Origin of the sequence: Paraburkholderia sp. CI2, from assembly GCF_014201055.1 — a bacterium.
Classification (GTDB): domain Bacteria; phylum Pseudomonadota; class Gammaproteobacteria; order Burkholderiales; family Burkholderiaceae; genus Paraburkholderia; species Paraburkholderia tuberum.
The window spans coordinates 230,686-275,308 of sequence record NZ_JACHDL010000008.1; the positions used below are offsets into that span (position 1 = coordinate 230,686).

Here is a 44,623-nt window from a genome sequence, read left to right on the forward strand (position 1 = left end):
TTGTCGTGAAATTTATGAATGTGGATACGCAGCCTGTTTAGGCGGTGGCGGGGGCACTTGACTAAACACATGTGCAGCGTAACTGTCGTCGCTCTGGGCGGGTACTACGTTTGAATGATGCACGGCGCGGATCATCAAGATTGTTGGTGGTGAGGATTCGTGGCGAAGTGCGGAGAGGCGTTGATGTTGAAGTGTGTTCACTTTCACTGCACGCAGGTGTTGCGTGAAAATGGTCAGGAAACTTCGTCTCGCGCATGCCTGGGTCATCGCGACGAGTGCCAAAGCCAGGGAAGCAGCGACTCCCCGACATCGGACACTTCACGGAAATTCACGAAATTGCACCGCGCCACGCCTTTGGTTCTGGCTCAATACAGGAAAGTACTCCCGCTGACAGCCTTGCCATTTATGACGGACGCCATACCCTCTCCCACGCCAGTTACCGGTAATTCGCCTTCTATGCTGTCCCGACAGATTCACGACGACTTCCTGGTTCCGATAAGGTTGCTGTTCAACAACCGGCAGTATGTCGCGAGCCTCAGGTTGCTATTCCAGATGGTCGACGCGGTGATTTACCTGGACGGGGACGATGACGATGTGTATCCAGACGCCGACGCAGTCAGCGGTTGGTTGACGGTGTACGTCGATCTTGCGTCGCTATACGTGAGTGCCAACGATCTGGTTGTACTGCGTGACTCGCTGCGACCTGGATTCGCGGCGCTTCCTGCCAACGGCGGCCGAATCCGCTTGATCCTTCCATCTGCGTTGCAAGGTTATCGCCAGTACCAGAACCGCGACGAAGACCGGGTATGGCTCGAACCGGAGGCGCTCATCCGTGCGTTCTCGACGGCGCTCGGGGAATGGCTTGCCCACACGCGCCGCTCGTCGACGAAGCTCAACTCCGTCGAACTCCGCTATCGCTCGATTATTGCGGACTCGACGGTGAGTGCGTCTTCCTGAACGCATTCGGTCTCCCCACACAAATTCACAGCAATTCATTCGCGGCTCGAATCGTGTGTCACCACAATGGGCCGTGCTGCCCGGCTTCCCGTCGATCGTGTCGTGAGACCATTCCTTCGAGATGAACCGGTCGTGCAGCATTTTTTATAACTATGTGGGGCACATCCATGAATTCTCTTTTCTTGCGCAAATCGGCCACGTGTGTCGCAGCCGCGTTGCTGCCGTTTTTTCTTCAGATTTCGCCTGCGCGCGCCGCAGGATCCGGCGACTCCGTTGCCGAGGCAATGTCTGCAAAGCCGTCGATCGTACTCGTGCATGGAGCGTTCGCGGATGGCTCCAGTTGGGACAAGATCGTCCCGATCCTGCAGCAAAAAGGCTACACAGTGGTCGCGGTGCAGAATCCGTTGTCGTCGCTCGCCGAGGACGTTGCTGCGACGAAACGCGTCATTGATGCGCAGCCCGGTCAAGTCGTCCTTGTCGGCCATTCGTGGGCCGGTGTCGTCATCACGGAGGCGGGCAACAACGACAAGGTAAAGTCACTGGTCTATGTAGCAGCCTTCGCTCCCGCTGAAGGTGAGTCCATCGCCGACATGACCAAAGACGCTCCGCCGCCGCCATATGCGAAGAGTCTCGTGCCCGACGAGGGCGGTTTCCTTACCTTGACGCCTGCCGCCGTGGCAACGTACTTTGCTCAGGATCTTTCGCCGGCTATCGCGCGAACGCTCGCCGCGACGCAGGGCTCATGGCAGAGTCACTGCTTGCAGGACAAGGTCACGACAGCAGCATGGAAGACCCGGCCGTCGTGGGCGGTGGTAGCGCGCAACGACCGCATGATTCCGGCAACGTTCGAACGGGCAATGGCGCAAACCATCGGTGCTCACGTCACCGAGGTCGACAGCAGCCACGTCGCGATGCTCGCGAAGCCAGATGCAGTCGCAGCGGTCATTGAAGAGGCCAGCCGCTAAATAGTCGATATCTGTAGGATCATCGTTTCGCTTCACGGCGCGGAAGGCGGCCGCTCAGCGTCCGCCGAACTGCCGCTTTATCTGATGTTGGCATCTAATGTTTGATGCTCACCTTGCCGCCCATCACCCGAAGCGCGCTAGCCACGCAGCCTACCGCAGCGAAGCCGGCTCCCCACGCAAGCGCCAGGACCGGTCCGTGATGTCCAGCAATGCCGAAACTCAAGGCAACCAGAGCGGCGCCGGTCGCCTGACCCAGTAAGCGTGCGGTGCCGATCACACCGCTCGCACCGCCACTACGCTCAGGCGGCGCGCTTGCCATAAACGCTTTCAGATTAGGCGACTGGAAAAATCCAAAGCCAAGGCCGCAGAGCGCCATCCGAAGGGAGATGTCGAGCACGCCCGGATGGGTCGGCATCAACGCCAACAATGTCATGCCGATACACAGCAGGCCGAGCCCGATGCCGCCAAGCGCACCCGGCGAATAGCGGTCCGACAGGCGCCCGGCAATCGGTGCGATTGCTGCCACCATCACTGGCCATGGCGTCATCAGGAATCCTGTTTCGACCTGGCTGCGTGAAAGCACATTCTCGAAGAAGAACGGCAATGACACGAATGCCAGACCCTGCGCGGCAAAAGCGCTGATCGCGGTGAGTGTCGAAAGCGCGAACATCGGCCGGCGAAACAGGTCGATCGGCAGCATCGGCGCCCGATGCCCAGCCTCGCGGCGAATCAGCAGGACACCACCGGCGAGCGTTACGCCGAGCGATATGACGACGGTTTGCCAGCTCGCCCGCTGCGCCGCGTGGCCCAGCGCGAAGATCAATGCCGCAAAGGCCACTGCGTTGAGCAATGCGGCGAGCGGGTCGAAGAGCGCGTCACGCTTTGGCGTAGCGGGGAGGTTCGGCAAGCCGAAGGCGAGCGCGAGCAGCCCGAGTGGAATATTGATCGCGAACAGCCAGGGCCACGATGCGATTGCTAGTAGCAGCGACGCCACGGTTGGACCCACTGCGAAGGACACACCCACTACCAGCGCGTTGAGCCCGACACCGCGGCCCAACCGATGGGCGGGATAAAGAAAACGGATCAGCGCGACGTTCACACTCATCACGGCGGCGGCACCGACGCCTTGCAGCACGCGCGCCGCTGTTAACGCATTCAGTGACGGCGCGAGCGCGCATAGCAGCGACGCGATCAAAAAGATTGACACCCCACCGATGAACACGCGCTTGTGGCCGACGCGCTCGCCTAACGATGCAAACGGCAGCAGAGTCGCCACCATCGAAAGTTGATAGGCATTGATGATCCACACCGAGGCTGAGGGCGTGGTGTGCAGGTCCGCGGCGATCTGCGGCAGTGCCGTGTTCGCGATAGCCGTGTCGAGACTCGCGAGCGCGACAGCGAGCAGAACGGCACCCATTGCCTTGCGGCTGTCAGAAGACATCGGTTCGCCGAGGTCTTCTGCGACCTCCTGGCGTTGCGGGTCAGAGACGGTGTTCATGACGTGTCACTCCTTTGCGAGGGTTTGACGGATCGCCTGCTCGAACACGTCAACGGGTTGCCCACCCGATACAAGGTGTTGCTCGTTGAAAATGATTGACGGCACAGACCGGATACCCATATTCACATACCGCTCTTCCAGTCCTCGCACGTCGGCCGCATATTCGCCGCTGCTCAGCATCTCGCGGGCGCGGGCAATGTCGAGGCCGGCGCGTCCGGCCGCTTCGACCAGTACATCGTGATCGCTAGAATTTTTACCTTCCACGAAATACGCTTGAAACAGGGCTTTTTTCACGGCGCGCTGATGACCTTCAAGTTTCGCCCAATGCAGCAGGCGGTGTGCGTCGAAGGTGTTGTACACGTGTGTGCGCAGGTCCATGCGAATGGCGAAGCCCGCTGCGTTCGCTCGGGCCGTGATCATCGCGTGATTCTGGCGGATCTGTTCATCTGTGCTGCCGTACTTGCCGACCATGTAGTCCTTCACCGGTTGGCCTTCAGGCCACATGTAGGGATTCAGTTGGAATGGGCGGAATACCAGGTCGACTTCGACTTCGTCGCCCACACGCTCAATTGCCTGTTCGAGTGCGGTCAGACCGATGGCGCACCACGGGCACGCAACGTCTGAAACAAAATCGATCTTGAGAAGCTTTGCCATGACGGTCATCCATTTCGTAGCGAGTGAACTGATTATCGACGTCGCCCCCGGCGCTTCCCAATTAGAACGGCGAGATCGCGCCATAACCAGCGCTTATCACATTGCGTTTCCCTTCGAATTGGCCGCCAGGCCGAGCTCGGACCACAATCAAGTCTCCTTCTTTCGGAGAACGTCATGCCTAATATTCAGGACAAGGTTGTTGCGATCACCGGTGCGAGCAGCGGGATCGGCGAAGCGATTGCACGGCATCTGGCGGCGCTGGGCGCCAAGGTGGTGCTCGGCGCGCGCCGCACCGAGCGGCTTGACGCCCTCGCGGGGCAGATCCGCGCCGAGGGCGGCGAAGCTGTCTATCAAGCGCTCGATGTGACCGATCGCGACAGCGTCGCCTCGTTCATTTCTTTCGCCCAACGTCAATTCGGCCGGCTGGACGTGCTGCTTAACAACGCAGGATTGATGCCGTTATCTCGTCTCGACCAGTTGAAGGTCGACGAGTGGGAGCGGATGATCGATGTGAATATCAAGGGCGTGCTGTACGGAATCGCTGACGCGCTGCCCGTCTTCCAGAAACAGGGCAGTGGCCACTTCATCAATCTGGCATCAGTGGCGGGACATAACGTTCGCCCCAACGTATCGGTCTATTCGGGCACCAAGTTCGCGGTACGGGCGATATCTGAGGGGCTGCGCCAGGAAGTCGGTGAAAAGATTCGTGTCACGATCGTGTCGCCAGGCGCCGTCGAGTCTGAACTTGCCGAGACCATCTCGGACGATCAGTTACGTAAGCAGATGAACGATTATCGCAAGATGGCGATTCCAGCTGCATCGATAGCGCGCGCTGTGGCTTTCGCGATCAGCGAGCCGGCCGAAGTCGATGTCAACGAAATCATTGTTCGGCCTACCGCCCAGTTGCCTTGAGTGGCGCGGGAAGTCCAGGCTTGGTCGGTGCTAGCGCGTCGAATTGTATATCGAAGGTTCGGCGCGCTGATCACCACTTCGCTGACGTGTGGAACGGCGTCGCGATCCGTCCTTCTCATTGAACATGTGGTGACATATCGCGAGGCGCGGGAAGCGGCTCATGCGAATTCCGCGTTGGATGAGTTGGCTGAAGACCGATGGTGCGGGCATTGTGTAAGGCGCGTAGTGTCGATCCCGCCGTTGAGCGCATTCGCGCGCTCTAGATATTGAAGCAGCGCGCGTTACCGGGTCAGGACGTGAAGCAGATTCCTGCCGCCGCGGAAGGCGAGGACCAGTGCGATCTTGCCGAGATTGAAGTCCGAAGAAATCATCAGCCAGCTCAGCGATGCGAGCGGAACAAAGAACTCCGGTCGCTGCAATTGACGTTCGATTATCGCTTTCATGGTGAGACCTTTTCGGACGGAGGTGGCACGCGTTCGATGAGAAGATTATCGGCTCGCGTGCCTGTGTCGATGATCGCAATCAGCTGTGCAGATAGAGATCGCTGTTGTTGCCGATGCTTCGGCCAGTGGCGGGGCGGGCAAGTTTGGCCTTCAGCGCATGAACGCGTTCGGCGAATGTGCGATGCTCGCTGGGTGCTTTTTCCCTAGCACGCGGCGTAGCGGCAGGTGCGTTTACGAAACCTGCGGGGTACTGCGCGTCCGCCGTGTTGAAAGAACCTGCGGCGCGAGCTTGCGCCAGTTCAGCGCGTACTTCTGCGCGCGAAACCGTGAGCGATTCGTCGGCAAACGCGGAAGATGCTGCGACCGCACCGATGGCGAAAGCGAGAGTGGCAATAGCGTTCTTCATGTTCAGCTCCTTGGTTGATGAGGACAACGTTGTGCTGTCCGTGAGATGAACTATAAGGAATGCGGTCCTGGCGGGCCAATTCGTTCGGGTCGGGTTGACGATAAACGTTGCTAATGAAGTTGAAGCGGCTAAGCGCAGCAGACATGTGTAGTAGTGTTGTGCAGCCGACACGACAGGGGGAATGCTCGAGCGCTTTAACGGCCCAAACGAACGTGAGCGTGCGTAGCTCGATGCGGGCTTTGTCGAGGCACGCATCCAGTCACTAGTCCAACTGTATGCATCTGTGTGCCGGAGGCGCCGTTCGACGCTCTCATGCGCGATGGTGTGCGCGTCGCTGAGATCTTGAAGGCGTAGTCGCCCGAGGCGTATGTATTGATCCAGAAGGAGGAATCCGGAGAACCGGTGCTGCATGTGAAGCACGGTGAGCTGCACATGCTGATGCCGCGCATGCTTACCACTGTGCGGAAACCCTGAGCGGGCGTCGAAGGCCAGCAGTAGCCCTTTCGCACTATTCGAGCAAGCTGAAAGGGCGCAGTTGTACGGAGGGCACGGAGCCAGCATCCAGGAAACGATCTTGTATAAACCAGCCGAAGGTAGCGTTTCGCAGTCAGGCTTCAATTCGCAAGCCTTCCGGCTTGCAGAGCCGGTCCCTGCTGAAATAGCTCCGCAACCCACTCGATAAATACCCGGACTTTCAGCGGCAGGTGTCGGTTCGGCGAGTAAAGCACTGAAACCGGCATTGACGCACTCGGGTAGTCAGTGAGTATTTCGCGGAGCTCACCGCGAGTGAGGTACGGATCGAGTGCATACCGCGAGGCGTTCACGATTCCAAGGCCGGCGAGGCAACAATTGACATAGGACGTCGCGTCGTTGACAGTGATCTGGCTTTTCATCGTAACCGTGTGAAGATTGCCGTCTACCTCGAGGTCCCAACCGCGCACCCGCTGCGTGCTGCTTGAGAAGTAGTTGATTCCAACGTGCTGAGACAGATCGTCAAGCGTTTTTGGTTCTCCGCAGCGCTTCAGATACGCTGGCGACGCGCAGGTCAGCCGCGCCACGTTGCCGATGCGGCGCGCGATCAGGCCGGAGTCGCCGAGCTCGCCAACCCGGATCACGCAATGCACACCCTCCTCAACCAGATCGACAGGGCGGTCCGTGAGTCCCATTTCGACTTCGATGTCGGGATACTTCTCGAAGAACTGCGGCAGCGCTGGGATGAGCAGGCTATTGGCCATCATGGATGGCATGTTTACCTTCATCTTGCCTTTCGGGCGTTGTGTTGCCTGCGAGATCAGGGTGGCCATTTCGTCGATTTCTGCCAGTACGCCGAGCGACCTGTTGTAGTACGCGGAGCCATCGTCGGTCAGACTATTTGAGCGGGTGGTACGGTTGATCAGACGCCCGCCAAGGGCGGTTTCGAGTTGCTGAAGCGTGCGTGAAACGGAACCTGTGGGCATGCCGAGAGACTCCGCCGCACGGGTCAAGCTGCCGGCCTCGACCACACGGACGAAGACCCTCATTGCTGTTAGCTGGTCCATTCTGAAGATAGGATGAAGTTTGAGTGGCGGCCAGTGCCGTAAAACCAGGCAATATAGGATGCTGCGGGCGCATCTAGCCAATTCGTTTTCAATGCGCTCCTAATAAGTGGCGCTAGTCGGGCGCGTCGAAAATGGTCCCTATGGCGGCCGGGCCGACTTGCGGTCGCGGTGCTTCTAGCGCAGCGCCCACGACCAGTATCGACCAGTCGATCCACGCGCGCAGTCGTCGCGACATGTGACGATCGGGTTGGTACAACAACTGCACACTGATCGATGGCCACCAGTTGTCAAGCAAGGGCAGGAGTGCGCCGGTGGCTAGCTGTTGGCGTAGCAATACATAGGGCGCCTGTATCACGCCTACGCCCGCGACCGCCGCCGCGATTCGCGTTGCGTCATCGTCCATGGCCACATTGGTCGCGCCGCAAAGATTCAGACACTCGCCGTTGCGCTGGAACGTCAGCGACTGTGGGCGGCGCGGCGTGCCGGTCATTCGAAGCGCCACGCTATGTCGAACCGCAATCTCCGCAGGATGGCCCGGCAGACCCGCGTGGCCGATGTACTTCGGGCTGGCACAGCACGCCAGCGGCACTTTCCCCAGCGAACGGCTGACCAGGGAGTTTTCGGAGGGTGCGTCGTAGGTCAAGACACAGTCAGCGGAACCGTCCAGCAGTGCGCGTTCCGGCGCGTCGGTCAGCGTGAGTTCGATTGCAGGGAATCTCGTCCGGAAATCGGCCAGCACCGGCAGCAGCACTGTAGATGCCAGTGCCGCTGAGACGCCGATGCGAAGCCTGCCGCCCTCTGCAAGCCTGGCGTGCGCGAGCCTGACTGCCGATTCATCCAGCGAAGCGAGCATCGGCGTCACACCATGCGCGTACGCCCGACCGAACTCGGAGATCCGGGTTCGGCGACCGGCGCGCTCCAGCAAAGGCGCGTCGATACGGCGTTCGAGCATTTGGACCGCACGGGAGACGTGCGCTGTTGACATGTGCAATGATCGGGCGGCTGCGCTAAGCGACCCGCGCTCGACCACCGTGGAGAAGACGCGCATCGCTTCGATTGGGCTCACGGCAACTCCTTACTGAGCATCGGTAACGTCGAGCGCAAAGGCGACGACGAAACCCGTCTTAAACGCACACTCGACCAGTGACAGCAGGAAAAACGGTCGCGATACGTGGTAAACATGGGGCAGGCTCCAGACGAGACAAGCCACGCTGATGACGCACAGGAATAGAAATGCCATGCGCATTGCCGGGCGTCCGGCCAGCACGCCTAGTCCGAGACCAATTACGATGGCTTTCGACACCACAAGCGCGGCAATCCGCACTCCGTGATCGCTCTGCCCGAATTCCCATCGCGCCTCCCAACGAAATTCGATCAGACACCACAGGGAGATTGCTGCTGCCAGATAGGCCAATGCGGGATTGGCTGTGCGTCGCGAACTCGGCGTGGCGCTGCTGAGGTCGTGCAGGTACGCATCGTCAGGATTCGACGGTGCCGTGCGGTTCATCGCTGAGTCATAGTCCATTGCGACCTCTACTTGATGTGCTCGTATTTGCTTAATCGCGCAGTCAGGGCAAGTCTGGTCGACCGCTAGACGCGTTTCTAGTAAATCCTTGTAAAAAGACGTCACATCGAACGACGCGCTTCGACTTTCAGGCCGCCTGTGAACCTATCCGCCGCGCTGGGACTCACCGCATTTCACGAGGATTCACTGTGTGGAAGAGGGTGTGTCGTCCAGAATGTGCTTCAGCGATCTGACGATACACGCTCGCAAAGTGAAACCCGGCATTAATGAAGATACGAAATGGACTATGTGAAATTCGGCAGGACGGGGCTGGAAGTGTCACGCCTATGCCTTGGATGCATGACCTATGGTGTTGCCGAGCGCGGCAACCACGTGTGGACCCTCGACGAGGCAACCAGTCGCCCGCTTATCCGTCAGGCGCTCGATATGGGCATCAATTTCTTCGATACGGCAAATGTCTATTCGGATGGCACGTCGGAAGAAATTGTCGGCCGTGCGCTCAAGGAGTTTGCGACGCGCGACGAAGTGGTTATTGCCACCAAAGTGAACAACCGGATGCGTCCGGGACCGAATGGCGCGGGACTGTCACGCAAGGCTATCTTCTCCGAGATCGACAACAGCTTACGCAGGCTCGGCACAGACTACGTCGACGTCTATCAGATCCATCGTTGGGATGCCACAACGCCGATCGAAGAGACGCTCGAAGCGCTCCACGATGTGGTGAAAACCGGGAAGGCGCGCTACATCGGTGCGTCGTCGATGTTTGCCTGGCAATTGTCGAAAGCACTGTACACGTCAAGGCTGCATGGCTGGACCGAATTCGTCAGCATGCAGGACCATCTCAATCTGCTAAACCGCGAGGAGGAGCGCGAGGTGCTCCCTTTGTGCGCTGACCAGGGGCTGGCCGTGATGCCGTGGAGCCCGCTTGCTCGTGGCCGTCTGACGCGGGACTGGACCGAACTGACCGACCGGGAGAGACCCGATGACATCGGTGCGTCCCTTTACGGTCAGACAGTCGACGCCGATAGACGTGTCATTGAAGCGGTCGCCATGGTGGCGCGCGAACGCGGTGTTCCGCGTGCACAGGTCGCACTGGCGTGGGTCGCTCAAAAGCGTGAGGTGACCGTACCAATCGTCGGGGCGTCGAAGCCTCTCCATCTCGAGGATGCTGTTGCCGCCCTTTCGCTCGATCTGAGCGACGAGGAGATTGCGCTACTCGAACGTTCCTACATTCCGCACGCTCACGTCGGCTTCTAAGCCAAGTACCTACCTGGAGAAACTCATGACCACGACCATTGCCGGCATTGCGATTCCGGACAGCCAGATGGCGCGCGCGGCGACCGAAATGGTACGCGACACGGAGACTGACCTGTTGTACAACCATTCACGGCGTGTATTCCTGTGGGGCTCACTGGCCGGAAATCGCAAAGGGCTCGCTTACGATGCCGAACTGCTATACATCGGCGCGATGTTCCATGACATGGGATTGATGCCGGCTTACAGCAGCAAGAACGATCGTTTCGAAGTGGACGGTGCGAATGCCGCGGGGGGTTTCCTGCGGCAGTACGGAGCCAGCGAATACGACATCGAGCAGGTCTGGCTTTCGATCGCTTTACACACGACGCCGGGCGTGCCGGGGCATTTGAAACCTGTGGTGGCGCTGGTTACCGCGGGCGTCGAAATGGATGTGTTGGGCCTTGGGTACTCAGAATTCGCGGAACAGGATCGTGTGACTGTAGTCGCTGCGCACCCGCGCGAGCACGACTTCAAGAACGGCATTATCGACGCGTTCGCGCAGGGCACCATCGCGAAACCTGACACCACGTTCGGCAACGTCAAGGCCGATGTGCTGGAGTTGCGCGATCCGAGCTACAAGCGGCTCAATTTCTGCAAGATTATCCTCGGCTCGCAGTGGGACGACAGCGCGACGCACGTTCATCACCCCGGTTGCGGACATCACGCATCACCGGGTGATGCGCCGGCTGTTTGAACGAGAACGCCGATGGACAGTATGGACAGAGAGGTGCTGTCAAATGCCTTGCGCTGGCTTGAAAGCGGGAATCGTGTACTGCTCGTCACGGTGGTCTCGACATGGGGTTCGTCGCCGCGCCCGGAAGGATCGATGCTCGCGATCCGGGACGACGGCAGGGCAGCCGGGTCTGTCTCGGGTGGCTGCATCGAAGATGATCTGATCGAGCGCGTAAGGCGGGAAGGCATACGTGAAGTACGCCCGCAACTGCTCTCGTACGGTATAAGCGCCGACGAAGCACACCGTTTCGGGCTACCTTGCGGCGGTACCGTTCGGCTTGTGCTTGAGCCACTTCTCACCGCGGATGTCGTAGCTGGTTTCGTTGACGCCATGCAGGAGGGGCGGCTTTTTTCACGTCGGCTCGACATGGCAACGGGCGAAGTTGAGATCCTTGCAGTGGACAGCGATGAGGGATTGCGGTTCGACGGACAAACGCTCTGCACCGTGCACGGCCCTCGCTATAGGATGTTGTTGATTGGTGCGGGCGACCTTTCGCGCTACATCGCAACGATTGCGGTCGGTCTGGGCTATGACGTCACGATCTGCGACCCGCGGACCGAATACACCGACGAGTGGAACGTGCCCGACACGCGCGTAGTGCGCACCATGCCCGACGACACGGTGACGGGGATGCGTCCGGACTCGCGGACGGCGATCATCGCACTGACTCACGACCCAAAACTCGATGATCTCGCACTGATGGAGGCCCTTAAGACCCCTGCCTTTTATATTGGCGCGATAGGCTCTCGGCGTAATAACACGGCGCGTCGCGAGCGGCTCGCACTGTTCGGCGTTTCGACCGAGGAAATGCGTGCATTGCATGGCCCCGTCGGACTCTATATCGGCAGCCGCACGCCGGCGGAGATCGCGATTTCAATTCTCGCCGAAGTGACTGCCTGTAAAAACAAGGTTCACGTCGTGCGAGCGGTCGATGTCGAAGTAGGCAAGGCTTCAGCTGCTTTGGCAATCTCCGATCGGTTAGAGTAGCTGATCATCCGGCCGGTGGACTTTGAAGCGCAGAAACGCCCGCTCCCGTGCACCGGCGCATTGCGCAACGGGTATCCTCCTGCGCCGGAACGGCGGCTCCCTGCTCCTGTCCATGCCTGCTCAGCCAGACTTCGAGTCTGGCTTTGGTGGAGTCCAGCTCGCTGGTTTCTACGAGCCGTGCCCGCGCGTAAGCGCGCGTCACATCAAGCAAACGGTAAGTGAGTTTTGGGCCCATGATCTCGGCAGTCACAAGTGACTTTTCAACCAGCGCCGCAACGATGAGATAGGCGTCGTCAGCCGCGATCGATGCATCGGCTATGACGAAGGACGCGGCGTTGAGCAGAAAAGGGGCGTCAAAGATGCCAAGCCGGCGCAACGCAAGCTGTTCCTGATGTGTGAGGGCGTCGTAGCTCCAGCCGAGCAAAGCGTCGAGCGTTCGATGACGCTCAAGGCCGTGAGGTCTGCCCAGCGACATCAACGTGCAACGGTCGTCGAGGAGCGCTAATGTGCCCGGAATGCCGAAGACATCGACGCGACCCGCGGCAAATTCCAGCGCGAGCGGAATACCGTCAAGGCGTCGACAGATGGTAGAAACCATCGGCGCGTCGTCGTCGGTCAGTGCGTAGTCGTGCATGTTCGAGGTCAGCCTTTCGACAAACAGCTCTACTGCGGGGTAACGGCTCGCATTCCTGGCCGAGATTGGTTCCACGTGAATGGGTGGGGCAGTCAGCGGAAGGAGTCGACAGACGTGTTCTCCTTGGGCACGTAGGGTTTCTCGGCTTGTGGCGAGTACCCGCGCTTTAGGATAGGTTTGCAGAATCGCTTCGGCGAGGAGCGCCACACTGTGAGCGACGTGGTCGCAACCGTCCAAAACAACAAGCACTTCCTGGCTGCAAATGGCGGCGATCGTTCCAGAAAGTTGGTCACCCGTGGTGGAAGCGAGACCAGCCGCCTGGGTGAGCGAAGTGGAGACGTCTTCCGGTGTGCTTGCCGACGAAAGGTCGAGGTAGAGCGTTCCCTCACAATAGGTGTGCTCTGCATATTCCGCGACCTCCAGAGCGACCGTCGATTTGCCGACCCCGCCATGCCCGGTGACTGTGACGAAGCGGCAAGTGTGAAGCCGTTCGCTTATATCGCGAATGGCGTCGTCGCGACCGATCACCCGATTAAGGCGTCGTGGAATGCCGGCCCGCTGGTTAAAGCGAATGGGTCGCGATTCTGGGACGATTGCCACTGAACCGCAAAACCGATATCCGCGTCCTGGCACAGTGGCGATCAACTCGCCAGTAACGCCGATGTCCTGACTTACGGAATCGATGACGCGCCGCAGCGCGGCAATCTGCGTACGCAGATTGCTCTCCTCAACAACGGTGCTGGGCCAGCCGCGCTTCATCAACGTACGTTTGTCGACTAGTTCACCCGCGCGCTCGAGCAGGACAATCAGGATTTCCAGCGCACGACTACCGATAATCACTGGCCTGCCGTCGCAGGACAATACCCGACGCGACGGCGCAACGGTAAGAGACCCAAAGCGGAACAGGGCTTGTGGCTCGGTGATCATGGGCTCGGACACGTGGGATTTGGACGAAATCATCGTACCTGCAGGTTTTTTCGGTCGCTTGAACATTCCTGCGGTAACTGGAACGTTCTTATCCCTCTTGTAGGTTTCGTAAATGTTCTACTGTGGTTGCCGAAAGTGGTGACTTTTTGGTAAAAACAACCTTTTCGTCAGTGCATTATCTTCAACTCGCGACCGTGGTGAGACCGGCGCCAGACGCTCGGCGTCACTCCATAATAGCGGGTGAACACACGAGCGAAATGGCTCTGGTCGGCAAAGCCGCACGCAAAGGCAATCTCGAGAAGCGTCATTGCGGAGCTCACCATCAGAGATCGGGCTTTCTCAAGACGTTGCGTAAGCAGCCAACGGTGCGGCGGTAATCCCGTGCTTTGCTTGAATGCCCGAGCAAAGTAGGTGGGCGTCAAACCGCACGCCTGCGCCATTTCCGATAACGAGACATTTCCGTCGAGCCTGTCCGCGATCATTTCTTTGGTCAGACGCAACTGCCAGGGTGCGAGGCCGCCGCGCACGAGTCGGTCGCTCGTATGCATGCCGCCATACTTGCCGGCGAAATGTGCCGCCAAAGCCAGGGAGAGGTGATCGAGGAAGAGTGGATTTGCCTGTTCGGGTGCCTCCAGCGCCGGCATCATCAATTGTGCAATCTGCATCCAGATTGGGTCCTCCAGCGTCACGCCGAGCGCGCAGTTCAGGTCGCGATTAAAGCTTGCGCCGTTCTGCTCCGCAAGGCTGGTCAGTCCATGTCCCGGCAGGTAGAACTGAAGGCAGTGAAAGGGCGTCCGTAGATAGGCTTGTGTGTCGACCTTGAGATCGTAGACTGCAATCTGTCCGCGATGGATGGGTTTAACCTTCGCGGACTTTCCGTCAAGCCAGAGGTCGCCGGAATAGTCGCGCAACTGCAATCCGACGACGAACGCGTCTTCCGGTGCAATCGGCGTTGTCATGCCGTGATCGGGCGCATCGCAGCGCAACTCCGTGACTGCGATAGTCGCATGGCTTAGACCACGGCTTATTAGCGTTCGCGGTTTTTGCACACGAAAATGACTGCCAATCTGGTCGCCGTACACACCCATCTCTAACCTCCAATTCACACAGTCAATTGTCGCGCTCGAGGCATTTGAGCACGGAAAGATAGCATTCGGTCTTCCCGCATCCTGCTTCGCACACAGCGGTCTGAGACAGATTTTACCAGTAGCGGATTATTTAGAAACCTCACCGGTCTCCCGGGTGTTCTTAGGCTGGGCTCCGAGCAAACACTGGATGGGATTCCCACATGGACGTCACGATAATTCACATCGTTTGACTGGCGAGCTTAGGAGGCTCCGTCTACCTTTCAGTGTGACCGGCGCTTTAGCCGGCCGGAACACTGTTTAAGATTTCTTTGAGGAATTGGCGAATGCGCACATTAGTGGTTCTGGCTCATCCGAACATTGAAAGCTCGCAGGTTAACGCGGTGTGGGCCGCAGAGCTTCACAAGCGGCCGGAAACAATCACCTTGCAGAACATCTATCACGCTTATCCAGACTGGAATATCGATGTGACGCGCGAACAGGTGTTATTGGCACGACACGACAGAATCATCTTGCAGTTTCCTGTCTACTGGTACAGTGTTCCGCCGTTACTGAAAAAATGGATTGACGATGTGTTTCTGTATGGCTGGGCTTACGGTCCAGGCGGTAACAGATTAGCAGGGAAAGAGATCGGACTTGCTGTGTCGACCGGCAGTCCCGCTGACGCCTATCAGAAGAATGGCCGCCTTGGCTATACGTTGGATGAATTACTCCGGCCGCTCGAGCAAACGATTCGGTTCATAAAGGCGCGACCGTTACCAACGTTTGTGATGCACGGTGCCAATCACCCCATTCCCGAAGATGTGCTTTACAGGAATGCATTGGACTATGTGGACCATCTGCATAAGCAGTACGACTACGCCAACGTCGGAAGCAGGAGCATTGGGTCGGGAGATTGACGCGTCAACTTATCCCGATTGGCCAGAACCGCGAGGTGTGCGTCGCCTCGCAGGCTGTGCAGGGACACTACCACATCGATCCTGTGCGGCCTATGGTCAAAAGGCGCATCGGTAAGGGCAGCGCTCCGTACGTTGGCGCCATTCATTAATGCATGAATGATATGCCATTTTGTAAATGGTCAATCTCAACTGCATAGCTCATCATTCGCTTTGTCTGCTTTTTCCCTTTACCGGTATTTGCAAGGAGCGTTCACCATGACTATGCAAGCCCTCGTTCTCTCTCAGTACAACGGACCGCTCGAACTCACCGCCCTGGCGCGCCCCGAGCCATTGCCCGGCCAGGTGCTGGTGCGCATCGCGGCAGCCGGTCTGAATCCGCTCGACACAAAAATCCGCGCAGGCGGCGCCGCCCATGCAAAACATCCGCTGCCGCTGGTGCTCGGCATCGACATGGCCGGTGTGGTTGAGACGGTGGGCGCGGGCGTGACCCGCTTTAAAGCGGGCGACGGGGTCTACGGCATGACGGGCGGCGTCGGCGGCATCCAGGGTTCGCTCGCACAATATGCCGTGGTCGACGCAGATCTGCTTGCACTGAAGCCCTCCAATCTGTCGATGCGCGAAGCCGCCGCGTTGCCGTTGGCGTTCATCACCGCCTACATGGGGATCGTGGATCGGGCGAAGCTTCAGGCCGGTCAGACCGTGCTTGTGCAGGGCGGTGCGGGTGGCGTGGGTCACGTGTCGGTGCAACTGGCGCGGGCGCTCGGGGCGCGGGTGTTCGCCACGGCGAGTTCGCGCGATCACGACGAGCTCACGCGCCTAGACGCCACGCCGATCGATTACGCCGCGCAGAACGTCGAGCAATACGTCGCGCAGCATACGGGCGGCGCGGGTTTCGATCTGGTCGCCGACACGGTCGGCGGAGCGACGCTCGATGCATCGTTCGCGGCGGTCAAGCATTTCGGCCATGTCGTCAGCGCGCTCGGCTGGGGTACCCATGCACTCGCGCCGCTGTCGTTTCGCGAGGCGACCTACTCCGGAGTGTTCACCCTGCATGCGCTGTTGACCGGCGAGAATCGGGCGCATCACGGCGAGATGCTTGGCGAGGCGACGCGCCTCGCCGAGGCGGGTCAATTGACGCCACGGCTCGATCCACGCCGCTTCGATCTTCGCTCGGCTGAGCAAGGGTACAACGCAATCACCGATCGCAGCACGCGCGGCAAAATCGTCGTCGATATCGAGTGACGCTGGTCGCGCGGGTCGGCAACCGTGAATGATTTCAGCGGCGGCCAGATGTCAATTACGCGTTGGCGAGTTTGTCGACGACAACGTCGATCAGCGCCCGCAACCGCCCAAGCCGCCGAAGGTCGCGATGGTAGCCGAGCCAGACCTGGCGGCCCGGCGGCGTTTCGCCGAGGTCGATGCGCCGAAGGCCGGGCGTGTTGTCGCCAAGCGCGCACGGCAGGACCGCGAAGCCGCCGCTCTCGGCGCACATGCGCGCCTGGACGCCACGATTGTTGCTGGCGTACGCGACCCGCGCATTCGGCAGCATGCGGCGGATCCACGTCACATCGGGCAAGGCCTCAAAGGCGCTGTCCATCGTGATGAGCGACTGCCCTGCGCCATCGCCGGCCTGCGGCGCAACCAGGTCGACGTGCCCGTACAACGCGTAGTTCAAATCCATGATCTTTCGCTGGATGACGTCGGGTTCGTCGAACGGCGTGATGCGAAACACGAGATCCGCTTCACGGCGTGAAAGACTGTAGCGCCGCGAATCGGTGATTAACTCGATCGAGAGCTGCGGATGCCGCGAGAGAAACGCGGCGAACACAGGGGTGAGCACATGAATGCCGAACCAGTCCGAAGACGACACGCGCAGCGACCCCGTCAACTGCTGCGTGGTCCCTGCGAGCGAACGTGTGAACGCGAGCGCTTCTTCCTCCATTCGCTCCGCAAAACTCAACACAGCAGTGCCTTCGTCGGTCAGTACGAAGCCGTCGGCGGTGCGCTGGAACAGCGCCTGACCGACCGCGTTTTCGAGCGCACGCAGCCGGCGCCCCATGGTGGGCTGGGTCTGTCCCAGTTGGCGCGCGGCGGCGCCGAGTGTGCCGCAACGGGCGATCGCGAGAAACACGCGGACATCGCCCCAATCCATTGTCATTTCGTTCATAGGAATGTGTGTTCGTGCGACAGGCGGCTTATCGTACCGAAGTTCCAAGTTTGGCGTCAGGCGATGATCTGATGGTCTCGGCACGCGATGCCGATATTGCTGCTGCGCTTGCGGACATTGCCTGATTGGGTTGTATCGGATCGCGTACAGCGACGACTTGTCTTATTTAAAAGGGTTGAGTTTTTTTGATGCAGGGTTCTGCCCCGACGAAGAACCGCAGGCGCAAGCGGACCGGACGCACCTTTGCCCGCTGCCGGCTGACTGAAAAGGCCGATCAACCGCCTGAAGGCGATGTTGCTTATGCGGACGTTGACCGGCGCAGAAGTGATATGACTTCCATGTCAATCGGGATATGTTTTGCTTTCGCTCCGTAGACACATAGACTTCCTGACGGCGTGTGCGCTGAAAGCTGTTTGCCTTTGTGCAAAACTCTTTAACGATCGAGAAACATGGGGCCATGCGAACCGGATAAGGCGCATGCTACGCTCCCCGACAGAAAGAGCGCCGCGGCAAGAAAGAGCTTCCCATAAAGATCGGAATGCAACATAAAAAAACAGGGCGCTAGGCAAGACGGTTAGCCCTCATAGTCGACCGCGATTACGGCGACCGCGTCGTCGCGATGGACCAATGCCTGTCCATTGACGCACAACAGCAGGCCACTCCGCGGGGCGTACAGTGGAACAGGCGCACGGTCCACCCGGTCGATGTAGTGATAAAACCCGACGACAGCACCCTCCTGAACGGCTTCTCCGAGCTCCAGTACGGGCTCGAACAGTGCGGTGTCATCTGCATGCAGATAGTATTCCGGCCCTGGCACGCAGACCACCCTTGAGGGCGCTACGGTTGTAGGCTGCGATTGCGCGCCACTTATATGCCCTAGATGCTGTAGAAGCTGCCGCAGGCCTTCAGATGTGAGGCGGACAGTATCCCGTGTCACCAGGGCACTTCCACCAAGCTCACTTGCTAACATTAACTTTCCCGCGCGCTCCACGACGTCGTCCAGCATGACGTCCGCATGGTCTTCCCGAAGGATGACGGTCAGTGGCGCCCCAAAGCTCCTGGCCGCGGCGAGGAAGGCCGCCGTGCGCGCCGGGTCTGCCTGTGCGTGAACGAAGGTGCAGGGATGAAACCGGAGGGTGCGTCCACCCGAATGCAGGTCGACCACGCTGTCGACACGCGGCACCAGTTCATGGCTAACGAAGTGAGCCATACGCTGCGTGACAGACCCTCGCGCGTCACCAGGAAACTCACGATTGAGATTGCCTCCGTCGATTGGGGACAGGCGCGCTCCCGCAAGCGCCGCAGGCAGGTTCAGCGACGGGATGACGAGAATCGAACCGATCAGTGTGTGCGGGTCGAGGGTGTGCGCAAGCTTTGACAATGCCACCTGACTTTCGTACTCGTCGCCGTGGCTACCGCCAATCAGGAGCGTTCTGGGTCCATCGCCACGTCTGAAATAGAAAACCGGTATTCGCAAGTTTTGCCAAGCGCTCGTGTTGGTCGAGCTTGGCAGCTCGAGGTAGGCGACTTGACGACCGTCGCGCTCCCAGTTGATGTTAAGCCGCCCCATAGAACCTCCATCCCAGTGTGGGTGATTGGCCTGCGCGCGGCGCGCTGCCTATGCCTCAAAAAATAGACAAAAAGTCCAGATTGACGGTACGACTGACAACGAGCGGCACGGACGTATTCGCTGACGATCCCTGTAAATCCCGCCCGGCGAGTCGAACACCTCTGATCAAAGGTGTTTGACTTTTTATACACTAAAGTCTAGTCTATACCAACGGGTACAGATTCTACAACACTTGCCGGCCGCGCGATGAGCCGTCGCTTACTTCGCGCCGACTGTCCTGAGATGCGGCCGAAGCCGATACCAAAATATTTTGGGGTCCTCCACAGAAAGAGTGAGGTTGATCATGAAGCAGCAGGCATTACGTGCGATAGCCGCTTTTGCATTGTTGGCGAGCGCGTTTCCGATTCCGGCGCAGGTAAAGAATCTGGCGACTATCCGGTTCGGCGTCGAAGCCGCTTATCCCCCGTTTGAATCCAAAACGGCGCACGGGCAGCTCCAAGGTTTTGATATCGACCTTGGCAATGCGCTTTGCGCGCAGCTGAAGGCGAAATGTGTGTGGGTCGAAAATTCGTTCGACGGTCTCATCCCGGCCCTGAAAGCGCGGAAGTTCGACGCGATCGATTCCGCGATGAACATCAATGCAAAGCGCGCCGAGCAGGTGGACTTCACAGTCCCGCTCTATCTGACGCCCGCCCAGCTGGTGGCGAAGAAAGGAAGCGCGTTGCTGCCGAGTGCGGAATCGTTGGCCGGCCACAAGGTCGGGGTGCTGCAAGGCTCAATCCAGGAGCAGTACGCGATTCAGATGTGGGCGCCGAAAAATGTGGACGTGCAGTCTTACCAGACGCAGGACCTTGCGTACGACGACCTGGTGGCGGGCCGTATCGATGCCACCTTCGTCGATGCGACGGCCGCCAGTCTCGGCTTCCTGAACCAGGCGAACGGCAAGGGCTTCGCATTTGCCGGGCCCTCGGTCAATGATGCGAAAATCATCGGAACCGGTGTTGGTATTGGTGTGCGCAAGGGCGATCACGAACTGCTTGACGCGCTCAACGGCGCTTTCGCGGAACTGAAGCGCAACGGCACCTACCAACAGCTTCTGAAGAAGTATTTCACTGTGGACCTTACCGCGCGCTAGGCCGCACATGCGGCGTGCTGCGTGCGTTCCGCACCGTGCAGGCAAACACATGACCAGAGCAAACACTTCCGCCAACGGCTCCACCCATGCCTCAAAGCAGGTGAAGCCTGCCGCAAAAACTGGAGCCGGTCGGACCCGCCGCCGGCAGACTTCGCTGGGACCGTTGGCGCCGTACTGCGCGGTGGCTGACGGCATCGCGATGCTGTTTCCGCCGTACACGGAAGTCGTTCTACATGACCTCGCAACGCAGACTGTCGTGTACGTAGCGAACAACCAGTCCAAGCGCGAACTGGGAGACGACTCGGCGCTCGACGACATTGAGTTCGACGAACGGGAGACGGTCATCGGTCCCTACGAGAAGCTCGGCTGGGACGGCCGCAGGGTCCGTTCGACCAGCGTTGTGGTCCGCACCGAAGCGGGCGAGCCGATCGGTGTGATGTGTATCAACTTCCATCTCGCGGCGCTCGAACAGGCCAGGCAGGCGCTTGAGTTGCTGGTCTCGAGCGCGGTGCTTCAGCCGCAGCCGGAGAAGCTTTTTCACGACGACTGGCAGGACCGGGTGAACGTGTTTCTCAATCACTGGTTGCAGGAACGCAAGCTCACACTGTCTATGCTCACGCGCGAGCATAAGCGTGTGCTCGTCGAGGCGCTCTACGAAGAGGGTGCCTTCAAAGGAAAAAGCGCGGCGAATTATGTGGCGAAGGTGCTGTCGATGGGGCGCGCCACTGTTTTCAACCATCTGAAAGATTTGAGAGGTAACGGGTGACACACGATTTATTCCAGCGGATCGACGACGCGCATCGCGCCATTCGCCAACAGGTTGCGATTACACCGCTTTCATACAGTCCGATGCTGTCGAAGCTGACCGGTTGTGACGTGTATCTGAAGTGCGAGCATCTGCAACTGACGGGCTCGTTCAAATTTCGCGGCGCGACGAACAAGTTGCGTCTGCTCGCCGAGGCGTCCCGGCGCAATGGCGTGTTGACGGTGTCGAGCGGCAACCATGGTCAGGGTGTGGCACTCGCGGGCAAACTCGCCGGCGTCCCCGTCACGGTCTACGCTACCAGCTCCGCATCGGCGATCAAGCTCGACGCGATCCGGGCGCTTGGCGCCGAGGTCGTCACGATTGACGACACCTCCCTTGCGGTCGAGCTTGAAGCAGGCCGGCAGGCGAAGCTCAAGGGCATGACGTTCGTGTCGCCCTATAACGATATCGACGTCATCGCGGGGCAAGGCACGATCGGTATCGAGATGCACGAACAGGCGCGTGCGGCCGGCGTCGAACTGGCCGCCGTGTTCGCGTCGGTCGGCGGCGGCGGTCTGATTTCGGGCGTAGGGACAGCAATCCGGCACTTAAGCCCGCAGACGGCGGTGGTCGGTTGCTGGCCGGCCAACTCGACGGCACTGTATAGCTCGCTGAAAGCGGGAGAAATCATCGAGGTCGAAGAGTACGACACGATTTCCGACGGCACGGCGGGTGGCATCGAACCGGATTCGATTACGTTCGGCATCGGCCGGCAGGTCATTTCCGATACCGACCTCGTGACCGAAGAGGAAATCAAGGCCGCGATGAAACTGCTCGCGCAGACCGAGCGCTTCATGGTGGAAGGCGCCGCGGGCGTAGCGCTGGCGTCGCTGCTCAGGCTCGCGCCACGCTATCAAGGGCGCGCGGTAGCGGTCGTGTTGTGCGGCCGGAACATCATGCTGAACAAATTCATCGAGGCCGTGAAGTGAAAATCTGGACGAAAGACGAAATCGTGGCGCGCTTCGACATGGAACGGGCGGTACGCATGGTCGAGCAGGGCCTTATCGCCTATTCCCGCAAAACGGCCCAGGTGCCGCCGATTCAGAACTTCCGGTTCGAGTCGAGCAACGGCGAATGCTGCATCAAGTCAGCGTACGTCGACGGGGCCGCTACGTTCGCGGTGAAGGTGTCGTCCGGCTTTTACAACAACCCCGCAGCGGGATTACCCAGCAACGACGGGCTGGTCATGCTCTTCTCGGCAAAGACCGGTGCGCCTGTCGCGTTGCTGCAGGACGAAGGCTGGCTGACCTGCGTGCGCACTGCAATCGCAGGCCAACTAGTTGCACGCGCGCTCGCTCCGCGCGAGGTTCACGGGATCGGCATCATCGGCACGGGTGTGCAGGCGCGGCTACAGTTGGAATATCTGCGCGCGGTAACATCGTGCCGCGACGTGCATGTCTGGGAACCGAATGCCGAGCGGCGGCTGCGTTTTGCAGACGACATGTCGGTATTCGGGTTCTCGGTTCATGCCTACGAGTCCGCAGAAGGCGTTGCAATCAATTCAAATCTGATTGTGACCGCTACGCCATCGCGCGAGGCGTTGCTGAAATCCCAATGGGTTCAGGACGGCACCCATATCACTGCTGTTGGTGCGGATGGTCCTGGCAAACAGGAATTGGACGCCTGGATCGTCGGGCGCGCAGGCGTCATTGTGGTCGATTCGATCGCGCAATGTAGCAAGTACGGTGAGGTCTCTCACGCGTTATCCACCGGACTGATTCAGGAGGAGCGGTTGATCGAGCTCGGAACCTTGCTTGCAAGCGGGAAACGCGGACGTGACGATTCTCAAGGCGAGCAGATTACCGTTGCGGACCTGACGGGGGTAGCCGTTCAGGACGCGCAAATTGCAGACAGCGTTGTGGGCAACGCTGTCTGAGCGATTGCGATCGATTGTTCACGCCTGGCAATGCCAGAGTCGAAGCAGTTTTTGACGTCCGCGACAACCGCGCTATCGCACAATTACAGGGCCGATACCGTTCCAGGATGACGTTCGTCGGTCAGCGCATCAACAGCGCAAGCAAGGCGCAAGGGCCATACGGGCCGGCTATTGCAAAGTGGGAATCGGCTCGGAGCGGTGCTGCGCGGCGCGTGCCACGTCAGGCTTGTCAGTATGGATGTTGACGCAACCAGTCTGCGGTGCACGACTCGACGGCGTCCGTGTTGCCTCACAGATCAAGCGACAAGAGCATGTCTGTCAGCAGTCCATCCACTTGGATGCTCGTCACCGCGCCTTGACCCAACTACTTGGCGAGACCCGCATGCGGCACCCCACATGGCCTCGACGCATACTGGACGGCCACGGGAAAAAGACTGCCCGTGGGAACTCGGCTCAGATGTTTTTGTAGAAGCGGATTTAACATAAAAGGAATGAGCAAAATTTTGATTGATGTCAGAGCTTCATTCCATATCCTATTGTCGTGTTCTGCGTAGGCTCAGTGTTGGGCATCCAGTTCAGTGCGTCGGCGACGAAAACGACGCGTACGACCACGATGACGATGTGGAGGCAGCGCGGACGACCCTCTGGAATTCAAGCGTTGGCCCCCTGGGCGCCCAAAACCGGCGCAAGCCTATCCTGCAATACCATGTTTTCAGTGCGCATTTTGTCGCCCAGCGTAAACGTTTTGCGTTGAGGTTTCCGTCGCCGCGTAAACGTCTGTTCAGGCCCTGCACCATCATATGCGAATGGGGGTGAGCAAGGGCGTTGCGTAGAGGTCTCCCCTCCGGAGTAAACGGCATGCGTATGCCTGTGCGTCAAAGGATGCGTAAGCCGTGCGTGATGCTCTCCCGTTCAGTTGTCGATCTGGTGCGTAAGGCATGCGTGCTGTTGCGTGCATGTCTTGCGAATGGACACGCGCGTAACGTGTTCAGGGATGGCACGGCTGTGTGCGTATCAGATCCACTGACGGTGTCGCAGACTGTGCGCGTGACGGGCGCATTGATGTCCGGTTCGCTCCGCTTTGCGCGCGTCCTGAGCTTCCCCTGTCCGATGTGCATACGCTGCGTGTTGTTGGTCGACGTCCGTGCGTAAGCGGGGACGATGCTGGTCGAACAGCATGCGTGTCAGGAGTAAACCGGGATGTGTAACCGAGGGTGTGTCGCGCGCGTACGACAGGCGCAAAAAAGTGCGTTGTTCTCACGGGTTCCCGTCGCTTCCCAGCTGTTCGCATGTGTCCTTGCCATGCAAAAAAAAGGTGGTTGACGCGTGTGCGTGCTGTGCGCAGGATGGTGTGAAGGTGGTTCGTAACGTTGTGCGCAGGAGGGTGACTTATGCCTGTCGCGAGGGTCTATACAAAGTCGCAATGGGAGGCGTTCGCCGGCGCACTTGATGCGCTACCTGAGAAGCCCGAGGCTGAACATGGGGTCACGGTGCGCGATGCGATGAAAGACATGCGCGCACGTGTACGCGCGGCGCAGGCGAAGGGCTACACACTGGAGCAGATCGCGGAGCAGGCGAAACCGCACGGCATCGACATCACGGCGGGAACGATCCGCTACGCGCTGCGAGCAGCCGGGAAGGGCAGCGGTGCCGGAAATGGCACACGCCCGTCGTCGGGCGCGCGTACGGCACGGCAGGCGGGCGGCGCAGCGGTGCGTCAACCTGATGCGCCGCCGCGCAAGGATCAGGTCCGCAAGGGCGGGGGAAAGACCGTAACCAGGCAACCCATGCCGGTGCAGGGCACGCTCGGATTTGCGATCCGGCCCGATACCGACGATCTGTAGGGAGGTCGCGATGGACGCAACAGCCGACACGACAGTCAATCCCATCTATCTCGTTGGCGGCGGCAAGGGCGGCGTGGGCAAGAGCGTAGTGGCGCTGGCGCTTGTGGATCACCTGCAACGCCGGGGCGTGAATACCGTGCTGGTGGAAAACGATACGTCGAACCCGGACGTGATGCGCGCGGTGCACGACGAAATCGATTGCGCATCATTCGATCTGGACACGGCGGGTGGCTGGATCGACATGGTGAACTACTGCGACGGGCATCGCGATGCGGTCGTGGTGGTCAGCACGGCGGCACGCAATCAGGGTGGAGTCACACGATACGGCGCGACACTGGGCAGTACGCTCGATGAACTCGGACGGCGCCTCGTCGTGTTCTGGGTCATCAACCGGCAGCGCGACAGTCTTGAACTGCTGCGGCAGTTCAGCGAAACGTTCCCGGACGCGACCGTGCATGTTGTGCGCAACGGCCTGTACGGTGCGGCTGAACGCTTCGTGCTGTATCGCGATTCGAAGCTGCGCAAAACTATCGAGGCGAGGGGCAGGTCGCTGGATTTTCCGGAACTGGCCGACCGCGTTGCAGATGACCTGCGCAGCCAGCGGCTGTCGGTCCGCAAGGCGGTTGAGACGCTGCCCATCGGGCAGCGCGCGGAACTGCTGCGCTGGCGATCGTGCTATGACGTGATGTTCGCGCAGGTGACCGGCGATGCTTGAGCGGCGTACGCGGCGGGAGCGGCACCCGCGCCCGGCTGATCCGCTCGCGCGGCTGTTTCTCGAAGTGAGCGGCGAGCCACTGGACGACGCAAGCCTGCTGCGCATGCGCCGCGTGTCGGCGGCGCTGAACCTGCGTGACAACGATGCATTGTGGTCGGTGCTGGCGGTGCTCGAATACTACGTGCGCCTCTACGAAGCGATGCCTGAGCGCATCCGGCAGGCGGGCGCGGGCGGCATTGATGCGGCGCGCGCCGAAGCGCACGCGGCGACGCAGGCGCTCATGGCGCAGCATCGCGACGCGCTTGCACGCTGCAAGGAAACGATCACTCTGGCGGAGAAGATCACCGCCGAGCACGAGGCGCGCTACCGGGCGGCGCTTGCGCAGTTGAACGATGAGGCGCTTGCTACGCTCACCCAGCGGGCGGCGAACCGGATTGCGCGTGTTGCCGGGAACCGGCTTGTGGCGGCGACGGCGGTCGCGGCCCGTGAACAGCGGCGACGGCTCGACGCAGCGCTCGCGTCATTCGAGCGGGTCGCCGTGCGGCGGTTCGTGAGGGCGTGCTACGGGCTGGTGGCTGGCGGACTGATGGTGATGCTGCTGGCGGCTCTCGCGGGCGGCCTGGCAGCGTGGTGGGCAGGGGACCATTGGGTGCGGACAGACGGCTTGCGGTCCGCCCGGACAGGCTACACCGCGCCGGTATCACCATCGGTCAAGCCGCAATGAATCACGAAGTGCGTCAGTGAGGGCTTGCCGTGCAGGAAGCCCTACGGGCGGCTCATCCTGCTGCGATTTTTCCGGCCGTCTGCCCGCACGGGTTATCCCCCGGTGGTGTCGCCTTCGATGAACGCGGCGGCGCGGCGGAGCATGCGAGCCGCCGCGTCGTGCTGGTCGAAGGCAATCATCGGGGTACTGTCGCCTTCATCGCGGGCGCGCAGCAATGCCATGTCGTAATGGCGGCCATGCTGGTACTGCGTGTCGGTTGCTTCGACGGAAGTGAGGAAAAGATCGGGCGAACCCACGGCGTTGGTCGCGAGCACGACCATGCGGATAGGGTTGAACATGACGGACTCTCCGGTTCGGGCTGGATGCGCAGGGGGCAGGGCGTGCTGGGGTGCCACTCCGGGGTGCCGCTCCGCGTGCCTCGCCCCGTTGCCGAGGCGAGGGTTGGGGTTACGCTGCGAGCGGGCCGGGTTGCCCGGTACTCACAGTGCCTATGCTGTCAGCGGTCGGGAAAGGCCATGCTGGCTGCGGGCTGGCTGCGACGGGCGCGTCTGGTGCATCGGGCGGGGTGTCATTGACGTGTTCCGTGCCATGACCCGCACCCCGTTCCTTGTCGGCGTCTTCGCCCTCTGGCGTTTCTTGCGCATCGGCTCCGGTATCCGCACCGTCAGGTCCGTCCTCATCCTCATCCTCATCGTCGTCGTCGTCGTCCCGGCTCGCCCATGAGGGTGCGGCAGGGATTTCCCGGTCGGTGAAGATTTCCGGCACCCAGGCGACTTTCGCGAGGCGCAGTTCGGCGGCGGCTGCAGCGTCGGCCTTCTTCATCCTGTCGAGGTCGGCTGCAGCCTTCGGCGAGACGGCGGCAGCGACGACCTCTGCAATGCGCGCCTTGCTGACATGGTCGAAATACGTGGCGCGGGTGGGCGTCCAGTACGCGGTCATGTCGAGATTGAGCGCACCTGCGAGCGCGTTGATCGCATGCGGCCTTTCTTCGCACGCGACCCCGTCAAGCAGGGTGCCGATGCAGAACGCGAGCAGATCGAGCAGCGTCGTGCCGGGGTCCTGCTGGACCAGCCAGGGCAGCAGGTCGGCCCGTTTCGCGGGCAGTTCCGCGATCCATCGCGCGCGTTGCATCTCGATGGCGCTCCATGCGGGGCTGGTGCCCAGGTCGTCTGCGGCGCGCAACAGTCCGTCGTGATTGTTCGTTCCGGTCAGGGCAAGGAAGTCACGCGCGCACGTGTGCCCGAAATGCTCGGGCAGCGCCTTCGGAACCAGGCGATGCAGCAGTGCGGCGAGCGCCACGGCGGGCTGTGTGGCAAGTTCCGCACGCATGGCGGCGGTGCGGTGCGCGGTGAGCCGCTGGCAGAGCTTTGCGCTGTGAACCGGTTTGATCTTCGGGGCGGTTGCGGACACTGCATCTTGTGCTTCGGCTTCGGGCGTGCCGGTGACATGCGCACCTGCCGCTTCGAGCGCGTCGGCGTTCTCGCGGCGCACGAGGCCGCGCTCGATGACGAGTTCGCCTTGCGGTCCGACGATGACAAATGCGCCCGCTTCGGCCATCTGCTGTTCGTCCCATACGAGTGCGACGCTTTCGAGCACGATGAGGGCGGCACTGACGCGCCCGATCTCGTCATTCAGCCGGTCGGCTTCCTCGTAGGCGTTTTCGTCATCCTCCGACAGCGCCTCCAGTTTTTCGGCGAGTTCGTCCTGCTGTGCGGTGAGCGCGTCCATCTGCCGTTGTTCGTCATCGGTGTACGGGCGCTGGACCGGACGCAGCCTGCCGTAACGGTTCTGTTCCAGAAAGTCGCGCTCGACACGCGTTTCAATCCAGCCCCATCCTTCGCCGCGCACTTCCTCGGCGGCGGCGTCGAGCTTCTGTGCGACGAGCTTCTGCAACAGTTCGGCGTCGGCGATGTAGCCTGCGTTTTCGTCGTCGCTGAACAGATCGCGGCGAACGTAGCCGCCCGCTGTTTCATAGGCGGCAACGCCGACGAAGCGCACGAGCCGGCTGCGGCTCGCGTCGATCTCGGCACGCGTGATGGCCTGCCGCAGATAGTTGGGCTGGCGCTGCCAGTCGTTCGCGTCGAACCAGATGTGTTCCTGCGTTTCGTGATCGTCCGCGAGTGCGAGGGCCGCAAGCTGGTCGAGCGTAATCGCATCCTCGCGCAGCAGCGCGAGCAGCTTCGGGGACACGTTGCCGAGCTTCATACGGCGCTTGACGGTGAGCGGCGACGCGGAGAACAGCGCGGCGATGTAATCGACGCTGCGCCCTTCCTCGGCCAGCATCCGGTACGCGCGCAGCACGTCGAACGGGTCGAGTCCTTCACGTTCGCTGTTCTCGATCAGCGAAATGGCGAGGGCTTCGCCTTCGCTGACAAGGCGCACGGGTACCGGATAGTCGCCAGCGATGTGCTTCTGTTCGTACAGCAGGTCGAGCGCGGCCTCGCGGCGCTGGCCCGCGCAGACACCATAGCGGCGCTGTTTGCCCCGCCCGCCCTTCATTTCGTGAACGACGAGGTTCTGCAAAAGGCCCTTGGCGCGGATGTTGGCGGCGAGGCCCGGAATACCTGAAAGGAGTTGGGTGCGGGCATTGAGTGGCGAGGGCCGCAGGCTGCAATACGGCACGGTGATGACGGGCTGCTCGTTGCCGAAACTGGTTTCGAGCGGCGATGCGGTTTCAGTGGTTTCTGCCACGGTGGTTTCAACTTGGGTTTGCATGACTGACTCCAGAAGGTCGGAAAGAAGGTGCCGGGTCGGGTGCTGCCGGATACGTCAGGACTTGACCCGGAGAGGAGTCCTGATCGAATGGAAGGGACAGCGTAGGGAGGCCGCCCCTGCGGTGCTTACGCCTTCATCTGGCGCATTGCTTCAGCGAGCATCCACAGCGCGCGGTTGAGCTTCACGTTCTGGTCAATGCCGGTGATGGGACGGGTGGACATGGAGCGTCCGCTGCGCGAGCGTCCATGCAGCCCGCCCTTGGTGAGGTTTTCCTGGACCCTTTGAAATACCGTCCAGAGATCGTCGCGCCGATCCTCGAAGCGGCGCGGGGCGAGCAGTTGGCTGTCGGTGACAGGTGCGGGCGCTTCGGCGTCGGTCGGTTCGTAGCGCAGCGCGAGCGCGGAGCGCGCAAACGCGTGCTGCTCGTCGCGCTCGAGCGTGAGGGCCTTCATGCCGTCTTTCTGTTCGCGGATCAGGTCAAAGCCGTCGAGCACGTCAAACGCGCCGTTAATGACGTTCTGCACGATGTTGCCCCTGTGGGGGACGCGGACCTCACCGACGGTTTCACCCGCAACCATGCCGTTCTGGCAGACGAAGCGATAGACGCCACCGAGTAACTGGAACCCGCTGGAGCCGTCGTGCGAATTGAGGAGGATGATTTCGTTGACGTCCTCGCCGGTAATGTCGCTTGCGGGGCGCATGCGGATCAGATGCTTTGTGAATTCGCGCTTATCCTGATCGCGTACGCGGGTCTGGCAGACCATGAATGGCTGGAAGCCTTCGTTGCGCAGGCCGCGCAGCACGTCGATGGTGGGAATATAGGTGTAGCGTTCGGAGCGGCTTTCGTGCTTGCCGTCCGCGAAGATCGAAGGGGCAACACGGCGGATCTGATCGTCCGACAGCGGCGAGTCGGAGCGGAGCATCGGGGAACCGTAACGGAAGGAGGAAGCGAGTTGCATGACACTCTCCACAGCAAAAATGGTTGAGGGGTGTTGCGCTGACCGGGCCCCAAGATTCCGCCCGCCTCGTAGGGGTTGGGCTCGTCCCGGTGGAACCCGGGGTTGGCAGTGCTGCCGCCAGTCCCCTGAGTTCGCGCCCGTGCGACTCAGGGAGCCGATGGTCGCCCGGTGTCAAGGAAAAAAGGCGAGGGAGGGGTGCGGGCAACACGGTCCCTCGCCCCTTGACACCGGGCGGCCATGGGCTACGGTCGCGGGTGTCGGGCGGGAACTCAGGGGCAGGCCCCTGCGAAGCGCCGGGTTTGACCGGGATGAGCCGCCGCGCGGCGAGCGCGATCGTGGAGGCCGCCTGCGGCCTTCACCTGACTGGGGGGTACAGGTGCGGGTGTTAGGTGTCGGAGGTTGCGGTTTTGCGCCAGGGATTGAAGCCCGGGAGGGCCGGGACGCCGCCGGCGGCCCGGTGCGAAGCACGAAAGCCCGCCCGCAGCGCAGCGTGGGGGCGCCCTGAGAGGGTTTCAGGACTGTCATGACACAGCCTGCTGCACCGAACCACTGGCACTGGCCGTTGAGGACAACGCCATGGCGGCTGTGGCGACGTCAGGCTGGACGTGCCAGGTGCGGCGAGGCCTTCAAGGTATGTGCGACGGACAGCCTGTGCTCGCACCGGTACCTGGCGGCAGAGCCGGGATCGCCCACATCGTTGCTAGAATGCCGGACTGGAGAACAGACCGTTATGACCGATGCCTTTGCCAGCCGATGTTGAACTGCTCGCGGGTTTGAGCATGAACGACCGCGATGCTGCCTCGAAGCCACATGACCGCGTACCCGGGCGTTCACGGACCAGCGCGTTCGCCGGGTCGCACATCAGCTTCCGGGACCACGAACTCGTGGTGGTCGCGATTGGACCCTTCGCGCATGCGCAGGGCGCCACCGTGACATTTCGCGCGCGATCGGTGGGCGCGCAGGCCGCGCGGGTGGGTGCAATCATCGAGACGCGCTGGGGTGTCTGCGAAGTGGTGGCCTGAACAGTGAAGTGAGCAGGCGGGAGATCCCTCGCTGACTGCTCACGTGAGGCTGACCTATGCATCACGGATGAGGCGTCTAGCGATCAACCGGGTTCGCACGCTGGCGCAGATCCTTGGCGTTCCGGCAGATTCTGATGACGCCCTGGGGCTCGAGGTCCGGCAGATCGGAAACCAGACGCATCTGCCCGCACGGGTGTGAGCTGTCGGGAGGGCTGTGCGAAGCGCAGGCCGTGTGCGAGACGGGTTTTCCTGACCAGCGCCCAGGCAGGAAGGCGGAAGGGACCGGCGGTGTCGACCATGCTCATGCTGGAGGTGCCGGTGTTCTCCCCGGTGTTGCCCGGCGGTTGCGCGGGCGGATCGCGCCCGGCACGATATCCTGATGAATTCCACCGCTTCACGACCGGGCAGCATCGGAGGCTTCCCGCTATGCGTCGATCAGTGTGTCCGCGATAGTCGTTCGAACGTGGACTGCGGCCTGTGCTGCCACGTCCGCACGCACACTGTCCTCGACCACGCTACGGACAGGTGCTGGAATATGCTCCTTCCATGGCCGCCTTCCCCGTCTGGCCAGCATGGTTCCCCGGCAGTCTGGCGCGCCGCAGTGGCAGGCGTACTGCTCCCGAAGCAAACGGGTGTGCCGTCCTTCCACGAAGAGCGCGTAGTCGATGCTCAGTTCTTCGCCGGCCGGTACCGGGCTCACGGTGCGAATGAAGATGCGGCCCTCGCGGTCCTCGGCTTCGCAGTTGGGGCGACATGCGTGGTTGATCCATCTGGCACTGTTACCGCCGATTGCCCCATCGATGACGGTACCGTTGCCGACGTCGAAGTAGAAGGTGTGATCCGGCTGTGCCGGATCACGCGGGTGGCGGCGCACCGCCTCGTCCCACGAGATCCGTTCGCCCAGGTACTCACAGATGAGTTCGCCGGCCACAAGCGCGCACGTCGCGAACACCCCTTTGCCGTGAACGGTCGACCGCCGCACAGTAATCCGGCGGCGATGACGCAGGATACTGGCAGGTTTCAATGAGAGGGTATCAAGGGCGTTCATCAGCGGCATCGTCGATACGGTTGCGGGGGGCGGCATAGTTGACCCGGGGAAGAAACATGGATTGCACGGCCGGGATTTCCGTTGCAACCGGTGCAGCGCGTTACCTGCGTCAACGCTGGCGATGGCAGGGGAAACAGCCGTGTGGCGTGAACCGGGCTGCGCTGCAGTTGCGTCTGGCCGGGAAGCGCTACAGTATCCTCAGGTCACGGATCCTGCCGATCTCGGGTGATCGTTTCAGGATCAGGTCGGCGATGAATTCGGGGAGCAGGGCGCGCGGAACGTTGGCGGGAATGTCCTCGACCAGATGCGAGGTGATACGCGCGATAAAGTCACTGGGGGCGCTTGCCAGACTGTGCTCATAACTGACTCGGTACTCCATGATCAGCCGTGCTCCGACGGATATTTTCTGTGCGACTGATTTTATCAGCAACTGGCGTGACGATTGGCGATCGGCCACCGGATCCCGGTGAATGCAGAGAGATGGGGACTTCTGAATGGTCGGCGAACGTCCCGGATCGGTCTGGCAAGCTGCTCGATATACCAGCCAGGTCGTTGTGCAAGGAGCGGCGCCGTGCGGGTTCTTCCTGTATGTCAGGCTATGTATGGCCCGACGTGTGCGTCGGGCACCCCGCGATTCAGGTGTCGTGATCGTCGTCCGGCGCAATCGGCGACAGCGCGTCGGTGACAAGAAAAATGTTCAACCGTTCATCGGCCTGTGCGATCCGATGCGAGGGGAGCGTCGAGAGCTGTTCGTCGTGCAGCGACAGAACGCATTCAAGAGCTCGCCCGTCAGCTTCAGGCAGCGACCAGTCACCTGCGGCCTTGATGCGCGCGGCGACAGTGTGCAGCACCGCCTCGGAAATCCGGAAAGGCTCGAGGGAGCGACGGCCAGTCAACGTTTCGTGAACGAAATAGGCGAGGTACACGGCCCTGAATAGCCGACCGATCAGTTCGATATTGCAGTTTCCCGCGCGCAACGCGGCGAGCGCCACATGGTGCTCGAGTGAACGGTGACGCGAGATCGTCGCCGGGAGCGGCAGTAACATGTCCCGCGTCATCGGTGGTCTGCCGCCAGATTGTCTCGACTTGCGCGGCTTTGGAGTCGGTGCCATAGAATGGTTTCCAGTCCGTTGCATTCTACGGCACGCGCAAGATCCGGGGGCCGTCCGCAAAAGGAGCATGACAGGGCGTGCGGGTTAAGCCTTGCAACACGTTTCGCGTGGTTTATCCGCAGCGAATGACGCTGGCGGCCCGGTTCTGATCCCGGATTGCCGGGGGAGCCGATGCAATCCGCGCATCCTGCGCCGATTCGCGTTCCGAACGGCTTTCCGTGTCGCCCCCGCTTATGTTGGCATTGACGTGGGAATTGGCTCAGGTCTTTGTAGCGGGTCGCGTGCCGATAAATTCGGAGTAGCCATCCTTGTATGAACGGATACCGTCCTTGTCGAAGTCAAGCAGTTGATCGGCGGGTATATTGACCGTCACGCACCATAGGCGGACATACCTGCTCCGGCTCGCGAGCCGGGTCTTGTCGGCTTCCCAGGGCGACTGTAACCAGCTGGCGATTGAATCGTCACACTGCCGCGCAGCGATGATACGCTGCTTCGGATCTCCGTTTGTAAAGTCACGAACCGATTGCTCCCGGGTCAGGAGAACCGGTTTCTGGCTGAGGGTCGCGGGAGGATCCGGCAGGTCAGCGGAAACTGCAAGTCCTGCGGTGTTCAGCGCCTTGTCGATGTCGGGTCCTTGACGCCGGATCTGGAGTTCCAGTGTGGCTGTCGATCCCAGCCTGTTCAGGACGTTGACGTTTGTCACGACGATGGCATCGTCCTTTTTGGCTTCGCATTCGATTCCGTACATGGCAAGGCGGGGGCACTGGAGGGAGGACAGCAGAATCGCGGAGGAGTGGAAATTGCCTAATCCCAGTGCAAACACGACACCCTTCGGAATGACCGTTGGACGTTGCGTGGGTACCAACACCGTAACTGCAAGGAATCCGACGGCGATCAGACACGTCTTGAAGAAATCACGCTTCATGCTTGCCATTGAGAAAAAAGCAAGATTGAAGACCGCAAGGTACAGGACTATCGTGCCCAGCGTTCGGATCGCGTGCGCCGGTCCATTCAGCTTCGCAAATTCAAGTGCGAGCATCAACGGAGAAAAACTGAGGGCGACGTAGATCAGTGTCAACCACAGGCGTATGGTGAACATTGAGGGGGCAGTTTGGGGCGCAGCGGCCCTGAAATAGTATCGCGCCGTATACGGCGACGCTCAGCCACGATTGCGGCGTATGAAAGAATCCCCGTTGCCATGGCAGCAAGCGAAAGAGCGAGCACATAAACGTGGACACGCAGGAAGTGTCCGGCTAGGGAGGGTCCAGCAATGTCAGGAATCGTACCTCCTGGAAGACTGAACGAAAGCAGCGGAGTCGCTGAATCAAGTCCGGCTTTATGAAGGATAAACAACGTCGCAATGGCGCAGAGCCCGAATACGACGGGCATTCGAAGTGCGATCCTGGGCTTGGTGCGCAAATGGGCGCCTGCGAATACCACGGCGAGCAGGGCAGACACCGCCACTGCGTAAATCGCCATCACGAGTTCCGGGTCACTCGGCCAGAATAAATCTGCAAGAGATCGGAGTCCGATGCCGCTCCACGCCAGTACTGAAAGCGTGCTGAGTTCAACTGCAAAGTCTCCTCTCAGCAGTTCAGCCCGCATTCGCGACGTCACTTTGGCTGCCTGTTCTGCTCTCGCCTCGCCAGACAACCAGAAATGCGAGGATGTCGGGTTTTCCGGAAGCATTGCGTCCAGTGCATATCTTGCAGAGGCGGCAGGCGCCACGCAGGTCAACGCAAGGGTACCGATAACGATAATCCCGGCGAGGAATGCTGCAGAGAAAAGCCCTGTTGTTTGCGCGAGGGTGAAATCTGGCATCTGGCCAAGCAGCATGTAATACCAGAAAAGCGTGCCGCCGCCCACTATCCCGCTGAGCAAGCCCAGTGAGGCGATCGGATTATTTCTGGCATACCGTTTTGCCCAGAACGCGGACCGCAGCATCCGATTTCGTTCAGTTTGATTTGACGTTTCGATTTTATTCATGATTTGTAATGCTTGGTTTGTGAAAATTCACCACATTTTTGAAATACGGAACCCGTTATGTGGCTGGACATAGGAGATTACGCGAGGATCGGAGTAAACCTGTCGGCAGGCATGTCGGGAAAGTTCTGGATAAACCTCGGGAGTGCGTCCCGGGCATACGTTACGCGCAGTCGCCGGAGCCCCGCCTCTCAGTTGCGTCAGGTCTCCTACTATTTTGCAGACCATCCGATCAAGGAAGCCGGGCGATCTCCTGCACTGCGCGGTCGCCGAGCAACTGGCTAGCCACGCCGGTTAGCTTGCCGCGTGTACCCGGGTGAGATGATTGCCGTCGCCGGGGACGGCAACCTGGCAGTCGTTTTCGTCGTATGGGTGTGTCGTCGTTGCGGAAAGTCGCGGCGGCCGTGACACAGACGTAGGGTAGCGCCTGCGGGAAATTCCACGTCGCGCTGCTTTGACCTGATTCGCGTCGCTAGGGATGTTACCCAGAAAATGTTGTCAATAAGCACGCCAGCGAGCGAAGTGATAGTGTTACCGATTGAGTTCTGGCTAAATCTCGAGTACTGTATAAAAAAACAGGTATCCATTCCGATCGCGGGGGCGTCTATGTCCAGCTACATCTTCGTGTCACCTGGCTCTGATCCGGGCGCCGGCCGTGCGCTTGTAGATCCAATGTTGACTTCGGCCAGACCGACGATGGGTACCTGTCGTCCAGACTTGCGTCGCATGGTGAAGCCAGGAGATCATATTTTCGTTGTGAGTGGAAGCCGTGGGCGGACTTATCAGCAATACGTGATAGGCGGTATGGAAATCGATGACAAGCTTGAGGATCAACTTGAAGCGCTGCGCCAATTTCCGAGTAATGCACTGCGGTTTGACGCTGGCCAGAAGCACGGCAATATTATTGTGACCCCGGAGGGCGTACAGCATCCGCGTGATAGTCACTCCAATTTCGAAACCCGTATCAAGAACTATATAATCGGGAAGAACCCTGTTGTACTTGAGACTGAAAGGGAAGTGCAACTCGGGCGCGAGCGTTCGTTGGATATCCTCTCCGATTTATTCGAACGCACGGGATCCCGTGTAAATCAGATTATGGGTCGCAACCGAAAGCTCTCCGACACTCAGGCCGAACGTCTACGGCGCGCATTGGAAGAGATTAAACGAGAGGCTAGGCCGTGACCAATATCCCCGCTCACCTGGCGAGCCGAAACCTCACGGTTGAAAAGGCCGCCGCCAAAGCTGGCCTTTCGCGTGAAAGGTTTGAGCAGGTGGCGAGTGGCGCCAGGGCGTCGCTTGGGGAAATGCGCGGTATCGCCAAGGCCTTGAGGATCCCGCTTTCAAGTCTCATGGACAAAGCTCCCGCCGAACCGATCCGGATGCTATTTCGGCAGACCTTGGACCAGCGGGAGTCCGAGGTCGCGTCCTACGTCGATGTGCTTTCCGCACAGGTCCGAGACGCGCTTTTGATTGCTCGTGGGTTGCCCTCAAATCTGGCGTGGTTGGACTTGTTCAAGGGATTGGCGCCGTTGCTGGAAAACGCCGAGGATTTCGCGCGGCGGTTCCGAGCGTCCTTCACTAATCTCGATGAGCTTGAACCCTTCCCGAATCTCCCTCAAGTCATCAATGAACTCGGTATCTTTACGTTGTTTTCGCGGGACCCAAGCATAGAGGGAGTCTCTGCGATTGTTGAGGGTTATGCGCTGATGGTATTGGGTGCAAGAGGTTTCAAGGCCCGAATGCTTTTCACCATCGCGCACGAGTTGGGACACCTGGTAGCGCACCATGATTCGCGCCTGGATGGTTACGCACACCTGGACAAGGAGGTAGGCGGACTTAATTCGCCCCGACGAGCTGACGAGAAGTTCGCGGACGCTTTTGCCGCCGCCCTTGTGCTGCCCCGGCACGGTGTTCTAAGCGCGCTTAAGGCGGTCCGAGAGCAACTGGGAATCTCGAAGAAGCCACTGGGTGCGATTGAGATTTCCTGGATTGCCCATCTTTTTCATGTCAGCTTCGAAGTTGCTGCTCGACGTTTCGAAACTCTCGAGTTACTCCAGCCTGGCGGCGCACGCGCCTTTTACCAGAAGCTCGGAGACGATTACAAGAACCCCGAGAAGTTCGCCGCCGCCATCGATATCCCGGCACGCCCTGATCTGCTGATCGAGACGTCGCCGGTCCTGATGGAGTCCGCAGTAGCCAAGGTCCGCGCAGGACAGTTATCGATAGGCAAAGCTGCGGAGTTGCTGAATGTCCCAGTTTCGGCCCTCGTGGTCGCCAATGCGGACATCAATGTGTGATTGTCATCCTCGACGCATCCACTCTCATTAATCTCGCTAACGGCGAAGTCTTCGCCGCAGTCGTCTCCCTTCCCGGCCTTGGTTTTCAGGTCAGTGAGGTGGTGCGGCGGGAGTCGAAGACGGTTGCACGGGCGATCCAAATCGCTATTAAACGAGGTGACATGGCATGGGTTGATGCAGATCTGATCGACGCGGGGGAGTATGAGGATGCTCTTGGCTCGTGGGGCCTTGGCCCAGGCGAAACGGAATGCATTCTCGCTGCGCGAGTTCTAGGTTGTTCGGTGGCGTGTGACGACGGAGCAGCGCGCAGAGTGATCAAGAAAAAGAATATGGGCATCCAGCTTACTGGCTCCATAGGGCTATTGCGTGATGCCGTGGGTGCGGGTCTGCTTACAGGCCCGGAAGCGTTTGATGCCTATGGCCTTATGAAGGCACGCGGCGGGTATCTTCCAGAGCTTCAGCCGGAAGACTTCTAGATTGCGCTTAGATTGTCTCGGGGCGCAGCCCAAGCTTATCTTCGCGCAACGGGTTTAAGCCCTTGGTGGCCAATTTGCGCCTGACTGCCACAAATGGATTGCCGATTGTCTTCTTGATCTGTGTGTGCGACCGGAAAAGGGTTTTACATGAATGGCATTCGTGGTCGATATGCGGCGTGTACGCCATCTCCGCGTGGTCGAAGTGGGATTCGCCACACGACGGGCAGACGAGGTCTACAACTCGTCCGTCAAGATGCGGCATGGACGATTGAGCCATGTAGGTACGCACTTGGTTGGCATTGAGTTTGATGCCATCAATGGTCACTTTCAGATAGGTGTCGTCGACGATAGGCATCGCTTGTTCATGCGAAGAGAAGGCGTGTATGTGGATGCCAACCTCCTCCGGTTCATCAGACGTCCAGACGATTGCGGGATTGGATCCCCAAATTTGAATTCCTCCGGGATAGTCACACTGACGAAAAGACACGCTCTTGAGAGCACGAATTTTTGCTTTTGGCTTCGAGCCCAGAAGTTGGCCAACGTCGGATAGTGGATTTCCAATACCGGACACCGAGTCCGAAAACTGCCGGCCACAGCCGTGGCACTGGTGTCTCCGATGCGTATGCACAGAAAACCAATCACGGTCTAAGTGTGGGAACCCGCAATAGGTGCAATTTACGGAGATCGTCTTGAAGCCGAAAACGCTGGACACCATGTAGTTGATTGCGTCAATCTCGTCGACTTCGACCCAGCCATCGGAAAACAAATCCCCCGGCAAAGGGATGCGTAGCTTGCGGTAAGTCCTGTCGATCTCCTTGAAACCGTTTTTTATGCAGCGCGCATGCACATGTATCCCGCGATCGACGGATTGATAGGTCGTGTCATAGACGGCTGGGACCGAGCCCCACAGAGCAATGCCGCCTGGATATTTCTCGAAGTCGAGGTCGAGCGTCTCTTCGGGGCCGATCGGAACATCATTCGCTGCAACGCACATGTGTGCGGCGACCCCGTACTTGGCGGTAGCGTTGGCGTGATGTGCCAAACACCAGTAGCGTGTTCCTCCATCTCTACGGCGCCCTACGGGCACGATCTTGCATTTCATATTCGAGTTATCGAAGAAGGGATCTCTGGTATTTCGATTGAACCATCCGTATTTGCCCGGCAATCTGCCGTTCCGCATCCGAGCAGCTGTCTTCCTCGTTGGAGTCAAGAAAGCCGAAATAAGCGAAGCGTAGTCGCGATCATCCCGATTTGTCGACTTGATATTAGCGTCGGTAGGACCCCGTGGGCAATAGAGCAGCAATCTAATAACCTCGTACTTCAACGTGAGTGAAGGATAAGCCAGGGGCAGACATCAAAGTACGTAGCAATCTGGCTGACTGGACGAGAGTCTTCGCCGTGGCGAGGTCGGCAGGGGGCTGGCTGGCGGCGAATTGCAGTGAGTCACGCTTTGGTGGGCTATGTTCCCTTGCGCTTTCCCCGGCAATGGGTTCGTGGGGCAGGCCTCGACTGCTGCCTGAGCGTATGGGCGACCGTCCTGAAATGGTTGTTCGGAATCGTTGCTGCATCTGTTGGCGCGCCGGGAAATCTGTCGCAGCGCTCAGGTCCACTCCGCGAATGCGATTCCCCCGCGGACGACGAAAGATAAATGGCGAAATTGAACTGCCCCCTATAACATCAGGTCTCGCTCAAACGCACAGTTCGGAACCTGTGCAAAGCGCCGTACCCGGGGTGGCTACGGGGTGGGGCGAAACCTGGCTCCTATTCATGGGAGGCCACTTACGTTCCTTGATGTCCAGATCAAGAAAGACGATCCCCATCTTTCGACTACCACGACGATTTCCACAGAACGCCTTGCTGCGGCCTTGATGGACGGTAAAACGCGTTTCCGTGTCGGGCGGTGAAGCGGGCTTCGTCCATGTCCGTGTGCCGCTGCTCAATATCGCGACGACCAGACCGCAAGACGCGGACTTTACGGCGCGATATTGCTTTGTCATGGTTCGCGTCTACCACCACATTGGGCGAAGTCGTGCTCGCGTTCAGATTGCCGGAGTCGCGGAAGGATGGTAGGACGCTGAACGCGCTGTGCGCGGTCTTGACGCGACCTTGTGGCGGCAAAGCCGCGAGCCTGAACTGTGACACGTAGGCCGGCTTTACAGTGGACGGCGAACGCCAGGTGTTGATCGCGTGTGCTCGTGAACTTGACGATGTGGCGGTCACCCGGCGCTGGCGAGATTGCCGAGCAGTAGCAGCGATAGCTGGATCACGCCGCTGCGGTGTTTACTGGTGCCAGAATACTGAAATGATTCCGGCCGTGTGGCGTTATGCATGCCCGGCGGGAGCAGGTCCGTAGTGGTGTCGAGGGAGGCATCATAGGGAATCTTTTGCTGTTGATACATCGACTGGGTGGTCCAGGGGCATATGTCCGAAATTTGTTGTCGTTTTTCGGATAAGAGGCTTGCAGACTGTCCAAAAAAAATATACAAATATCGGACAAGGAGTATTCTTCATGTCCGGTCTGAAATCCAGAATCTCAGCGTTAATCGATTCCGCAGCGCCTGGCCAGGTTTGGGGGGCGTCCGACTTCGCAGATATGGGCAGTCGCGACGCAGTCGACAAGGTCTTGCAGCGTATGGTCGCGGCAGGAGAGTTGCGTCGAATTGAACGGGGACTCTATGATCGACCGACGCTGAACCGGCTGACGAAAAGTCCCACTACGCCGGACTATCGTGCCGTAGTGGCCGCGATCGCCCGACGTGATCAATTGCGCGTACTGGTCGATGGCATGACCGCAGCGAACGACCTGGGTCTGACCGATGCTGTGCCCGCTCGAGTGATAGTCCATACGGATGCCCGGCGCCGGGGAGTCCAGCTTGGGAACCTGAACATCCAGTTCAAGCAGACGGCCCCGAGCCGGCTCTATTGGGCGGGGCGGCCGGCTATGCGCGTGGTGCAGGCCCTGCACTGGCTAAAGGACATGCTGGCCTCCGACCGTGGCCGCATACTCGACCGGTTGAGGTGTGTTCTGGCTGACCCGGTAAGCGGAGACGCTATTCGCGAGGACCTAATAAGTGGACTGGGAATGATGCCCGTCTGGATGCAGGGTGTCGTGCGGGAACTGCTCCGTTGTGATCCCCCGGACGCGCAGGCGCCTGTACAGGGATCTTCGACGAAACAGAAGTCTGCACCGACGCCGGGGCAATCTGCTAACACGCGGGAGTGAAGGGTTGAACGACGCCTACCAGGAAGTTATAGCTGCCTCTGACGCCGATCGGCGTGACCTTTTCCTGCGTGCTGCCACCCGGTTGGGGACGGCGGTGCAGAATGTCGAGAAGGACTTCTGGGTCTGCTGGACATTGGATGCATTGTTTAATGGGCTCCCCGTCGGCGGCCCGAGGCTGCTGTTCAAGGGCGGCACTTCTCTATCGAAGGCATTTGGTCTGATTACGCGATTTTCGGAAGACGTCGATGTAACGGTTTTCCGCGATGATCTTGGTCAGCATGCGGATGCGGGCGAACTTGACGCGTTGAGCGGAAAGAAGCGTCGAGGGCGACTCAACGCGATCCGGGAAGCCTGCCAGGCATATATCGCTGGCCCCTTGTCGGGTCAGCTCAGTCAGTGCGCACTTGCTGCGATTGGCGACGGGCGCTTCCGGCTGGAGTTGGATCCGGATGATCAGGATCACCAGAGTCTCCTTTTCTGGTATCCCGCTGTCACGCCTGCAGCAGGAGATTACGTCCGCTCGGCCGTAAAAATCGAATCTGGAGCCAAGTCGGCGCTCGACCCGCACGTCGTTGCAAGCGTCGCGCCATACGTTGATCAGGATTTGCCAGAGCTGGATCTGGCTGTGCCGAACATCACCACCGTCGAGGCAAGACGCACCTTCTGGGACAAGGTCATGATCGTTCACGGACTGAGGCAATGGCACGACCGCCGTGCCGAACTTCGGCACAGCGGTCAGCGGGTCTCGCGCCACTACTATGATTTGCATCACCTCATGCAGATCGCTACGGAAGCCGGGTGGCTTGCGGATCGCGAACTTGCCGCGGACTGTGCCCGGCACGCGAGGCTCTTTTTTGGCAGCACTGATCTGGGACTTGAGATGGCGCGGCCGGGCGCTTTTACCTTGGCTCCGAGCGAGTCTATGCGCGAGGCGCTCGCCCGGGATTATGCCGCAATGGCCGGAATGGTCTTCGGCGACGTCCCCGCATTCGACGCGGTGCTGGACGCTGCCGGTCATCTCGAACGTGCCATCAACGAGGCTGCCCCGTAGGGATTGCCTCAGTCACCAACATAAACACTGGCGCCACAGACCTCTCATTCGCCGCCAGAGCTGGACAGAGCCGCATACCGCGCGAGCTGTCCCATCGGCCTTTGCCGACGTTGGAGAGGACGGGGTTCTACGTCGGCAGTGAGACGGATTGCCGACGGTGGCGGCACCGAGCAGCCGGGCGACATTTTCCGGCATCGCGAACTCACACTCCCGACCCCAAGCAGCCGCTGGCGGTCGCAAACATCAATGTCGGCAGGCGAGACCATTCCGGACATTTGCCGCATTCTTTGCGGCACCTCCAGATACGTGGTGAGTCGCTCGCCGGTTTGATGTCAAAATCCCTCAGCTGTGGTGCCGTTCAACCTTTGCTTGGAGGCAACCGGGCCGCCGACGCTCTCTACGTCAAATCCGACACCCGCTCGGCAGTGGAGAGCATTCGCCCTTCGAGACGATCGACGCGCGCTTCGCGCCGACTCGACGTTGCGGTGAATAACGCAGGGATAGAAAGAGAGTTCTCATCGGTGGATACTTTCGACATCGAGACGTACCGAAGTGTGTTCGATACCAACGTGCTCGGTGTGCTGATCGGGTTGAAGCACGAACTCATCATGATGAAGCGCCAAGGTCACGGTGCCATTGTCAATCTGTCTTTCATAGGTGTGCAGGTAGGTTTCCTCAACAGTTCTATCTACGCTGCAAGCAAGCATGATGTCCCATCGTATAATTCATCTTTTCGTCATCAAGAAAGCAGGAGGTGCGCGTGGCTACCTCGCGCACAAAACGGGCAAGCCGGAAGGACGAACCCATCGTCTATAGCAGCCCCGTCTTTTCGTATATACGGTTTAGTTCGGTACGTCAGGCAGCAGGCACCAGCAAGCAGCGGCAAGATGACTATGCCGCCAAGTGGGCCTCGTGTCATACCTTCCTCTCGATACCACACTCAAGATGTTCGACAAAGGTCGGAGCGCCTTCAAAGGCGACCCACCTTTCGAACGGCGCGCTCGGTCGCTTCATGGACAAGATCAGGAACAGCAGCGTGCGTCCCGGCTCGACACTTATCGTCGAAGCGTGGGACCGCTTCTCGCGGCAGACTCCGATGCAGGCCTTCGCGCAACTGAGCGAGTTTATTAATGCTGGCGTGGCGGTCGTCACCTCAACGAATGGCAAGGAGTGGACGCCCAAAATCATCGCGCAGAACGACTTCGCGCTGCTGGAGGTGGTCATCGATATGTCGCGCGCGCATAACGAAAGCAAACGCAAGAGCAGCCTGATACAGAATACCTATGTCGCGAAGTCCATGCAATGGCAAAGCGGTGTGCGCCTTGACACCATGAAGGGGCTGATCGGTGGGCCGAACACCGATCCGACTGGGTGACGTTCAATTACGGCGAGAAGCGCTCAGAGCTGGTGCCGGACAAGGCCAGTGCTACGCGCCGCATGATCGAGCTTTACCGCGAAGGTTATGGAGCGATGGCACTTACGCGAGTCATGCGCGATCAAGGATACGAGTTCGGCGGACGTTTCCCGACGAACCGCGTGAGCCGTCTCGTTTCCAACCGCGCGCTCATGGGCGACAAGGTGGTCACTGCCAGAGGCCAACCCTTTCTGCTGGGCGGTTATTGCGGTGACGCGACGCTGATCCCGGCAGAAACGTTTGAGGAGTTGCAGCACGTCGTTCCGAAGCGCGGCTCGCGCAAGATCAAAAGCGAACTCCTCGGTGTTGTGGCGGGGTTGCGCCTTCTGTGGTGTGGTCACTGCCAGTAGCTGATGGTCGGCTAGAACCAGCTAAAGGAAGCGAACCGTCTGGCGGACGGCACGTACCGTATCGGCGCGCGACGTCTGCGTTGCAGCAGTTACTAACCAGTGCGTAAGTAAGCGAACATAAATCGACGCCATGGTCTAAGCTTTAAGGGGTTTAGGGAGAGGCGAGATGCGAGAGGACGACGGCCGGCAGCTTTCACATGCAACGCTGGAAGAGATCCGCATTCGGGCGGTCAAGCGTGTCGAAGCTGGCGAGTCGCCGGAGGACGTGATCCGCACGCTGGGATTCTCAAGAGCGCGTATTTACGAGTGGTTGGCGGCCTGGCGCGAAGGGGGCATCGAGGCGTTACGAGCCAAGGCAATCCCTGGTCGACCGATGAAGCTGCCGTCCGAGGCTATCCGCTTCGTCTATCAGACGGTCACAACGAAGAACCCAATGCAGATGAAGTTTGAGTTTGCATTGTGGACGCGAGACATGGTGCGGGAGTTGATTCGCGATCATTTCAACGTCAGGCTCTCCGAGGTGTCTGTCGGTCGACTGCTGCGCAAGCTCGGGCTTTCACCCCAGCGGCCGCTTGCGCGTGCTTACCAACGCGACCCTGAACTGGTCGAGTCATGGATGCGGAACGAATACCCGGCCATTGTCGGGCAGGCCAAACGCTGCGGGGCACAGATATTCTT

At 60.0% G+C, this 44,623-nt stretch carries 45 protein-coding genes and 1 pseudogene; 25 read left to right on the forward strand and 21 right to left on the reverse strand.

What is annotated here, in order from left to right; all coding sequences use genetic code 11:
* Nucleotides 1-501: 501 nt before the first annotated feature.
* Together HDG32_RS14325 and HDG32_RS14330 are read left to right on the forward strand one after the other, a co-directional pair.
* A complete protein-coding gene (locus HDG32_RS14325) occupies nt 502-957 on the forward strand; it encodes a hypothetical protein (protein WP_184067917.1) in 456 nt (151 codons plus the stop codon).
* 284 nt (nt 958-1,241) lie between these two features.
* Nucleotides 1,242-1,922: an alpha/beta fold hydrolase gene (locus HDG32_RS14330; protein ID WP_260336461.1), complete on the forward strand. Its 681-nt coding sequence runs from the start codon at nt 1,242-1,244 to the stop codon at nt 1,920-1,922.
* 94 nt (nt 1,923-2,016) lie between these two features.
* Here the strand turns inward: HDG32_RS14330 and HDG32_RS14335 are convergent, their stop codons facing one another.
* Together HDG32_RS14335 and HDG32_RS14340 are read right to left on the reverse strand one after the other, a co-directional pair.
* Nucleotides 2,017-3,363, reverse strand: coding sequence for an MFS transporter (locus HDG32_RS14335; protein ID WP_184068088.1), 1,347 nt, complete (start codon nt 3,361-3,363; stop codon nt 2,017-2,019).
* A gap of 63 nt (nt 3,364-3,426) precedes the next feature.
* The gene (locus HDG32_RS14340) at nt 3,427-4,074 is read right to left on the reverse strand and encodes a DsbA family oxidoreductase (RefSeq protein WP_184067920.1); all 648 of its coding nucleotides are present in this window, start codon (nt 4,072-4,074) and stop codon (nt 3,427-3,429) included.
* Between the two features lie 174 nt (nt 4,075-4,248).
* Between HDG32_RS14340 and HDG32_RS14345 the strand changes: the two genes are divergently transcribed.
* Entirely contained in the window at nt 4,249-4,986 is a 738-nt protein-coding gene (locus HDG32_RS14345) for an SDR family oxidoreductase (protein WP_184067923.1), read from the forward strand.
* Between the two features lie 281 nt (nt 4,987-5,267).
* Here HDG32_RS14345 and HDG32_RS14350 read toward each other — a convergent pair whose 3' ends face one another.
* The 5 genes from HDG32_RS14350 to HDG32_RS14370 form a co-directional block, all read right to left on the reverse strand.
* Entirely contained in the window at nt 5,268-5,429 is a 162-nt protein-coding gene (locus HDG32_RS14350; protein ID WP_184067925.1) for a hypothetical protein, read from the reverse strand.
* Between the two features lie 79 nt (nt 5,430-5,508).
* Nucleotides 5,509-5,835: a DUF4148 domain-containing protein gene (locus HDG32_RS14355; protein WP_184067928.1), complete on the reverse strand. Its 327-nt coding sequence runs from the start codon at nt 5,833-5,835 to the stop codon at nt 5,509-5,511.
* Nucleotides 5,836-6,449: 614 nt separating this feature from the next.
* Nucleotides 6,450-7,373, reverse strand: a complete 924-nt coding sequence (locus HDG32_RS14360) for a LysR family transcriptional regulator (RefSeq protein ID WP_184067930.1) — start codon at nt 7,371-7,373, stop codon at nt 6,450-6,452.
* A 112-nt stretch (nt 7,374-7,485) separates the two neighbouring features.
* Nucleotides 7,486-8,439 (reverse strand): LysR family transcriptional regulator, encoded by a 954-nt coding sequence (locus tag HDG32_RS14365; protein WP_184067934.1) that lies wholly within the window; start codon nt 8,437-8,439, stop codon nt 7,486-7,488.
* 9 nt (nt 8,440-8,448) lie between these two features.
* Nucleotides 8,449-8,898: a hypothetical protein gene (locus HDG32_RS14370; protein WP_184067938.1), complete on the reverse strand. Its 450-nt coding sequence runs from the start codon at nt 8,896-8,898 to the stop codon at nt 8,449-8,451.
* Nucleotides 8,899-9,177: 279 nt separating this feature from the next.
* On the opposite strand from HDG32_RS14370, the gene HDG32_RS14375 reads away from it, so the two are divergent.
* Genes HDG32_RS14375 through HDG32_RS14385 form a run of 3 tightly spaced genes read left to right on the forward strand, consistent with a single transcriptional unit; the run spans nt 9,178 to nt 11,914 of the window.
* The gene (locus HDG32_RS14375; protein WP_184067941.1) at nt 9,178-10,155 is read left to right on the forward strand and encodes an aldo/keto reductase; all 978 of its coding nucleotides are present in this window, start codon (nt 9,178-9,180) and stop codon (nt 10,153-10,155) included.
* Between the two features lie 25 nt (nt 10,156-10,180).
* Nucleotides 10,181-10,888, forward strand: coding sequence for an HD domain-containing protein (locus HDG32_RS14380; RefSeq protein ID WP_184067943.1), 708 nt, complete (start codon nt 10,181-10,183; stop codon nt 10,886-10,888).
* Between the two features lie 12 nt (nt 10,889-10,900).
* Nucleotides 10,901-11,914, forward strand: coding sequence for an XdhC family protein (locus HDG32_RS14385; RefSeq protein ID WP_184067946.1), 1,014 nt, complete (start codon nt 10,901-10,903; stop codon nt 11,912-11,914).
* A 4-nt stretch (nt 11,915-11,918) separates the two neighbouring features.
* On the opposite strand, the gene HDG32_RS14390 is transcribed toward HDG32_RS14385, so the two are convergent.
* Entirely contained in the window at nt 11,919-13,508 is a 1,590-nt protein-coding gene (locus tag HDG32_RS14390) for a winged helix-turn-helix domain-containing protein (protein ID WP_184067949.1), read from the reverse strand.
* A gap of 134 nt (nt 13,509-13,642) precedes the next feature.
* The gene (locus tag HDG32_RS14395; protein ID WP_184067952.1) at nt 13,643-14,434 is read right to left on the reverse strand and encodes a helix-turn-helix domain-containing protein; all 792 of its coding nucleotides are present in this window, start codon (nt 14,432-14,434) and stop codon (nt 13,643-13,645) included.
* A gap of 452 nt (nt 14,435-14,886) precedes the next feature.
* Between HDG32_RS14395 and HDG32_RS14400 the strand changes: the two genes are divergently transcribed.
* Together HDG32_RS14400 and HDG32_RS14405 are read left to right on the forward strand one after the other, a co-directional pair.
* Complete coding sequence (locus HDG32_RS14400; protein ID WP_184067955.1) at nt 14,887-15,459, forward strand: NAD(P)H-dependent oxidoreductase; 573 nt, start codon at nt 14,887-14,889, stop codon at nt 15,457-15,459.
* A gap of 255 nt (nt 15,460-15,714) precedes the next feature.
* Complete coding sequence (locus tag HDG32_RS14405) at nt 15,715-16,701, forward strand: zinc-dependent alcohol dehydrogenase family protein (RefSeq protein ID WP_184067958.1); 987 nt, start codon at nt 15,715-15,717, stop codon at nt 16,699-16,701.
* A gap of 55 nt (nt 16,702-16,756) precedes the next feature.
* On the opposite strand, the gene HDG32_RS14410 is transcribed toward HDG32_RS14405, so the two are convergent.
* Nucleotides 16,757-17,626, reverse strand: coding sequence for a LysR family transcriptional regulator (locus HDG32_RS14410; RefSeq protein ID WP_184067961.1), 870 nt, complete (start codon nt 17,624-17,626; stop codon nt 16,757-16,759).
* Between the two features lie 574 nt (nt 17,627-18,200).
* Nucleotides 18,201-19,196 carry a succinylglutamate desuccinylase/aspartoacylase family protein gene (locus HDG32_RS14415; protein WP_184067964.1) on the reverse strand — a complete coding sequence of 332 codons (996 nt, stop codon included), beginning with the start codon at nt 19,194-19,196 and terminating at the stop codon, nt 18,201-18,203.
* A gap of 331 nt (nt 19,197-19,527) precedes the next feature.
* Here HDG32_RS14415 and HDG32_RS14420 point away from each other — a divergent pair, with 331 nt between their 5' ends.
* The 7 genes from HDG32_RS14420 (at nt 19,528) to HDG32_RS14450 (ending at nt 26,295) form a co-directional block, all read left to right on the forward strand.
* A complete protein-coding gene (locus tag HDG32_RS14420) occupies nt 19,528-20,331 on the forward strand; it encodes an ABC transporter substrate-binding protein (RefSeq protein ID WP_409340032.1) in 804 nt (267 codons plus the stop codon).
* 49 nt (nt 20,332-20,380) lie between these two features.
* The gene (locus HDG32_RS14425; RefSeq protein ID WP_184067969.1) at nt 20,381-21,097 is read left to right on the forward strand and encodes a transcriptional regulator; all 717 of its coding nucleotides are present in this window, start codon (nt 20,381-20,383) and stop codon (nt 21,095-21,097) included.
* The gene (locus HDG32_RS14430; RefSeq protein WP_184067972.1) at nt 21,094-22,065 is read left to right on the forward strand and encodes a threonine/serine dehydratase; all 972 of its coding nucleotides are present in this window, start codon (nt 21,094-21,096) and stop codon (nt 22,063-22,065) included. The genes HDG32_RS14425 and HDG32_RS14430 overlap by 4 nt, the downstream gene beginning before the upstream one ends.
* The gene (locus tag HDG32_RS14435; RefSeq protein WP_184067974.1) at nt 22,062-23,012 is read left to right on the forward strand and encodes an ornithine cyclodeaminase family protein; all 951 of its coding nucleotides are present in this window, start codon (nt 22,062-22,064) and stop codon (nt 23,010-23,012) included. The genes HDG32_RS14430 and HDG32_RS14435 overlap by 4 nt, the downstream gene beginning before the upstream one ends.
* 1,391 nt (nt 23,013-24,403) lie before the next feature.
* Nucleotides 24,404-24,856, forward strand: a complete 453-nt coding sequence (locus HDG32_RS14440) for a hypothetical protein (protein ID WP_184067977.1) — start codon at nt 24,404-24,406, stop codon at nt 24,854-24,856.
* A gap of 10 nt (nt 24,857-24,866) precedes the next feature.
* Nucleotides 24,867-25,571 (forward strand): P-loop NTPase, encoded by a 705-nt coding sequence (locus tag HDG32_RS14445; RefSeq protein ID WP_184067980.1) that lies wholly within the window; start codon nt 24,867-24,869, stop codon nt 25,569-25,571.
* On the forward strand, nt 25,564-26,295 hold the full coding sequence (locus HDG32_RS14450; protein ID WP_184067983.1) for a hypothetical protein: 732 nt from the start codon (nt 25,564-25,566) through the stop codon (nt 26,293-26,295). The genes HDG32_RS14445 and HDG32_RS14450 overlap by 8 nt, the downstream gene beginning before the upstream one ends.
* 92 nt (nt 26,296-26,387) lie before the next feature.
* Here HDG32_RS14450 and HDG32_RS14455 read toward each other — a convergent pair whose 3' ends face one another.
* The 3 genes from HDG32_RS14455 to HDG32_RS14465 form a co-directional block, all read right to left on the reverse strand.
* Nucleotides 26,388-26,633: a hypothetical protein gene (locus HDG32_RS14455; RefSeq protein WP_184067986.1), complete on the reverse strand. Its 246-nt coding sequence runs from the start codon at nt 26,631-26,633 to the stop codon at nt 26,388-26,390.
* Between the two features lie 109 nt (nt 26,634-26,742).
* Nucleotides 26,743-29,010, reverse strand: a complete 2,268-nt coding sequence (locus HDG32_RS14460; protein ID WP_184067989.1) for a ParB/RepB/Spo0J family partition protein — start codon at nt 29,008-29,010, stop codon at nt 26,743-26,745.
* A 125-nt stretch (nt 29,011-29,135) separates the two neighbouring features.
* Nucleotides 29,136-29,969 carry a DUF932 domain-containing protein gene (locus tag HDG32_RS14465; protein ID WP_184067992.1) on the reverse strand — a complete coding sequence of 278 codons (834 nt, stop codon included), beginning with the start codon at nt 29,967-29,969 and terminating at the stop codon, nt 29,136-29,138.
* A 779-nt stretch (nt 29,970-30,748) separates the two neighbouring features.
* On the opposite strand from HDG32_RS14465, the gene HDG32_RS14470 reads away from it, so the two are divergent.
* Nucleotides 30,749-30,991 (forward strand): hypothetical protein, encoded by a 243-nt coding sequence (locus HDG32_RS14470; RefSeq protein ID WP_184067995.1) that lies wholly within the window; start codon nt 30,749-30,751, stop codon nt 30,989-30,991.
* Between the two features lie 424 nt (nt 30,992-31,415).
* Here HDG32_RS14470 and HDG32_RS14475 read toward each other — a convergent pair whose 3' ends face one another.
* From HDG32_RS14475 to HDG32_RS14495, 5 genes are all read right to left on the reverse strand, one after another.
* Nucleotides 31,416-32,039, reverse strand: coding sequence for an SET domain-containing protein (locus tag HDG32_RS14475; protein ID WP_184067998.1), 624 nt, complete (start codon nt 32,037-32,039; stop codon nt 31,416-31,418).
* Between the two features lie 187 nt (nt 32,040-32,226).
* A complete protein-coding gene (locus HDG32_RS14480; protein ID WP_184068001.1) occupies nt 32,227-32,418 on the reverse strand; it encodes a hypothetical protein in 192 nt (63 codons plus the stop codon).
* Between the two features lie 256 nt (nt 32,419-32,674).
* A complete protein-coding gene (locus HDG32_RS14485) occupies nt 32,675-33,097 on the reverse strand; it encodes a hypothetical protein (RefSeq protein ID WP_184068004.1) in 423 nt (140 codons plus the stop codon).
* A 313-nt stretch (nt 33,098-33,410) separates the two neighbouring features.
* Nucleotides 33,411-34,250 carry a hypothetical protein gene (locus tag HDG32_RS14490; RefSeq protein WP_184068007.1) on the reverse strand — a complete coding sequence of 280 codons (840 nt, stop codon included), beginning with the start codon at nt 34,248-34,250 and terminating at the stop codon, nt 33,411-33,413.
* Nucleotides 34,226-35,137 (reverse strand): hypothetical protein, encoded by a 912-nt coding sequence (locus HDG32_RS14495; protein ID WP_184068010.1) that lies wholly within the window; start codon nt 35,135-35,137, stop codon nt 34,226-34,228. The genes HDG32_RS14490 and HDG32_RS14495 overlap by 25 nt, the downstream gene beginning before the upstream one ends.
* 603 nt (nt 35,138-35,740) lie before the next feature.
* Here HDG32_RS14495 and HDG32_RS14500 point away from each other — a divergent pair.
* Genes HDG32_RS14500 through HDG32_RS14510 form a run of 3 tightly spaced genes read left to right on the forward strand, consistent with a single transcriptional unit; the run spans nt 35,741 to nt 37,907 of the window.
* A complete protein-coding gene (locus HDG32_RS14500; protein WP_184068013.1) occupies nt 35,741-36,316 on the forward strand; it encodes a hypothetical protein in 576 nt (191 codons plus the stop codon).
* A complete protein-coding gene (locus HDG32_RS37025; protein WP_184068016.1) occupies nt 36,313-37,431 on the forward strand; it encodes an ImmA/IrrE family metallo-endopeptidase in 1,119 nt (372 codons plus the stop codon). Before HDG32_RS14500 ends, HDG32_RS37025 begins: the two co-directional genes overlap by 4 nt.
* Nucleotides 37,428-37,907: a hypothetical protein gene (locus HDG32_RS14510; RefSeq protein WP_184068019.1), complete on the forward strand. Its 480-nt coding sequence runs from the start codon at nt 37,428-37,430 to the stop codon at nt 37,905-37,907. The genes HDG32_RS37025 and HDG32_RS14510 overlap by 4 nt, the downstream gene beginning before the upstream one ends.
* Nucleotides 37,908-37,914: 7 nt before the next feature.
* On the opposite strand, the gene HDG32_RS14515 is transcribed toward HDG32_RS14510, so the two are convergent.
* Both HDG32_RS14515 and HDG32_RS14520 read right to left on the reverse strand, forming a co-directional pair.
* A complete protein-coding gene (locus tag HDG32_RS14515; protein WP_260336456.1) occupies nt 37,915-39,072 on the reverse strand; it encodes a hypothetical protein in 1,158 nt (385 codons plus the stop codon).
* A gap of 1,051 nt (nt 39,073-40,123) precedes the next feature.
* A complete protein-coding gene (locus tag HDG32_RS14520) occupies nt 40,124-40,306 on the reverse strand; it encodes a hypothetical protein (protein WP_184068021.1) in 183 nt (60 codons plus the stop codon).
* A 110-nt stretch (nt 40,307-40,416) separates the two neighbouring features.
* Between HDG32_RS14520 and HDG32_RS14525 the strand changes: the two genes are divergently transcribed.
* The 6 genes and pseudogenes from HDG32_RS14525 to HDG32_RS14550 form a co-directional block, all read left to right on the forward strand.
* Nucleotides 40,417-41,130 carry an AbiEi antitoxin N-terminal domain-containing protein gene (locus HDG32_RS14525; RefSeq protein WP_221307733.1) on the forward strand — a complete coding sequence of 238 codons (714 nt, stop codon included), beginning with the start codon at nt 40,417-40,419 and terminating at the stop codon, nt 41,128-41,130.
* A 4-nt stretch (nt 41,131-41,134) separates the two neighbouring features.
* A complete protein-coding gene (locus tag HDG32_RS14530; protein ID WP_184068024.1) occupies nt 41,135-42,181 on the forward strand; it encodes a nucleotidyl transferase AbiEii/AbiGii toxin family protein in 1,047 nt (348 codons plus the stop codon).
* Nucleotides 42,182-42,510: 329 nt separating this feature from the next.
* A pseudogene (locus HDG32_RS37245) lies at nt 42,511-42,915 on the forward strand (SDR family NAD(P)-dependent oxidoreductase); the annotation flags it as partial.
* 26 nt (nt 42,916-42,941) lie between these two features.
* Entirely contained in the window at nt 42,942-43,556 is a 615-nt protein-coding gene (locus HDG32_RS14540; protein ID WP_184068026.1) for a recombinase family protein, read from the forward strand.
* The gene (locus HDG32_RS14545) at nt 43,553-43,945 is read left to right on the forward strand and encodes a recombinase family protein (protein ID WP_184068030.1); all 393 of its coding nucleotides are present in this window, start codon (nt 43,553-43,555) and stop codon (nt 43,943-43,945) included. Before HDG32_RS14540 ends, HDG32_RS14545 begins: the two co-directional genes overlap by 4 nt.
* Before the next feature lie 166 nt (nt 43,946-44,111).
* On the forward strand, nt 44,112-44,623 hold a 512-nt coding region (locus tag HDG32_RS14550; protein ID WP_184068033.1), incomplete at its 3' end, for an IS630 family transposase.

Bases quoted from the DNA above. Each gene is read 5' to 3' on its own strand.
- HDG32_RS14330 (WP_260336461.1), top strand. From the start codon at position 1,242: ATGTCTGCAAAGCCGTCGATCGTACTCGTGCATGGAGCGTTCGCGGAT.
- HDG32_RS14335 (WP_184068088.1), bottom strand. From the start codon at position 3,363: ATGTCTTCTGACAGCCGCAAGGCAATGGGTGCCGTTCTGCTCGCTGTC.
- HDG32_RS14340 (WP_184067920.1), bottom strand. From the start codon at position 4,074: ATGGCAAAGCTTCTCAAGATCGATTTTGTTTCAGACGTTGCGTGCCCG.
- HDG32_RS14345 (WP_184067923.1), top strand. From the start codon at position 4,249: ATGCCTAATATTCAGGACAAGGTTGTTGCGATCACCGGTGCGAGCAGC.
- HDG32_RS14350 (WP_184067925.1), bottom strand. From the start codon at position 5,429: ATGAAAGCGATAATCGAACGTCAATTGCAGCGACCGGAGTTCTTTGTT.
- HDG32_RS14355 (WP_184067928.1), bottom strand. From the start codon at position 5,835: ATGAAGAACGCTATTGCCACTCTCGCTTTCGCCATCGGTGCGGTCGCA.
- HDG32_RS14360 (WP_184067930.1), bottom strand. From the start codon at position 7,373: ATGGACCAGCTAACAGCAATGAGGGTCTTCGTCCGTGTGGTCGAGGCC.
- HDG32_RS14370 (WP_184067938.1), bottom strand. From the start codon at position 8,898: ATGGACTATGACTCAGCGATGAACCGCACGGCACCGTCGAATCCTGAC.
- HDG32_RS14375 (WP_184067941.1), top strand. From the start codon at position 9,178: ATGGACTATGTGAAATTCGGCAGGACGGGGCTGGAAGTGTCACGCCTA.
- HDG32_RS14380 (WP_184067943.1), top strand. From the start codon at position 10,181: ATGACCACGACCATTGCCGGCATTGCGATTCCGGACAGCCAGATGGCG.
- HDG32_RS14385 (WP_184067946.1), top strand. From the start codon at position 10,901: ATGGACAGTATGGACAGAGAGGTGCTGTCAAATGCCTTGCGCTGGCTT.
- HDG32_RS14390 (WP_184067949.1), bottom strand. From the start codon at position 13,508: ATGATTTCGTCCAAATCCCACGTGTCCGAGCCCATGATCACCGAGCCA.
- HDG32_RS14395 (WP_184067952.1), bottom strand. From the start codon at position 14,434: ATGACAACGCCGATTGCACCGGAAGACGCGTTCGTCGTCGGATTGCAG.
- HDG32_RS14400 (WP_184067955.1), top strand. From the start codon at position 14,887: ATGCGCACATTAGTGGTTCTGGCTCATCCGAACATTGAAAGCTCGCAG.
- HDG32_RS14405 (WP_184067958.1), top strand. From the start codon at position 15,715: ATGACTATGCAAGCCCTCGTTCTCTCTCAGTACAACGGACCGCTCGAA.
- HDG32_RS14410 (WP_184067961.1), bottom strand. From the start codon at position 17,626: ATGAACGAAATGACAATGGATTGGGGCGATGTCCGCGTGTTTCTCGCG.
- HDG32_RS14415 (WP_184067964.1), bottom strand. From the start codon at position 19,196: ATGGGGCGGCTTAACATCAACTGGGAGCGCGACGGTCGTCAAGTCGCC.
- HDG32_RS14425 (WP_184067969.1), top strand. From the start codon at position 20,381: ATGACCAGAGCAAACACTTCCGCCAACGGCTCCACCCATGCCTCAAAG.
- HDG32_RS14440 (WP_184067977.1), top strand. From the start codon at position 24,404: ATGCCTGTCGCGAGGGTCTATACAAAGTCGCAATGGGAGGCGTTCGCC.
- HDG32_RS14445 (WP_184067980.1), top strand. From the start codon at position 24,867: ATGGACGCAACAGCCGACACGACAGTCAATCCCATCTATCTCGTTGGC.
- HDG32_RS14450 (WP_184067983.1), top strand. From the start codon at position 25,564: ATGCTTGAGCGGCGTACGCGGCGGGAGCGGCACCCGCGCCCGGCTGAT.
- HDG32_RS14455 (WP_184067986.1), bottom strand. From the start codon at position 26,633: ATGTTCAACCCTATCCGCATGGTCGTGCTCGCGACCAACGCCGTGGGT.
- HDG32_RS14460 (WP_184067989.1), bottom strand. From the start codon at position 29,010: ATGCAAACCCAAGTTGAAACCACCGTGGCAGAAACCACTGAAACCGCA.
- HDG32_RS14465 (WP_184067992.1), bottom strand. From the start codon at position 29,969: ATGCAACTCGCTTCCTCCTTCCGTTACGGTTCCCCGATGCTCCGCTCC.
- HDG32_RS14470 (WP_184067995.1), top strand. From the start codon at position 30,749: ATGAACGACCGCGATGCTGCCTCGAAGCCACATGACCGCGTACCCGGG.
- HDG32_RS14475 (WP_184067998.1), bottom strand. From the start codon at position 32,039: ATGAACGCCCTTGATACCCTCTCATTGAAACCTGCCAGTATCCTGCGT.
- HDG32_RS14480 (WP_184068001.1), bottom strand. From the start codon at position 32,418: ATGGAGTACCGAGTCAGTTATGAGCACAGTCTGGCAAGCGCCCCCAGT.
- HDG32_RS14485 (WP_184068004.1), bottom strand. From the start codon at position 33,097: ATGACGCGGGACATGTTACTGCCGCTCCCGGCGACGATCTCGCGTCAC.
- HDG32_RS14490 (WP_184068007.1), bottom strand. From the start codon at position 34,250: ATGTTCACCATACGCCTGTGGTTGACACTGATCTACGTCGCCCTCAGT.
- HDG32_RS14495 (WP_184068010.1), bottom strand. From the start codon at position 35,137: ATGAATAAAATCGAAACGTCAAATCAAACTGAACGAAATCGGATGCTG.
- HDG32_RS14500 (WP_184068013.1), top strand. From the start codon at position 35,741: ATGTCCAGCTACATCTTCGTGTCACCTGGCTCTGATCCGGGCGCCGGC.
- HDG32_RS14520 (WP_184068021.1), bottom strand. From the start codon at position 40,306: ATGTATCAACAGCAAAAGATTCCCTATGATGCCTCCCTCGACACCACT.
- HDG32_RS14525 (WP_221307733.1), top strand. From the start codon at position 40,417: ATGTCCGGTCTGAAATCCAGAATCTCAGCGTTAATCGATTCCGCAGCG.